General features: G+C 69.3%; 48 protein-coding genes and 7 pseudogenes (1 of these 55 cut by a window edge). 17 read left to right on the plus strand and 38 right to left on the minus strand.

The window, feature by feature from the left end:
* The 3 genes and pseudogenes from ACZ5NH_RS37570 to ACZ5NH_RS37580 all read left to right on the plus strand — a co-directional run.
* Nucleotides 1–234: pseudogene (locus ACZ5NH_RS37570) on the plus strand (PP2C family protein-serine/threonine phosphatase); the annotation flags it as partial.
* Nucleotides 192–1,017: pseudogene (locus tag ACZ5NH_RS37575) on the plus strand (alpha/beta fold hydrolase); the annotation flags it as partial. The pseudogenes ACZ5NH_RS37570 and ACZ5NH_RS37575, both read left to right, overlap by 43 nt.
* Before the next feature lie 80 nt (nt 1,018–1,097).
* A complete protein-coding gene (locus tag ACZ5NH_RS37580) occupies nt 1,098–1,259 on the plus strand; it encodes a hypothetical protein (RefSeq protein WP_468781813.1) in 162 nt (53 codons plus the stop codon).
* Between the two features lie 9 nt (nt 1,260–1,268).
* Here the strand turns inward: ACZ5NH_RS37580 and ACZ5NH_RS37585 are convergent, their stop codons facing one another.
* From ACZ5NH_RS37585 to ACZ5NH_RS37600, 4 genes are all read right to left on the minus strand, one after another.
* Nucleotides 1,269–2,090 carry a DUF6192 family protein gene (locus ACZ5NH_RS37585; RefSeq protein ID WP_468781815.1) on the minus strand — a complete coding sequence of 274 codons (822 nt, stop codon included), beginning with the start codon at nt 2,088–2,090 and terminating at the stop codon, nt 1,269–1,271.
* A gap of 89 nt (nt 2,091–2,179) precedes the next feature.
* The gene (locus ACZ5NH_RS37590; protein WP_468781817.1) at nt 2,180–2,536 is read right to left on the minus strand and encodes a hypothetical protein; all 357 of its coding nucleotides are present in this window, start codon (nt 2,534–2,536) and stop codon (nt 2,180–2,182) included.
* A gap of 157 nt (nt 2,537–2,693) precedes the next feature.
* Entirely contained in the window at nt 2,694–3,368 is a 675-nt protein-coding gene (locus ACZ5NH_RS37595) for a hypothetical protein (protein ID WP_468781819.1), read from the minus strand.
* 420 nt (nt 3,369–3,788) lie between these two features.
* The gene (locus ACZ5NH_RS37600; RefSeq protein WP_468781821.1) at nt 3,789–4,166 is read right to left on the minus strand and encodes a fic family toxin-antitoxin system, toxin component; all 378 of its coding nucleotides are present in this window, start codon (nt 4,164–4,166) and stop codon (nt 3,789–3,791) included.
* On the opposite strand from ACZ5NH_RS37600, the gene ACZ5NH_RS37605 reads away from it, so the two are divergent.
* Nucleotides 4,153–4,395, plus strand: a complete 243-nt coding sequence (locus ACZ5NH_RS37605) for a hypothetical protein (RefSeq protein WP_468781823.1) — start codon at nt 4,153–4,155, stop codon at nt 4,393–4,395. The genes ACZ5NH_RS37600 and ACZ5NH_RS37605 overlap by 14 nt on opposite strands.
* A gap of 82 nt (nt 4,396–4,477) precedes the next feature.
* Nucleotides 4,478–5,224: a hypothetical protein gene (locus ACZ5NH_RS37610; protein WP_468781825.1), complete on the plus strand. Its 747-nt coding sequence runs from the start codon at nt 4,478–4,480 to the stop codon at nt 5,222–5,224.
* A 176-nt stretch (nt 5,225–5,400) separates the two neighbouring features.
* Here the strand turns inward: ACZ5NH_RS37610 and ACZ5NH_RS37615 are convergent, their stop codons facing one another.
* From ACZ5NH_RS37615 to ACZ5NH_RS37625, 3 genes are all read right to left on the minus strand, one after another.
* Entirely contained in the window at nt 5,401–6,036 is a 636-nt protein-coding gene (locus ACZ5NH_RS37615; protein ID WP_388636603.1) for a diguanylate cyclase, read from the minus strand.
* Nucleotides 6,037–6,162: 126 nt separating this feature from the next.
* Nucleotides 6,163–6,489, minus strand: a complete 327-nt coding sequence (locus ACZ5NH_RS37620) for a plasmid stabilization protein (RefSeq protein WP_468373443.1) — start codon at nt 6,487–6,489, stop codon at nt 6,163–6,165.
* A gap of 502 nt (nt 6,490–6,991) precedes the next feature.
* On the minus strand, nt 6,992–7,162 hold the full coding sequence (locus ACZ5NH_RS37625; RefSeq protein ID WP_055705189.1) for a DUF5670 family protein: 171 nt from the start codon (nt 7,160–7,162) through the stop codon (nt 6,992–6,994).
* A 542-nt stretch (nt 7,163–7,704) separates the two neighbouring features.
* Between ACZ5NH_RS37625 and ACZ5NH_RS37630 the strand changes: the two genes are divergently transcribed.
* The 4 genes and pseudogenes from ACZ5NH_RS37630 (at nt 7,705) to ACZ5NH_RS37645 (ending at nt 9,758) form a co-directional block, all read left to right on the plus strand.
* Nucleotides 7,705–7,857, plus strand: coding sequence for a hypothetical protein (locus ACZ5NH_RS37630; RefSeq protein WP_468781827.1), 153 nt, complete (start codon nt 7,705–7,707; stop codon nt 7,855–7,857).
* Nucleotides 7,858–8,034: 177 nt separating this feature from the next.
* Nucleotides 8,035–8,403: a GmrSD restriction endonuclease domain-containing protein gene (locus ACZ5NH_RS37635; protein ID WP_468781829.1), complete on the plus strand. Its 369-nt coding sequence runs from the start codon at nt 8,035–8,037 to the stop codon at nt 8,401–8,403.
* On the plus strand, nt 8,400–8,684 hold the full coding sequence (locus ACZ5NH_RS37640) for a hypothetical protein (RefSeq protein WP_468781831.1): 285 nt from the start codon (nt 8,400–8,402) through the stop codon (nt 8,682–8,684). The genes ACZ5NH_RS37635 and ACZ5NH_RS37640 overlap by 4 nt, the downstream gene beginning before the upstream one ends.
* A gap of 393 nt (nt 8,685–9,077) precedes the next feature.
* Nucleotides 9,078–9,758 (plus strand): annotated as a pseudogene (locus ACZ5NH_RS37645) (GAF and ANTAR domain-containing protein).
* 574 nt (nt 9,759–10,332) lie between these two features.
* Here ACZ5NH_RS37645 and ACZ5NH_RS37650 read toward each other — a convergent pair.
* From ACZ5NH_RS37650 to ACZ5NH_RS37675, 6 genes and pseudogenes are all read right to left on the minus strand, one after another.
* A complete protein-coding gene (locus ACZ5NH_RS37650; protein WP_468781833.1) occupies nt 10,333–10,824 on the minus strand; it encodes a DUF4265 domain-containing protein in 492 nt (163 codons plus the stop codon).
* Nucleotides 10,825–10,905: 81 nt separating this feature from the next.
* Entirely contained in the window at nt 10,906–11,253 is a 348-nt protein-coding gene (locus ACZ5NH_RS37655; RefSeq protein ID WP_468781835.1) for a hypothetical protein, read from the minus strand.
* Between the two features lie 84 nt (nt 11,254–11,337).
* Nucleotides 11,338–11,568, minus strand: coding sequence for an e9imm peptide (locus tag ACZ5NH_RS37660; protein ID WP_468781837.1), 231 nt, complete (start codon nt 11,566–11,568; stop codon nt 11,338–11,340).
* 59 nt (nt 11,569–11,627) lie between these two features.
* Nucleotides 11,628–11,975 (minus strand): hypothetical protein, encoded by a 348-nt coding sequence (locus ACZ5NH_RS37665; protein WP_468781958.1) that lies wholly within the window; start codon nt 11,973–11,975, stop codon nt 11,628–11,630.
* Nucleotides 11,963–12,244, minus strand: coding sequence for a Ku protein (locus ACZ5NH_RS37670; RefSeq protein ID WP_468781946.1), 282 nt, complete (start codon nt 12,242–12,244; stop codon nt 11,963–11,965). Before ACZ5NH_RS37670 ends, ACZ5NH_RS37665 begins: the two co-directional genes overlap by 13 nt.
* A 58-nt stretch (nt 12,245–12,302) precedes the next feature.
* Nucleotides 12,303–12,500: pseudogene (locus tag ACZ5NH_RS37675) on the minus strand (Ku protein); the annotation flags it as partial.
* A gap of 364 nt (nt 12,501–12,864) precedes the next feature.
* Between ACZ5NH_RS37675 and ACZ5NH_RS37680 the strand changes: the two are divergent.
* Nucleotides 12,865–13,302 carry a cupin domain-containing protein gene (locus ACZ5NH_RS37680; RefSeq protein WP_468781839.1) on the plus strand — a complete coding sequence of 146 codons (438 nt, stop codon included), beginning with the start codon at nt 12,865–12,867 and terminating at the stop codon, nt 13,300–13,302.
* A 1,033-nt stretch (nt 13,303–14,335) separates the two neighbouring features.
* Here the strand turns inward: ACZ5NH_RS37680 and ACZ5NH_RS37685 are convergent.
* Together ACZ5NH_RS37685 and ACZ5NH_RS37690 are read right to left on the minus strand one after the other, a co-directional pair.
* A complete protein-coding gene (locus tag ACZ5NH_RS37685; protein WP_468781841.1) occupies nt 14,336–14,785 on the minus strand; it encodes a VOC family protein in 450 nt (149 codons plus the stop codon).
* Nucleotides 14,786–15,007: 222 nt separating this feature from the next.
* Nucleotides 15,008–15,826 carry a YihY/virulence factor BrkB family protein gene (locus ACZ5NH_RS37690; protein WP_468781843.1) on the minus strand — a complete coding sequence of 273 codons (819 nt, stop codon included), beginning with the start codon at nt 15,824–15,826 and terminating at the stop codon, nt 15,008–15,010.
* A gap of 610 nt (nt 15,827–16,436) precedes the next feature.
* On the opposite strand from ACZ5NH_RS37690, the gene ACZ5NH_RS37695 reads away from it, so the two are divergent.
* Nucleotides 16,437–17,291 (plus strand): DUF2127 domain-containing protein, encoded by an 855-nt coding sequence (locus ACZ5NH_RS37695; protein ID WP_468781845.1) that lies wholly within the window; start codon nt 16,437–16,439, stop codon nt 17,289–17,291.
* A 441-nt stretch (nt 17,292–17,732) separates the two neighbouring features.
* Here ACZ5NH_RS37695 and ACZ5NH_RS37700 read toward each other — a convergent pair whose 3' ends face one another.
* A complete protein-coding gene (locus ACZ5NH_RS37700) occupies nt 17,733–18,158 on the minus strand; it encodes a hypothetical protein (protein WP_468781847.1) in 426 nt (141 codons plus the stop codon).
* A gap of 1,507 nt (nt 18,159–19,665) precedes the next feature.
* Here ACZ5NH_RS37700 and ACZ5NH_RS37705 point away from each other — a divergent pair.
* A complete protein-coding gene (locus tag ACZ5NH_RS37705; protein ID WP_468781948.1) occupies nt 19,666–23,016 on the plus strand; it encodes a lectin in 3,351 nt (1,116 codons plus the stop codon).
* 185 nt (nt 23,017–23,201) lie between these two features.
* Here ACZ5NH_RS37705 and ACZ5NH_RS37710 read toward each other — a convergent pair whose 3' ends face one another.
* Nucleotides 23,202–24,737, minus strand: a complete 1,536-nt coding sequence (locus ACZ5NH_RS37710) for a glycoside hydrolase family 43 protein (RefSeq protein WP_468781849.1) — start codon at nt 24,735–24,737, stop codon at nt 23,202–23,204.
* A gap of 87 nt (nt 24,738–24,824) precedes the next feature.
* Between ACZ5NH_RS37710 and ACZ5NH_RS37715 the strand changes: the two are divergent.
* A pseudogene (locus tag ACZ5NH_RS37715) lies at nt 24,825–24,943 on the plus strand (IS5/IS1182 family transposase); the annotation flags it as partial.
* A 62-nt stretch (nt 24,944–25,005) separates the two neighbouring features.
* Here ACZ5NH_RS37715 and ACZ5NH_RS37720 read toward each other — a convergent pair.
* The 5 genes and pseudogenes from ACZ5NH_RS37720 to ACZ5NH_RS37740 all read right to left on the minus strand — a co-directional run.
* A pseudogene (locus tag ACZ5NH_RS37720) lies at nt 25,006–25,548 on the minus strand (acetylxylan esterase); the annotation flags it as partial.
* On the minus strand, nt 25,539–27,908 hold the full coding sequence (locus tag ACZ5NH_RS37725) for a beta-xylosidase/alpha-l-arabinosidase (RefSeq protein WP_468781851.1): 2,370 nt from the start codon (nt 27,906–27,908) through the stop codon (nt 25,539–25,541). The gene ACZ5NH_RS37725 and the pseudogene ACZ5NH_RS37720, both read right to left, overlap by 10 nt.
* The gene (locus tag ACZ5NH_RS37730; protein WP_388636589.1) at nt 27,905–28,723 is read right to left on the minus strand and encodes a carbohydrate ABC transporter permease; all 819 of its coding nucleotides are present in this window, start codon (nt 28,721–28,723) and stop codon (nt 27,905–27,907) included. The genes ACZ5NH_RS37725 and ACZ5NH_RS37730 overlap by 4 nt, the downstream gene beginning before the upstream one ends.
* Nucleotides 28,723–29,655, minus strand: coding sequence for a carbohydrate ABC transporter permease (locus ACZ5NH_RS37735; RefSeq protein WP_468781853.1), 933 nt, complete (start codon nt 29,653–29,655; stop codon nt 28,723–28,725). The genes ACZ5NH_RS37730 and ACZ5NH_RS37735 overlap by 1 nt, the downstream gene beginning before the upstream one ends.
* Before the next feature lie 9 nt (nt 29,656–29,664).
* The gene (locus ACZ5NH_RS37740) at nt 29,665–30,969 is read right to left on the minus strand and encodes an ABC transporter substrate-binding protein (protein ID WP_468781854.1); all 1,305 of its coding nucleotides are present in this window, start codon (nt 30,967–30,969) and stop codon (nt 29,665–29,667) included.
* A gap of 212 nt (nt 30,970–31,181) precedes the next feature.
* Between ACZ5NH_RS37740 and ACZ5NH_RS37745 the strand changes: the two genes are divergently transcribed.
* Nucleotides 31,182–32,201, plus strand: coding sequence for a LacI family DNA-binding transcriptional regulator (locus ACZ5NH_RS37745; protein ID WP_468781855.1), 1,020 nt, complete (start codon nt 31,182–31,184; stop codon nt 32,199–32,201).
* Between the two features lie 1,110 nt (nt 32,202–33,311).
* On the opposite strand, the gene ACZ5NH_RS37750 is transcribed toward ACZ5NH_RS37745, so the two are convergent.
* The gene (locus ACZ5NH_RS37750) at nt 33,312–34,481 is read right to left on the minus strand and encodes an RNA-guided endonuclease InsQ/TnpB family protein (RefSeq protein WP_468781856.1); all 1,170 of its coding nucleotides are present in this window, start codon (nt 34,479–34,481) and stop codon (nt 33,312–33,314) included.
* Nucleotides 34,482–34,492: 11 nt separating this feature from the next.
* Between ACZ5NH_RS37750 and tnpA the strand changes: the two genes are divergently transcribed.
* The 3 genes and pseudogenes from tnpA to ACZ5NH_RS37765 form a co-directional block, all read left to right on the plus strand.
* A complete protein-coding gene (gene tnpA / locus ACZ5NH_RS37755; protein ID WP_468781857.1) occupies nt 34,493–34,921 on the plus strand; it encodes an IS200/IS605 family transposase in 429 nt (142 codons plus the stop codon).
* Between the two features lie 288 nt (nt 34,922–35,209).
* Entirely contained in the window at nt 35,210–35,941 is a 732-nt protein-coding gene (locus tag ACZ5NH_RS37760) for a dienelactone hydrolase family protein (RefSeq protein ID WP_468781858.1), read from the plus strand.
* A gap of 187 nt (nt 35,942–36,128) precedes the next feature.
* A pseudogene (locus ACZ5NH_RS37765) lies at nt 36,129–36,374 on the plus strand (hypothetical protein); the annotation flags it as partial.
* Between the two features lie 42 nt (nt 36,375–36,416).
* Here ACZ5NH_RS37765 and ACZ5NH_RS37770 read toward each other — a convergent pair.
* The 15 genes from ACZ5NH_RS37770 to ACZ5NH_RS37840 form a co-directional block, all read right to left on the minus strand.
* Nucleotides 36,417–36,866 carry a hypothetical protein gene (locus ACZ5NH_RS37770; protein ID WP_468781859.1) on the minus strand — a complete coding sequence of 150 codons (450 nt, stop codon included), beginning with the start codon at nt 36,864–36,866 and terminating at the stop codon, nt 36,417–36,419.
* Nucleotides 36,863–37,405 carry a GNAT family N-acetyltransferase gene (locus ACZ5NH_RS37775; protein WP_468781861.1) on the minus strand — a complete coding sequence of 181 codons (543 nt, stop codon included), beginning with the start codon at nt 37,403–37,405 and terminating at the stop codon, nt 36,863–36,865. Before ACZ5NH_RS37775 ends, ACZ5NH_RS37770 begins: the two co-directional genes overlap by 4 nt.
* Before the next feature lie 331 nt (nt 37,406–37,736).
* Complete coding sequence (locus tag ACZ5NH_RS37780; RefSeq protein WP_468781863.1) at nt 37,737–38,582, minus strand: peptidoglycan recognition protein family protein; 846 nt, start codon at nt 38,580–38,582, stop codon at nt 37,737–37,739.
* 11 nt (nt 38,583–38,593) lie between these two features.
* Nucleotides 38,594–40,063 carry a DUF6519 domain-containing protein gene (locus ACZ5NH_RS37785; protein WP_468781865.1) on the minus strand — a complete coding sequence of 490 codons (1,470 nt, stop codon included), beginning with the start codon at nt 40,061–40,063 and terminating at the stop codon, nt 38,594–38,596.
* A 71-nt stretch (nt 40,064–40,134) separates the two neighbouring features.
* Nucleotides 40,135–42,333 (minus strand): hypothetical protein, encoded by a 2,199-nt coding sequence (locus tag ACZ5NH_RS37790; RefSeq protein ID WP_468781867.1) that lies wholly within the window; start codon nt 42,331–42,333, stop codon nt 40,135–40,137.
* Entirely contained in the window at nt 42,330–46,241 is a 3,912-nt protein-coding gene (locus ACZ5NH_RS37795) for a putative baseplate assembly protein (protein ID WP_468781869.1), read from the minus strand. Before ACZ5NH_RS37795 ends, ACZ5NH_RS37790 begins: the two co-directional genes overlap by 4 nt.
* A complete protein-coding gene (locus ACZ5NH_RS37800) occupies nt 46,238–49,441 on the minus strand; it encodes a putative baseplate assembly protein (RefSeq protein ID WP_468781871.1) in 3,204 nt (1,067 codons plus the stop codon). The genes ACZ5NH_RS37795 and ACZ5NH_RS37800 overlap by 4 nt, the downstream gene beginning before the upstream one ends.
* Entirely contained in the window at nt 49,438–49,911 is a 474-nt protein-coding gene (locus tag ACZ5NH_RS37805; RefSeq protein WP_451555173.1) for a GPW/gp25 family protein, read from the minus strand. Before ACZ5NH_RS37805 ends, ACZ5NH_RS37800 begins: the two co-directional genes overlap by 4 nt.
* A complete protein-coding gene (locus ACZ5NH_RS37810; protein WP_468781875.1) occupies nt 49,908–50,240 on the minus strand; it encodes a PAAR-like protein in 333 nt (110 codons plus the stop codon). Before ACZ5NH_RS37810 ends, ACZ5NH_RS37805 begins: the two co-directional genes overlap by 4 nt.
* 27 nt (nt 50,241–50,267) lie before the next feature.
* Nucleotides 50,268–50,780: a phage baseplate assembly protein V gene (locus ACZ5NH_RS37815; RefSeq protein WP_468781877.1), complete on the minus strand. Its 513-nt coding sequence runs from the start codon at nt 50,778–50,780 to the stop codon at nt 50,268–50,270.
* A gap of 10 nt (nt 50,781–50,790) precedes the next feature.
* Complete coding sequence (locus ACZ5NH_RS37820; RefSeq protein ID WP_468781879.1) at nt 50,791–51,936, minus strand: hypothetical protein; 1,146 nt, start codon at nt 51,934–51,936, stop codon at nt 50,791–50,793.
* Nucleotides 51,929–52,294, minus strand: a complete 366-nt coding sequence (locus tag ACZ5NH_RS37825; RefSeq protein ID WP_468781881.1) for a LysM peptidoglycan-binding domain-containing protein — start codon at nt 52,292–52,294, stop codon at nt 51,929–51,931. Before ACZ5NH_RS37825 ends, ACZ5NH_RS37820 begins: the two co-directional genes overlap by 8 nt.
* 6 nt (nt 52,295–52,300) lie before the next feature.
* A complete protein-coding gene (locus tag ACZ5NH_RS37830; protein WP_451555178.1) occupies nt 52,301–52,960 on the minus strand; it encodes a CIS tube protein in 660 nt (219 codons plus the stop codon).
* Nucleotides 52,957–53,562 carry a hypothetical protein gene (locus ACZ5NH_RS37835; protein WP_468781883.1) on the minus strand — a complete coding sequence of 202 codons (606 nt, stop codon included), beginning with the start codon at nt 53,560–53,562 and terminating at the stop codon, nt 52,957–52,959. Before ACZ5NH_RS37835 ends, ACZ5NH_RS37830 begins: the two co-directional genes overlap by 4 nt.
* Nucleotides 53,549–56,389 carry the 3' end of an eCIS core domain-containing protein gene (locus tag ACZ5NH_RS37840; protein ID WP_468781885.1) on the minus strand. 3,756 nt of this gene lie beyond the right edge of the window, so only the last 2,841 of its 6,597 coding nucleotides appear in the window; the start codon falls outside the window, past its right edge — the gene reads right to left on this strand; its stop codon occupies nt 53,549–53,551. Before ACZ5NH_RS37840 ends, ACZ5NH_RS37835 begins: the two co-directional genes overlap by 14 nt.

Here is a 56,389-nt window from a genome sequence, read left to right on the forward strand (position 1 = left end):
GCCCCCCTGACGGTGCCCGGTCTGGAGGTCGCGGTGCGCTACCGGCCGGCGGAGACCGAGCATCTGGTGGGCGGCGACTGGTACGACGCCGTGGTGCTGCCGTCCGGGCTGGTGCTGCTGTGCGTGGGTGACGTGGCAGGCCACGGCATCGAGGCCGCCACCAGCATGGTCGTTCTGCGCAACGCGTTGCGTGGCCTCGCCGTGACGGGTGCCGGGCCGGGGCAGCTGCTGTCCTCGTCGTGCTGCTCGCTGGATTCCCGCAGACCTGGTGGGCATGGCGCAAGGTGGTGCCCGGCCTGGCCGACCGGTTCCACGTCATCGCGATCGACCTGCCGGGGCAGGGCCACTCCGAACGCCCGGACGGCAGCTACGACACGCACACAGTCGCCGCGTACGTCCACGCCGCGGTGCAAGCGCTCGGAGTGTCGACATACTGGCTGGCCGCCCACGACATCGGTGCCTGGGTCGCCTTCTCCCTCGCCCTGAAGTACGAGAGCCGGTTGCATGGCCTCGCACTGCTCGGCCGGCATCCCGGGCATCACCCTCCCCGACACCATCCCGACCGACCCCGAGGTGGCGTGGAAGACTTGGCACTTCGCATTCCATCTCGTGCCCGACCTGCCCGAAACACTGCTCACAGGCCGTGAACGCGAGTACGTCGGCTGGTTCCTGAAGGCCAAGACCCTCGCCTCCGACACCTTCGACGACGCCGAGATCGAGCAGTACGCCGCGGCCATCACCGCTGACGGCGGACTCCGCGCTTCCCTGGCCTACTACCGGGACGCCGCTGAATCGGCGCGGAAGAACCATGAGGCCCTTGAACAGCACCACCTGACGGTGCCGGTTCTCGGGATTTCCAGCAGCCACGGTTCCATCCCCGACATGGCAGCTTCCATCCGGCCGTGGGCCGACAACACCACCGGGATCGTCGTGCCGGACGCAGGCCACTTCATCCCGGACGAACAACCCGACGCCGTCGCTGCCGCTCTGGCCGGCTTCATCGCTGAAAGCGATTGACCCCGGCCACACCCACCCGCCTGCCAGGCGACCGGCTTGTGCTGGCTCACAGCGTTGTTCCGCGGTCCGCGCAGGGCGATGTGAATGCCGGAATCGCGGCGGGCGCCGCGCTCGGGGGGCTGATTCTGCCGCTGTCCGACGTGCGGGACACCTTCCTGGCCGGCGGGCTGCTGACGGCTGGGGCCTGCGCGATGCTGCTCGGCGGGCGGCTGCAGCGTCCTGGACCGGAGTCCACCAAGTAGTAACCGGCGTCACTGCCTGGTTGGCGGCCTCTTTGTCCACTGACTGGTGCGGGGGCTTTTCCGGGTCAGGCGCCGGGTCATCGTGGTGATGAGTGCCCAGTTCAGGTGGGCTTCGGAGTGCTGGGGCAGGCGTTCGTAGTCGCGTGCGTTGCGGCGGGCGTTCATGCACCAGCCGATCGTGCGCTCGACTTTCCAGCGGCGGGGCAGGACGACGAAGCCCTTGACCTCTTTGGGCCGGCAGACGATGCGCAGGGTGAGCCAGAGGCGTTCGCGGGCCCAGTCCACGAGGTCGCCGGCGTAGCCGCGGTCGGCCCGGACCTGGGTGATCTGCGGCTGGGTGAGGCGCAGGCGCCAGAACACGTCGCGGGCGGCGTCGCGGTCCTGGATGTCGGCGGGCGTCACCGTGATCAGCATGGGCGTCCGGGCGACGGCCGGGCGGCGCAGCAGGTCGGTGGTCACCTGCTGGGCGACGGTGTCGTCCCTGGTCAGCTCCGTCACGACCCGGACCCTTTCGGCCGGGGTGACGTGCACGGTCACCGCCGGCCGCTTCAGCAGGTCAGTGGCGACCTGGGCTGCGACCTCGTCGTCCCTGGTCAGGTCGGCCACGGCCTGGACCTTCTCATCCACCGTGACCGGCCGGTCGACCCGCTGGCCGACGACCCGTTTCGCGCCGTCCGGCGTCCACTGCCGGGCTGCCGTGCGCGGGTTGAACGGCGCGTCCTCGATCGCAGCCCACCGTTCGTCGTCGAACAGCTGGTCGTCCACGGCCTTCGCCGACACAGCCGCTGCCAACTCGACAGCCTCGTGCTCGGCCACGTTGTCACTGGTCATCGATGCATCTTCCATGATCGGGAGTTACACCGAACGATTTACGGTCCCGCCTACGTCCACCACCGAGAGCTGAGTCGACGCGTCGTGCCTCAGCTCGCGCGAGGCCCGTCAACAGAGAGCTCGCCGTCGGGTCCCAGGGTGAACCGGGGGAAGCCTCCCATCACGGCCGTGGCGGTGGCCGAGGTGCCGTACGCCTTCAGCGTGAAGCCGTCCGCCTTGCCGTAGTAGCCGACTGCTTCGGCCGCGTCGCTCCAGGAGTTGACCCGCACCCGCACCCACCAGTCATGCACCCGCTGCTCTCGCCACGGCCCCCAGCTGTCCTGCGGCAGCAGCCCTGCGCCTCGGCCCGAGAACAGGTACCAGCCGACAAGTCCGAGCAGGACCACGACGGTCACCGCCATGAGCCGCGGCGCGGTCGGCCGCAGGGGAACGCGGAGGACGGGCACGGGGGTTCCTTCCGTTCGGGTCGAGCTCTGTCGGAGTCGAAGACGGTTCTCCACCGGGCCGCGCTCCGTTCCGCCACCGCTTGCCGGTCAGGCGCACAACCGAGCGACTCTGCCACCTGTCACAGAACGTCACAGACCAGCGGACCTGAACAGCCTCTCAGTGGCCGACCTCCCGGCCGCGGTGCGGTCCGGGCTCCGGCGGGCGGTGCGCCCGCTGGTCGTCCTCGTGCACCGGGCGCGGTTCGTCGGCGTCCCGGTGGGCGTAGCGGTCCGCGCGGGCGCGGGAGGCGTCGGCCGCCTTGGGGAAGGCGTCCTGGAGGTGTCGCAGCCGCTCGGCTGTGAGATCGAGGGCTTCCACGTCCGGGCGGGATTCCCTCGAGGTCCGTAGCGCCGTCAGGTCGATGGCCACCCGGGGGCCGGCCTCCGGCTCCTGGTCGTCGTGCTCGGGGTCCGCGGCCGGTGACGCGAGCAGCTGTTCGGGCATCGCCGCCTGCTGGTGCGTGACGACGTCGTACGCCCGGCCCCGCGCGGCAACGGTGCGCAGCTTCTCACGGAGCACCGCGCCGGCGAGGACGGCCCGCTCGTACTGCAACGGGACCCGGGGTATCCCCCGCTGCCCCGGTTCCAGGTCCGAGGGCCGGGGCGCGGCAGGTGTGCCCGGGTCGGCCGGGGGCTGCCGGTCGGTGTCCGGGGCAGTGGTCGGCGGGCGGCGGGCGGGTTCGAGGTCGGCCAGCAACCAGCGGGCGGTATAGAGGCGATAGGCGGGCAGCAGACCGCGCAGCGTCTTCGGCTCGCTGATGTCCACGCAGTACGTGGCAAGCGCGGCGTCCACGATTCGCTCGTCCAGGCCCGGCTCGCGGTGGCGGCGCGCAGGACGAGAGCGTGGTGACGGCGGGCTTCGGCGAGCAGGAGCCTGCGGTGGAAGCGGCCGCCGTCGTTCATCACGAACACCGTCGCGGCGACATCGACGGCCGCCAGGGCGACATCGACGACAGCGGCGGCCCGGGCCCGGATCGCCGCCGCTGCGGCACGGCGTACTCGAGGAGGAAGTTGATGACATCGGCAGCCACTCCGGAAGTGCGGATCGCGCTCGCCCTCCACCACGCACGCAGCTGCGCAAGCGGCCGGACCTACTGCTTCCGCGGGCGCGTCATCTTCGCCGCGATTCGGTTCAGCCTGGCGCAGGCCCGCTCGGAGACCACGGGTGCGAAACTTCGGCGCGGAGGCACTCTCGTCCCGGCCCGCAGTCTCGTCAGGTGGTGGTGGGCCAGGTCCGCAGCAGAGCGGCGATCTTCCCGGCCGTGCAGGCGGGGTCGAGGAACAGATCCTTCAGGGCAACCGCATCCTCGCGGGCAGGCTTGACGGGGATCCCGGCCGCTTCGAGGTACATCACGCCGCAGGCAGCGGCGACGGCGAGGTTGGAGCGCTCCAGCCAGCGGCACCGGCCCAGGGTGTGCACCAAGGCGGCGGCCTTGGCGTAGGGGTCGACGTAGACGGGCTGCTCGAACAGCTCTGCCTGGTGGCGGGCAACGGCCGACACGGGAACGCCATAGTCGTCACGGGCCGGATCGTTCACCCCGGCGGCCTCAGCGACCTGCAGAATCCAGGGAACGTCGATGTGCAGATCCATCAGGCCGCACGGGCCCCCGCGGCGCCTGCTGCGCTTCCTCGGCCTCGTCGAAGACAGCCTGGTGTTCGGCCAGGAACCGGGCGGCCGCGTCCACCGCGCGGGCACGCAGTCCGCTGGCGTCGTCCTGAACCAGCCTGGCGAGGTATTCCCCGATACTCAGCCCCAGGTCAGCGGCACGCTTCCTCGCGAGCTCTGTCCAGCCGGGCTGAACATCGGTTTACAGCAATGATCCGCGCTCTAAACATGATCGGTAGCGGATCGAAACATGACGGCATGGACATGCCCGTTCGGGCCTCATAGGCTCTCGATCCATGTTTGCCGCTGTCGACACGCGTTCGGATGCGTACCAGGCGGGACAAGTCCTTGCCCCGTTTATCCTGGCTGCCATCGCCCTTGTCATCCTCTGGACGGCGACCCGCAAGTGGCGTCAGCCCAAACCGGTCACGATCCCCGAGGACCTGGAGGCCACCGCCAAGCTCGCGCGGGAGCGAACCCGTCGAGTCGTCATCGGCACTGTGGTCATCGTCGTGGCGGCCACCGTGATGGCTGCACCCTACATGCACCGGTCCGACGACTTCGGCAGCGCCGCATCCAAGGGACCCACGAATCTCACCGTCTCCCCGCCGGCCACCCTCAGCGGCTACAGGCTGATGACCGGCGCGCAAGCGGACCGGCTCAACGCCCAGATGGCCGGGAAGCTGCCCAAACACTACGCCGTCGTCTTCTACACCACCGCAAGCAAGCCCACTCAGCCCGTGTTGGAGGTCTTCAGCGACACCAGCACCACCGACCCACAACTCGCGCAGGAACTCGCCCAGCGCTCGGCTGCCTACGAGAACACCGATCTCATGGCCGGAGCACACATCACCGACGCCAAGGATTTCAGTCCTGGCTCGGCCGGCGGAAAGATGCAGTGCGGCAAGAACAACGTCGAACTGCTCTGTGGCTGGGCCGACTCCGGGACCATCGGCGGACTCCTGAGCAACGTGACCAGTGGCCTCAACCTCCAGCAGATCGCTTCCCTAACCCAGGAATTCCGGGCCGCCGCCGAACACTGAGAGGCAGAACAGTCATCGCGCCGAGTGAAGTTTCCGGCGCGCGGTAGAGGCAGGCACTGACAATGGGTCAGGCACCGTGCGAGACAGGGACGGCAGCATCGAAGCAGCAGAGCGTCGCACAAGCCCAAGTCGCCGACTTGACGGGGAGGTTGCTTCAGTCATCGGCGTCAACGGTCCTATCGTCGCGGACGAGCCCGTACGCAGCGGATCATCTCTTCCGCGTACGGCAGGACGACGCAGAGGCCGACTCCGGCGGCGATGGCGCCGAGGTAGCCGGCGGACAGCGGGCGCTCCTTGGGAAGAAGCTTCCAGTCGTCGGCGCGGCGGCCGCCCTTGAGGGCTTTGCGGACCTGGTCCCAGTGCAGGCAGGTGGTGAAGGCTGCGGCCGTCAGCGGCAAGACTTCGAGGAAGCTATGGATGTGCTGCTCGACGGGCGTGACTTCACGCTTGTCGGTGGCCAGCGACACGTCCCACAGCGCTGTGGCCCCATGCGCGAGAGCGGCGCCGCCCATGAGCGACAGCACCAGCGGATTCACCTTGGCGGTCAGGCCCGCGACCACTGGCAGGCCTGCCTCGGTCATCATCAGGGCGTGAACCGCTGATTCGCGCACACCGCTCGTGTGCTCGATATCGGACCGGCGGTGCATCACCCAGTCGGCGACAGCCGGCACGAACCACAGGGGCATGACGCCGTACAGCAGGAACCTGCGGTTGGCGTTCTCGACGTCGTCGGCGCCCCGCGGGATGCGCAGGGTGGGACCGGAGCGCCAGCGTTGCCAGCGAGTGAACGCGGAACGGCGAGCAATACGCATGGATGCCTTTCGTCGGTGACGCGTGCGGTGCAGGTTCCCCGCTCGTCTGCCCTTCGCGGACGTCGGACTGCTGGGACGAGCTCCGGTGAAGGCTCCGCCCCTCGGGGCGCCCGCGGCAGCCGAGAGTCAACGCCCGACTGCCTTACGCAGCTGGTCCTTGTTCATCGAGGAGCGGCCCTCGATGTTCTTCTTCTTGGCCTCTTCGTAGAGCTGGTCCCTGGTGGGACCCTGCGCACCGCTGCCGGAGCGCTCGCCACCACGCTGCGACGCGGACTTCTTGTCGCCGGTGGAGGTCTTGCTCGCCGTCTTCGACTCCCCCGACCTCGCACGCTCCTTGTTGACCGTCCGTGCGGCGATTTCCTTCGCCCGCCCCGCAGAAGCACCGCGCTTCTGCGCGCCCTCCTTGATGTGCTCGTACTGACGCTCACGCTTGGAACTGGATCCTGCCGGCATGACAACTCCCACAGCTAGGATGGACGGTCCGCTCTCCGAAAAAACGAGTTCCCGCCCCTGTGCAACCCACACGGCAGGAAACACACCCTCCACTGCACCTGAAGGCTGGACGGGCCGCGACAGCACAAGGCCGATCGAGCGGTGGCGGCGTCGCAGAGCCATCCGCAACCGGGTCACCGACGTGCCCCGGCTGGGCAGCAATGAGGACCGCGCGGAGGCATACCGGGAAGGTCACCTGTGCCGGGGCCGAGCGGCCTGGCCACCCGACCGAACCAGACGCAAGCGCGATACGCGCCGACCCCGCAGACAGGAGGAGCAGGGTTCCACTGCTGAGTCCACGGGGCCGGTGCATGACTCACGTACCCTGCGGTGCGTCCGATAAGCCCGATCCCTCCCAACCGCCGCAAAGAAGCGTCTTTTACACGCCAGTGGGCCCGGCCGTAGCGGCCGGGCCCACTCATTGCTCGCGCGTGGCACGCTCCTCGCGCCGGGCGCCTTTCGCCTACCAGCGATACCAGCGGCCCCTACGGCCGCCGCTGTCCGCAGACCGGACGACGAAACCGAGCAGCCACACGATGAGCACAATCACCGCGATCCACCACAGTGCCTTCAGCGCGAAGCCCGCACCGAAGAGGATCAGAGCCAACAGAAGAACGAGAAGCAGGGGAACCATCGTTATCAACCTCCTGGCCAACGAATGCCCTTACTCCAGCCCTACAAGCATACAAAATATGAGTTACTTCCAAGGAATGAGGGGTATATGCGCGCCGCACGCCGTGGACGGTTCCCCCTAAAGCGATGTCGTGGCTTGGATTTGCCGGGACCGTTACGGGGTAGCGCGTACAGCCGACACCCGAGACCGGCAACCGAGGGAACTCAGTCGCACGACCGCCATCGAAAAGGCCGAGCTCAGGCCGAACAGCGCGCCCCCGGCAACGAGGAGCTGAACAGGCGCCCACACAGGCAAGACCGTGGGCGACGCGCATGAGGCCAGTGCGTCGCTGTGAACCAATCACGTTCCCGGAAGTGAGTGACGCCATTGCTCCCCGCGGGTGAGCAGTCGCCTCAAGCGGTGGCGGGGCCGTTGGTGGTTCGTTTCTCCGGTGAACCCCCACCCGCCATCCGAGTGATACCGCTGACGATACGCCCGCACCGGCGCGTTAGGGCCGCTACCTGTCTTGATCAGCTTCATTGCCGATCGAGAGAGATGAGCGCATGCATCCGTTCCACGCGAAGCTTGCTCTGGTGACCGCGGCGGTCACCGCGCTGCTCGCCCCTGTCAGCTCCACTCCCGCGGCTGCGGCCGCAGCCGCAGTGCCCGCCACCAACGTGGCCGGTGCCCCGAGCCTGCGCCCGGATCTCCCCTAGCCGCCGCCGGCCGAGGTCGCCCGCAAGGAACTCGGTGAACTCACCGTCGCCGCTCCGCATCCGATGACCGGCTACTCGCGCTCGAAGTTCCCCCCACTGGGTCGCCCAGTACGGCCCCTGTGATACCCGCGAGGTCATCCTGCAACGAGACGGCCAAGACGTCGTCCAGGACGACCAGTGCCACGCCGTCTCCGGGACTGGTACAGCGCCTACGACGGGAAGGTTTCCACAAGGCCGTCCACCGAGGCCGACATCGACCACGTCGTCCCCCTCGCCAACGGCTGGCGCTCCGGAGCCGATGAGTGGACCACCGCCAAGCGTCGCCAGTTCGCCAACGCCCCCACCAACCCGCAGCTGGTCGCAGTGTCCGCGAGCTCGAACCGGCAAAAGGGCGACCAGTCCCCGGACCAGTGGGCACCGCCGCTGCACTCGTATTGGTGCACCTACGGCCGTGCCTGGACCCACGTGAAGTACGTCTATGCCCTCAACATCACCGAGCCGGAGAAGAACAAGCTGAACGAAATGCTGGACACCTGCCCCGCATGAACACCAACCCGGACACCGACCTCTACACCAGTACGGTCACCGCCGGCCCGGGCGGGACGATGACCGACGAAGTCGGCGTCGTCACCGGTGACCTCGCCCTCCGCACCGCCCTCACCGAGGACGGGCGCAGCGCCCGCGTCGCCGTCCAGTACGCCGGCGCCGACGAGTGGTACGTACACCCTCACCGGCAGCCCCGCCCCCATTCCGAAGGAGGTCTCGCGGCGTACCACCGTGACCTCCTCGGGCGCATCCGGCGCGGCCAGGGCGCCACTGCCACCTGACTCGCCGCATCGACAGTTCACGCCTGAAGGCAGGCCGGAGCTGTTTCCGAGTTCTGCCCGGATCGGCCGTGGGTAACTCGGACCTGTCCCGTCAGCTGTGCTGCCCATGGCCCCTCCACGCTCACACCCCTGCCCGACGCACTCGCCGCAGAGGTACTGGCCAGGCACCCAAACGGCCTTCGGCCCAGATGGACGGCGAATGCTGTGGCCGCTGCCGCCCCGGTGATCGCCACCCTGAGGGTGAGCGTGCTGGTCGTTCAGGACAGCAGGGTGACCATCATCCGACGGGCCGTTGATCCGGGGATGTGGCCAGAGGATGACTTGAGGCGTTCTTGGTCCGCGGCCACGGGAAAAGCGGGTAAATGCTCTGCCAAGGGCTCGACGGGAGACGACATGAACTGGCGTGTGTTCGCACAGCAGATGGCGACCATGGCGCGCGACCTGCTGGCGCAGGATCCGGTCGATGCCACGCTGCGGCGGATCACCGAGTCGGCCACCGAGCTGGTCGAGGGCTGCGACGCCGCCGGTGTACTGATTCTGCGCGGCAACCCCGTGGAGACTCTCGCCCTCACGGACCAGATGGTCGTCGAGCGACTTGCTGCAAGGGCGACTGCAGCAAGGCCCGTGTCTCGACGCGGCCCGCACTCATCTGCGAGAGCGGATCTTCCGCATCACCGACTTCACCACCGAGCATCAGCGCTGGCCCTCCTACGCCCCGGCCCGGGAACTGGGACTGGGCAGCATGATGGGCTTCCTGCTTTCACCGGGGACGAGGACCTCGGCGCGCTGAACGTGTACTCCCCCCAGGGGCGTTCACCGAGGTCAGTGAGATGGCCGGCTGGCTGCTCGCCTCCCATGCCGCGGTGGCCTTCTCCAGCGCACGCACCCACGCCCAGCTGGAGCAGACCGTCGCCACCCGGCATGTCATCGGGGAAGCCATGGGCATCCTCATGGGCCAGTCACCACCTGACCGAGGACCGGGCCTTCGACGTGCCGCGCCGCTACTCCCAGGAAAGCAACGTCAGGCTCCGCGAGGTGGCCCGCCAGGCGTGTGAGAAGGGCAGCCTGTCCTGAGGCGTGGCGGTGCCACTCCCCCGGCACGGTTACTGCACCGGGGGTGCCTGAGCCCGGCCGGCCCCAGGGGAGCGTCGCCGACCCGGCCTGCGCACCACGGTCGGCGATCGCCTGCCGGATGCAGCGCAGGACGCGTTCCTGGGTGTGGGTGAGGTGCTCTACACGGCGCAAACTCAGTGCGAGGCCGGTCTCGAAGGGATCCTCGGGCAGTGGCAGCAGGAGCGGGGCTTCACGGGCGAAGTCCTGACCGATGGTGCGGATCCGCATCCCGATCCTCCGGTTCTCCTCGGCCTCCTCGAAGCCTGCGAAGGCGTCGTTGAGCTCATCGAGGGAGTCGACGCGCGGGACCGGCGTCAGGTAGTTCCGGCGCCAGTAGCCCACCTGGCCCTCGGCCCCTCCCTTCTCAGGGGCTCCGCGAAGTCCCGGCTCACAGTAGAAAGGGGTGATCGAGAACCTCCGCCAGTTCAGGAAATCTGAGGCCTCTGGGCTGCGAACTGAGGGATGCGGAGGCCGTTTCGTGGTGTCAGAGCGGCCAGTTCTTGGAACTGTGGGCGGTTGTCACGTGCTGATTCGATCAGACTGGGGCGGAGAAAGGCATGGCGTCAGCCCACTCCCAGAACGCGTCGGCCTCTGCGACCTCGCGTTCCATCACCTCGAACAGCGGCGAAGGGGTTGTCTGAGGCGGAACGTCGATGGCGACGTGACGGTCCCCGCTCCATTCGCTCAGCAGGCCAGCCGCGTCGATTTCGTGCTTGATGCGAGTGGTCGCCTCGATCAGCCGTGTCGGGTCCGGGCTGGGCATGAGAAGCATCCGCAGGACGCGGTGCCGGGAGAACCCCACCACCTCGCTGACCTCGTCATCCGCTGAGAGAAGTACGCGGTCTCCCAGGGCCAGTCCATAGACGCAGAAGGGGATGCAGGCAAGGGAGAACGTGCCGTCGTTGAGGGGCTTGAGCCAGAGCTGCTCCATCTGCCCGTCCTGCCCAAAAGGGGCGAGGTCGGCCCGGGCGATGTAGTTGCTCTGAGCACGTCCGACAGGATCGTCGTGAACGATGAACTCCGTCATCTGCTTCCCCTTGCTCGATTGTGCTGCGCGGCCATGATGCCGTGGCGGTCCATCGAGAAGTGCGGCAGGGGGGCGTCCCGTTCAGCGGGTGCGTGAATCCTGTTCGGCAGCGGAGAGGGCGACTGCGGTCGTGTAGCGGAGGCTGGTCTTGGCACCGAGTGAGAAGACGTGCGCGAGGTGGAGGGGATCAGCGCCGCTGGAGAGAGCCTCCTCCAGGATGCGGTCCTGCCGCAACCGGTCGAGACCCACGGGCAGCGGCCTGACCAGCTTGTCCAGCCGGAAAGTGCCGACTGCCGTCGTGGTGGTGGCCGTGTTCCGGCTGATCAGCAGGTGCGGATTGGTGCTGTTCGGCCAGCGGCTGCGTCGGCAGGCGAGGTAATCGGTGATTGCCTCGGCGGTGTACTCGTCCCCCTGTCGGTTGACATCCATAGGGGCATCAAACGCGGCTACGTCTTCCTCGGCACTACAACCAGCACGGCTCTGCTTATCTGGCTTCGGAGTTGAGCACCGACCTCACAAAGCGATCGGCCGATACGCCAGGGCCTGATCGACTACTTCATCAGCAGAAAGCTCCCGCTCCGACGGCCAGAAGATCAAGCCGCTGACATGACCGGACGGGCATGCCAGCGCTCTGTCGAGCCGATCCAGCCAGCCGTCCACCTCGTCGTCTGAGGCGTAGTCCGCTTGCATGATCCGCTGCACGAGCGCGACCGCCTCCGCGCGACTCATCTCCACAGCACTCATCGAGTCCCTCCACCGGGTCACCCTAGTGGGACGCGTGATCGCCCGGACAGCTCCTAGCGTCAGCGCGGTGAGGCGCTGCGCTGGCGGCGGCCCGTCGCCTTCTTGGCGGACGTCTTCTTCGCCGCGGTCTTCTTGGCCGGCTGCTCCTTCGCGGCCGCCATCTTCTTCGGCTTGGGCAATTCGTGCACCTGCACCGGGCCCGCGCCAGCGGTGCGGGAGGCCTTGGCCTTCTGCACCGACTCGTTCAGCGCGGCCATCAGATCCAGGACCTGGGCCGGCTGCTCCGGCTCGGGCGCTTCGGGAAGCGCCTTCTCCTTGCGCCTGGCCTCGACGATCTGAGCGATCGCCCCGACGTACCGGTCAGTGAACTCCTCACCCGCGAGCGCGTCGAGGGTCATGGTGTCCATGAGGACGAGAGTGCGTCTTCGATCTCGTTCTCTGACACCTCGGTCGGTGACGGGAGCAGCTCGGTGGGCTCGCGGATCTCGTCGGGCCACAGCAACTCCTGCAGGACCAGGGCCTCGCCACGGACCCGGAGCATGCCCAGCCGCTCGCGGCCGCTCCACGCGTACTTCGCGATGGCCACCCTGCTGGAGCGGCGCAGCGCTTCGACCAGGAGCTTGCACAGCTGCGCGGCGACCTGTCCGCCGGTGGCGAGGTAGTACCCGGCGCCCATGCGGATGGTCGATGTCCTCCAGCGGGACGAAGGCGTCGATCTCGATCGCCTTCGCCGTCGGCAGCGGGAGGTTGCCCCGTTCCTCGTCCGTGATCGGGATGACCCGGTCACGGGTCAGCTCGCAGCCCTTGCCGATCTCGGACTGGTCGACCTCACGGCCCCCCAGGTCGCACACCTTGCGGTAGCGGACACACCCCATGTCCTCCAGGTGGTACTGATGAAATCGGATGCTGTGATCTTCGGTCGCGCTCTGCACGTTGATCGGTGCGGGGCATCAGTAGGCCACCGTGATGGCCCCGAGCACCACCAGACTGCGAACGGCCCCGGCGTCCCGCATGCGCGCTGCCGGCCCGCGCCGCACTCTGAAAAGGTGACCGAGACACCACAGGTCGTCGTCTACCCACCGGCCGAGGACGTCGGCAGGCGGGTCCGCGTCGGCAGCCACTTCATGGGCATGGCGTACACGCTGCTCGACATCGTCGAGTGCCTACGCCGGGCCGGATCGGAAGACGTGGAGCCGGGCTCGGGCACGGCTGCCTGCTGGTGCTCCGCGCGGGGCCGTACAGAGGGTGGCCGACGCGAGATCGTCCATTCCGGGCGGGCTTACGGAGGTGTGGTACATGTCCACGAAGAACCCAGAGCACGGGAGCGCCCACGAGATCTCCTTGCCGCCCGAAGTCAAGTTGCTGCAGGAAGTCACTCCGCCCTTCTTTCCCGAAGGCGGTTCGGGAATGACCATCCTCGTCGAGTGGCCTCCCGGCCACCCCGGGCTCCCTCCGCATCGCCACTCGGGCCCGTCGTTCGGCTACGTGATGGAGGGCGCGCTCCGGTTCGAACTCGAGGGTGAGCCGGAGCGTGTGGTCGAAGCCGGTGGGACATTCTGGGAACCAGGCGGTGACGTGATCCACTACCAGGACGGCAACGCCCTGTCGGACGCACCGACCAAGTTCGTGGTGACCATGCTGTGCGCGCCAGGTCAGCCGATGCTCACCCCGGTCGACGAGGAGGAGCTGAAGGAACGGGCGCACCTGCGCGCCCCGCGTCCCTCCGAAGGCTGACCCACGGAACACCGATCCAGGCCCAGAGGCTGCGGAGGCGCTCCTCGCCGGACGGCGAGGCTGTTGCCGTCACCTCCACATCGGCGGCCGCCGCTGGCTGGACGGTCAGGGAGCCGGTGCTGCCGCCTCCGTTGGCGATCAGGAGGCATTGCCCCGTGGTGAGCCCCAGCGCCTCCAGGACCTGCGGTGCGGTGAGGCCGTTGACGGGAGCGCGGCCGCCGCGACGGATTCCAGTTCGTTGGGCGGCCATGCCGCTGCACTTCGCTCAGGCCGGCGCGTACGGCGTCACGCTCGTCGGGCCTGGCCCTCACGAGGTCGGCGACCATCACCTGTCTGCCGGTGACGTGGGTGTTGATGTAGCCGAACAGCCTCTTCGCCTTGAAGGTCAACCGGGTATCGCGGAACACCGCGCGGGCGCCTCGTTCACCGTGACCGGCGCGCCCGGCGTGATGGCCGCCCCAGCCCGGGCCGACGCTCCGAAGTCGCCGTACGGCGCGAGTGTCCCTAAGGGCGGTCTGTCCTCCGCCGTCGGGCCGTTCCCCGCCGCCTACCTGACGGGGGTCGGAAAGATGAGCCGCTACCTCGCGCCCGGTAACAGCTGTCGCCGGTCTCCCCGCCCCATACCAGGCGGTCACCGTCCGGCAGGTCCTCGCTGCCGAGGAGGCAGCGGTCGCCGAGTCCGTCCCAGCCGACGGCACAAAGGTGCGGGTCCTCGCGCAGGTGGAAGCCCGGGACGAAGCCGGGCGCTGGCCGCTGGGGTACGAGCTCACGCTCAGGGCCCGCTCGGCCCGGTGGGAAATCGCCGCGCAGGAGTCCCAGACCGGTAAGGACGGGAATGCCCGAAGAACCTGGTACACAACGTGATGCCCACCGGGCAGCTCAACGCCCTCGGCAACAACTGGACCACGGTCAAACAGTGAGCCACCAAAGGCCTGCAGGCCGGTCTGATCTGCGTCGTCGCCGTCATGATCCAGGGGACGACCCGCCGCTTCGTGCAGCACCCGTCCGCTGACGTTGCCGTCAACTACTGCCGTCAGGCGGCCCAAACCACGCCGAGAGGGCCCTTCACGAAGGAGCCTCTCGATCCACTTTCAGCGCGTTCCCGGCATATGGCCGAACCAAGATGGATCGTCCATCTCGCTCGCCGATTCCGAGCACCATAGTTCCGTCCGGCCCGCACGTCGGGCTCGGGAGACGGTCCCGGTGCCGTGACCTCGCCCGCTCCGTCGGCCAGCAGGGCCGTGTGGACCGGGTCGAGGTCGGGGGTGGTGTCCGCGAAGTGCCCGTAGCCCTCGGTGGCCGCCGCGGTCAGCGGATCCGGCGCACCTAGGCCGGGGGTGGAGCCGGGGCTGACGAGGAGTTCGACACGCCGGCCGTCCGGATGCTCCAGGACCACACCGCTGGGGCCGGGTCCTTCGAGGTGGAGGTCGAAGACGCTCCGCAGCCCGAAGGCGTCCTTGTACCAGGCCGTCCGGGCGGCCAAATCGCTTACAGGCCAGCGGCACGCTGCGCAAGGACGCCGTCTCCCGCGGCGGTCACGAGCTGCGTGAGTTTTCGGGCGTCTCCGCAGTGCAGGGCGTCGGCGCTGTTGCCGTCTTGTCAAGACATCGGCCAGTAGGGCCGATCGGGCCCCGCCACACCGACTCCGCTCTTGCTCGCCCCGCACCAGCCTCACGCGCGCCTCACGCCCGGTCGGCACCGGCCATCAGGGTTGTCCATGTCCGCGCGCATCAGTGCTGGCGGCCTGCCGCGCGAGCTCGACGTTGAACTGGGCACCTGCCAGGAGTGCCAGGTTGGACAGCCACAGCCAGATGAGGAAAACCACGACCCCGGCCAGGGAGCCGTACAGGCGGTGGTAGGTGCTCACATGAGAGGCATAGACGGTGAAACCGAGGGAGGTCGACAGCAGGAGCACGATCGCCAGACCCCCACCCGGCGCCATCTTTCGCAGCGGACGCGACGACGCGGGACCGGAACGGTAGAGCACCAGGACCAGGGCGATGGCCACCACTGCCAGAACGGGCCAGCGCAAGGTGTCCCACGCGGCCCGGGGAAGGCTGCCCATCTCCAGCGCTCGGCCCAGGCGTCGTACCAGACTGCTGCTCAGCAGCAGAGCGAGCGTCGTGGTCAGAAGAAGGACGATCAGCACGATGGCCGTGCCGATGATGCGTGGGGCCGTCCGCCACACCGGCCGGTGCGAGCTGACGTGGTACATGGCGTGCAGGGCCCGGCGAAAGACACTCAGATAGCTGGAGCCCGACCACAGGGCCCCGACCGCGCCGAAGAAGACCAGCAGCCAGGCTGCCGAGGACTGGCCGGCCATCTGCTCCAGAGCGCTGCGCAGCAAGTCGCGGGATGCGGCAGGCGCCACGCGGGTGAGCCGGTCGATCACTTCCGGTTTCGCCGTGGGCATGGTGAGCCCCAGCACCGAGAGAAGCACCAGCAGCACGGGGAACAGGGCCAGGACCGCGTAGTAGGTCAAAGCGGCGGCCCAGTCCGTTACGTCGTCGTTCCAGATCGCCACGGGTGTCCGGCGCAGCGCAGCCCACCACCGGCCGATCCGGCCACCGGTCTCGCGCATGGCACGGATGCTCTTGCTACCCACTGTCCACGCCCCCCTCCACCAGCGGCCGACCCCGACCGCCCTCTCGTCGCATCCCGGCATCCACCACCGGATGCGGTGCGTTGATGGCCGGCGTCAGCAGAGCGGAGGCCGGATGTCCGGCTGCCCGCCGCCTGCCTTCGTCCGGATGCCGCTCGGAGGACTCGATCCTCGTCGAGGATGTCCCGGACGGCGTCCTCGGTCCCTTCTCCGGTCGGTGCGACGCCCCCTTCGATCTGGTCAGGCCCGTCCTCCGCTTCAAGACGCTCGTTGCCGACTGCCTTTCCGACCCTCTCTTTCGTCTTGCCCTTGATCTTGTCGCCCGTGTCGGCGGCCCTGTCCGACATCCTTATGGGCCCGTCCTTGCAGATCCGTGATTGACGCGCGCACAGCCCGTTTACCCGCCCTGCATGGAGTGATGTGCCGCACCCACCCGGGGCTGAGCGGTTGGCCGTGCCGCCGACAAAAATGGCAAGGTGAGACACGGCCACGGGTGCTACGCAGACGCCCCTGGCGGCAAGACGATACGACCATGACCGAAGACATCGGTATGTATCCGCCCCCGGGCATCGGCTCCAAGCGACACCAGTTGTTCTGGTACGAGATTCTTGGGTGCGCGCGGCGCGGCCACCGCCTGGAGGGCACGAACGCGGCCCAGGTGCGTCCCGAGGACGGAGTCCTGGTCAAGGACTTCGGGGACGGACTTCGCTGGCACCGGTGTCTGCGCTGTGATGCCTGGCTACCGGTACGGCCGACAGATCACCCGGACCGGGAGTTTCCACCCGAGCGCGCCGAGGTGGAGATTCCGCTGCGTGGCAGGCCCCTGCGTGACCGTTACGTGCTGCGGCTGATCGCGCTCGACCGTGTCGTTCATTTTCTGGTACTCGGCGTGCTATCGATCGCCGTACTGGGCTTCGCACACGAACGCGGACGGCTCAGCGGGGCCTTCTACCGGACGATGGACGTGCTGCAAAACGGCGTCGGCGGGCCCACCGGAAGGTCCGGGCGAGGACTGCTGGGCGAGCTCGACAAGGCTTTCACCGCTCGGTCATCGACCTTGTGGGCAGTCGGGCTCGTCCTCGGCGCCTACGCGGTACTCGAAGGCATCGAGGCAATTGGGCTGTGGCTGACCAAGCGCTGGGCGGAATACCTGACATTCGTGGCCACGACGGTACTGCTCGTTCCCGAGATCTATGAGCTGGCCGAAGGACGCATCACGCCGGCCAAGATTCTCACCCTGGCCATCAACGTGGCGATCAGCGTCTATCTCCTCATCGCCAAACGCCTGTTCGGCCTGCGTGGTGGTGGAAAAGCCGAAGCGGCGGAAAGGGCCCGCGACACCAGTTGGGAAGCCCTGGAGCGGGTTCTGCCGGGACCGTCGCGGTGACCGCACGCCGCTTCCTGGCCCGACCGGGTACGCTCCGCGGGTGGAGGCTGGCTGAGCGTCCCCGAGAACCGCCGCAGGAACCGCTGACCGGAGTCGTGTCACGGAGGGAAATTGCGGCTTGACCGGGATCCGCCTCGTTGTCTCGGCTTGTCCGGCATCCGGTCTTCGTAGAGCTCGCCCGTGATGTTCTGGGCCATGGCGACCCGGTTCCGCGGCTGCCGACAGATCGGGAAGGCCAGGTGCACAAGGACCTCGACTGCCTCGGATCGGGTGCCGAGGTCTTGCCCGAGCCACGGCACCACCTGGCCGAACGCGCCTGCACCCTGAGGCGGTGGAGACCACCGAAGGTCGGCTAAAGCCGGCTGAAGAGATGCTCGTCCGATCCGTGAGGGGGCGCCCGCGGAAGTAGTGGTGCCGACTGTCCACATCCGCGCTGACGGCTCAGCGGACGTGCACCGTCACCGGGTCAGACATGCGCCAGCGCACTGGGTGGTGATCACTCGGGCCAGTCAGGCCGTACATCACCGCGCGGAACTCCACCGGGCCGCGCCTCGCCTCCTTCACGTGCGCGGCGGCCCGCGCCTCCGTGCCGCTGGCGACTACGGCACCGCAGGCCACCTGGCGCCACGCGTCCCCGCCGCCCCGCTGTTGCAGGCACATCCGCGAGTAGCGGACGGCATCGTCGTCCCCGTGCGCCGTGACCGTCGAGGTCTCGCCGACATGCGCGGTGTGCGGCGCCGTGACATCCACATCACCCTTGGCGTACGCAGGCACCGCGACCAGAGCCAACGAGGCCGCCCCCAGCGCACCGGCCACGGCCAGGCGGCCGCCACGCGCCTTCATCCCAGTCCTTGTCGTCCTGGTCATGGGCTTCCCTCCCGTGGATCTCCACCCAAGGCGCCCGGTGCGCCTCGCTGATCAGCAAGATGAGCCGGCCGACCGCCCGGTTGCTTCGCCGTCACGCGTGTTTGGTTCGGTTCACCGGCGGTCGAGGTACTCCGCCACATGGCGCGGAACGTCGAGCAACGTGGCCGAGTACGCGATTCTCCGGAACAAGCCCTGCTGGCGGGCACTGAAACCGCAACCGTCCACCGAGTTCAACCCCGCAGCCGGGATCCCCGTGCTGTGCTGGGGCAACGCCGACGACGTCTTCGACACCTCTCGGGTCCCTCGTTAGGGCTGGTACTTGGTCGCCGATCCTGCCCATCCGGGCGAAACGATCGGCTGGACACCCCAGTGGCCCTACAGGACACCTGCACACGATGTTCCGGTATGCGGTGAGCAGGCACAAAGGCCACTGACACCCCTCACCCTCGCCGCTGCCGCTCTGGCAGGCATCACAGCGACCGCACTGATCATCCTGGTGATCAGGCGCAGGCTTCGCAGCTTGGCGCCGGACGATCCGGAGAGCGCGGCGGTCTAGGCGGCATCCTCGTCCTTCTTCCAGGTGGGCAGGAAGTCCGGGCGGTTCGGCCACAGGCGTGTCCCGCGCGTCCGTTCCTGCCACACACCCTCCTGGACCGCACCTTGATCCGGGACCAGAGCCACCTCCTACATGTGCTCCGCGAGTTCGAGACCTTCCACAACTGGCATCGGCCGCAGCGCGCCATGAATCAGGCCGCACCGCTGCGACCGCTACCCAAACCGATCAGCGTGCCGGCACAGATCGGGTACCTGGAGGTCCGCCGACGAGACCGACTCAGCGCAACCCATCATGAGTACCGACGTGTCGCTTGACCCGGCCGGATGTTTCATCGGCACCCGCAGTGGTGCCTCGGCCCGACGCTTTTGCGAAGGAGTGAACTCCGGAGGGCGTGCGTGCCTCGGGAGGGGCGTGGCGGGCCGCGTCGTGGCTGACGCCCCGTCGCGACGGGAGAAACGAGCCCTCGCACGCGTCCTGGGTGGTGCACGCTCGCGACGGCGGAGAGCAAGGAGCCTTTGCTGAGGTCCGCACCTCCATCACGGTTTCAGCCCTGCTCCTGGCGGGTCCGGTGAGGGCGGGTCTGCGTCCTCGACCTCAGGCGCCTGCGCGTGAAGGCCAGTTGGGGCTACCGCCGGGTCCGTCAGGGATCCCGGCACCCGTAGGCCCGGGGACCGTGACGCCGACAGCGCCCGGCTATGAACTTCGCGCTCAGAAAGTCCTGTTGGCCTCGTTGACATGCGGCAAGCACAAGCGTTTCACTCAACAACCGTGCATGGCAACGTTGTCAGACCGTCGGAGGGACCGGCACCGTTGCCTCTCGCTGGCATGCCCCTTGTTCGGCACGTCAGCACCTCATGTGCGAAGCGCGAACCGCTGCGGAGGCAACCAATGGTCCGACCCCGACGTTCAGTTGCGCCACGTGACCGAAAGAGATTCCGTCAACGCTTGGCCGTGGTGTCCGTCCTGGGCATTGCGGTACTCCCGCTCCCGGCGATCGGGGGCGCCTATGCCGCGAGCGCCGCGACGACGGCCTTCGTGAAGGACCCCGCGTCCCTCGTCAACCCCCTCATCGGCACCTCCGGTGCGGTGGATACCTTCCCCGGCCCGGACATGCCCGCCGGCATGGTGCAGTGGGGTCCCGACACGACGCCCGACCGCCCTGCGGGCGGGGGCTACGAGTACAACGACAACAAGATCTCCGGCTTCAGCCTCACCCACCTCTCGGGACCCGGCTGTGGCGTGGCGGGCGACCTGCCCATCCTGCCAGTGACGGGCACCCTGTCGGGCGACCTGGGCAACGCGTCTGTCGGCTTCAGCCACGACGACGAGCAAGCGGGCGTCGGGTCCTACAAGGTGACCGACGCGAACGGAGTCAAAACCCAGCTGACCGACACCACCCGCGCGGGGCTGGGTACCTTCACCTTCCCCGCGGGCCGGCAGGCGAACCTGCTGTTCAAGCTCAGCGGAGGCGCCACGCAGGTGGACGGGACCCGCGTCCAGGTGGTGAACAAGAAGGAGATCAGCGGCGCGATCGACAGTGGTCACTTCTGCGGCGCGAGCAACAGGTACACCCTGCACTTCGACATCAAGTTCGACCAGCCGTTCACCGCGAGCGGCACCTGGGTCGGCAACACCATCAACCCTGGCGCGACGTCGCTGAAGGCGGGCAGGTCCCAGCAGACCCTGCAGGCGCACCCGTCGAAAGCGCTCAAGGAGAAGCACTTCACCGTTCCGGCGGCGCCGTCCCCGACCGTGCACGGGAGCGGCACCACCTCCTCCGGCACGCCGTCCCCGGCACCGAGCGCCGGTGCTGCACCCCAGGCGTCCGCCACGGGGAAGGCCGTCGGGCCCCCCACGACGGGTGCGAACGGCATGTACCTGACCTTCGACACCTCCTCGAATCCGACGGTGAGCGCGAAGGTCGGCATCTCGTACACGAATGACGCAGGTGCGGCGGACAACGTCGCCACCGAGATCAGGAATTGGAACTTCGACGCCGTCGAGCGGGCGAACCATGATGCCTGGAACGCGCTGCTGAACAAGATCCAGGTCGGCGGCGGGTCCTCGGATCAACAAGTGCAGTTCTACACGGCGCTCTACCACGCGCTGCTGCACCCGAACGTCTTCTCGGACGACAACGGCCAGTACATGGGCATGGACGACCAGGTCCACAAGCTGACCCGGGGGCAGCAGGCGCAGTACGCCAACTACTCGGGCTGGGACACCTACCGCTCCCAGACCCAGCTGATGGCGATGGTCGAGCCCAAGGTCGCCGGCGACGTCGTCACCTCGATGCTCAACGGCTACGACCAGACGGGCCTGCTGCCCAAGTGGGCCTCGAACAACGGTGAGAGCTACGTGATGGTCGGTGACCCGGCCGCCGGCATCATCGCCGACGCGTACGCCTTCGGCGCGACGGGCTTCGACACGGGCAAGGCGCTCGCCGCCCTGCAGCACGAGGCCACCGTCCCGAACAACGACCGCCCGGGCGAGTCGGTGCGGGACGCGAAGGGCTACCTCCCGCTGGACGAGAACGACTACGGCTGCTGCAATTTCTACGGCCCGGTCTCCACGCAGTTGGAGTACGACTCCGCCGACTACGCCGTCGCTGCCTTCGCGAAGTCGCTGGGCGAGATGGCCGTCTACACGAAGTTCGCCTCCCGTGCCCAGGACTGGATGAACGTCTTCAACCCGCAGACCGGCTACATGCAGGGCAAGAACAAGGACGGCCAGTTCGCGGGCGGTTTCACCCCCGGCACCTCCAACGGCTTCGTGGAGGGCACGTCGGCCCAGTACACGCCGATGGTCCCGTTCAACCTGCAGCAGCTCATCCAGGCGCGCGGCGGTGACAAGGCGTACTCGTCCTTCCTGGACAGCCTGCTCGACAACATCACGAACCCCGGCGACACCAACGCCAACCTGAGCAACGAGCCCAGCGTGGAGATCCCCTGGGAGTACGACTACACGGGCCAGCCGTGGAAGACCCAGGCGGCCGTCCGCGCGGCCCAGCAGGACCTGTACTTCAACGCTCCGGTCGGCTCGTTCGGCAACGACGACCTCGGCGCGATGAGCTCCTGGTACGTCTGGTCCGCGCTCGGCATGTACCCCGAGACGCCGGGTACGGACACCTTGGTACTCGGCAGCCCGGCGTTCCCGGTGGCCAAGGTGACCTTCGCAAGCGGCAAGACGGTGCAGATCAACGCGCCGCAGGCGGCACCCGACGCGCCGTACGTGCAGTCACTCGGTGTCCAGGGCAAGGAGTGGAAGACCTCATGGTTGACGTACCAGCAGCTCCAGGGCGCGGGCACGATCGACTTCACGCTCGGCACCCAGCCCAACACCTCCTGGGCGTCCGACCCGTCGGCGGTGCCGCCGTCGGACACCACGGGCGGCGGCCGAGTGCTGGCGGCGACCGGTCCCTCCAGCGACGGCCTGGTGCTCCAGCCGGGAGCGTCCGGTGACGGGACACTCGACCTGACCAACCTCGGCAGCAAGGCCGTCACGGTCGACTGGAAGGCGACGGCGCCCTCCGGCGTCACGCTGGACACGGCATCGGGCTCGTTGCAGGTGCCCGCCTCGGGCAGCGCCGAGGCGCAGGTTCACGTGACGGCGGGCGCGAACGAGGGCACGTTCCCGGTCACCTTCGCACTGACCGACCACAGCACCGGTACGGCACTGAGCGGGGCGACCCTCCGCGTGGCCGTCGCCAAGCCCGGCGCGCTGTGGCCGTACGACACCAACGAAGGCATCTACCCCGACGGCACGAAATTCTCCGGCGGCTTTGACGACGACGGCTGGGCGTTCTCGCAGAACGCGCTCTCGGCGGCGGGCGTCACGAGTGGCTCCACCGTCACCGTCGACGGCATCTCCTACGCTTGGCCGACGGTGACGTCCGGTCAGCTGGACAACCTGGAGATGGCCGGCCAGACCGTCCACATGCCGGCTGGTACGTCGGGTGCGTCGCTGGGGCTGCTGGGCACGGCGACCAACGCGCCGACCGACGGCAGCGGGGTCTCCGGCACGGTGACCGTCACCTATACCGACGGGACTACCTCCCAGGCGACAGTCGGCTTCTCGGACTGGACGCTCAACGGCGGGTCGAGCAAACCGCTCGCGGGTGACACGACGGCCGTGACGACGGCCTACCGCAACACCGGGAGCGGGGGCCGGGACAACGTGAAGACCTACGTCTTCGCCACGAAGGTGCCGCTCGACGCCTCCAAACAGGTGGCGTCGATCACCCTGCCGGTGACGGGCTCGACGGGCACCGACCACCTGTTCGCCTACGGCTTCGGCCAGTGAGGCACGGCAGTCGCTGACGACGACGGGCCGGTTCCCGGGCGTGAGCCCGGGAACCGGCCCCACGAACGTGAAGCGCGGCGGGACGCTCTCCCTGGTCCTCCTGGTACGGGGTCCGCAGGTCTCGCGGCATGCCGCGTGCGGTGCCCGCACGGACGCAGGTGTCGCACGCGGCCGAAGGCCGAGCGTCAAGCGGAGGGCGCCGAGGTCTGGGCGTACTCGAACCAGTCGAAGGCGACCGCGCCCTCGGTGGCATACATGCCGATAACGCGGCCGGTGAAGCCGCAGGCGACCTCGGTGGACAGGTAGCGCCCGTCCAGTTCGACGAGTGGCTGGGCGTCCGGGACGTCGGGATCGCCGAGCCAGAAGGCGACGGTGTCGGGGCCGGTGGTCCCGCCATCGGTGAGTTCGGGCGACGCGGGCACAAGGTCGCACGTCCGGATCGCGACGGTGAGGGTCAGCGGCCCGGACGGGACCGGTCGGCTGACCACGGTCTGGCGCAGCGGCCCGATCCGGGCGACGACGCCGGCCTCTCCGTTCCCGACCTCCAGTTCGTAGTGGTGGGCTTCGTCCAGACGCACGCAGAGGCCGCCGCGTCCTGTACCCGGGTCGATCGCTGCGGTGACGCGGCAGTCGTGGTGTTGCTGGCGGCGGCCGACGAAGGTGTACCCGGGGCGGTCGAGGGTGGCGCCGGTGGCGTAGAGGGCCAGCCAGCCAGGGCGCTCGGTGAGCGACCAGGAGCCCTCCGGGCGGGTGAACGGCGAGACCCACTGCGGAGCGAGAGCGGACTCGTCGAAGTCGTCGCGGGCGGGCAGGGCCGGAACGGGGTGCCAGGCACCGCCCGGGGCCGCGTGGCTCTCGAGAACGGGCGCGACGACGGGCCAGCCGTCCTCGTCCCACTCCACGGGGGTCAGGAACGTCTCGCGGCCGAGCACGTGCACGTCGGGCGTGAAGCCGCGGGGCCGGACGCCGAGCAGCACCATCCACCAACTGCCGTCGGGAGCCTCCACCAGGTCGGCATGGCCGGTGTTCTGGATGGAACGGGCGCTACCGCTGTGGGACAGCAGGGGGTTGGCGGGTGCGCCTTCCCAGGGGCCGCGCGGCGAGCGGCCGCGGGCGATGGACACGCTGTGGCCGCGTTCGGTGCCGCCTTCCGCGATCAGCAGGTACCACCAGTCGCCGATGCGGTAGAGGTGCGGCGCCTCGGGATACTTGAGGCCGCTGCCCGACCACGTGGCAAAGGGCCCCTCCAGAACCTCTCCCGTGACCGGGTCGATCCTGGCCATGTTGATGCCGCCTTCGGGCCCGGAGAACGCGCACCAGCAGGTGCCGTCGTCCTCCCACGCCAGATCGGGGTCGATCCCGTGCAGGTCGATCCACACCGGGTCGCTCCACGGCCCCTCGGGCCGCTCGGCCGAGACGACGAAGTTGCCGCCCCCGTCGATATTGGTGTTGATGACCCAGTAACGGCCGTCGTGGTAACGGATCGTGGGGGCGTAGAGGCCGCCGGACGCCTTGGCGCCGGGGAGAGGCAGCGGCAGTTGTTCGGGCCGGTCGAGCACGTTGCCGATCTGCTCCCAGTGCACGAGGTCCTTGCTGTGGAAGATCGGCAGCCCGGGGAAGTATTCGAAGCTGGAGCACACCAGGTAGTAGTCGTCACCGACCCGGCACACGCTCGGATCGGGGTGGAACCCGCTGATCACAGGGTTGTCGTACGTACGCACAGAATGTGTTCCTTTCGGGCAGCCGGGTGCCGTGGAGCGAGTCCAAGGGGTGCCGTAACTGCTGGTTACGGGTGGGATGATCGTGTCGTGGCTGGTTGGATCACGGCGTTGAACCGCTCCTGGACAGCCCTGTTCACCGGGTTGAGTCCGCGTCAGTTCGGAAAGCTGATCACCGCGTGCGGCAGGACGGGGCGGACCCGGTGCGCAGCGACTCATTCGTCGCCCGTCCGGCAGTTCGGCGTAGGAGTCGTGGCGCCAGGTCGGGGACCAGAGCGGCGACGGCGAGTGCGGTGCCGCCGCCCTGGCTCTGTCCGATCACGGCGACCCGGTCGGGGGCGACGCGGTCCAGCCGGCGGACGGCGTCCACGGCCCGGACCGCCTCGGTGAGCAGTCGGCGGTAGTAGTAGGTGCGCGGCGAGCTGATGCCTCGGGTCATCACGCCGGAGACCTCCGGCCCGGTCGGGCCGGAGTCGGGGGTCGCGCCCCGGCTCCAGCCCGAGCCCGGCCCGCGCGTGTCCACCTGGAGGTGGGCGTACTCGGCGGACGCCCAGAGCAGGTTCTCCAGCACATGCCCCCGTCCGCCGCCATAACCGACGTACTGCACGACGGCCGGAAGCGGGCCGGTCGCCGTGCCCAGCAGGCGCAGCCACGCCTTGACCGGCTCCCCGCCGAAGCCCGGGAAGGTGACGTCGAAGGTGTCCACGGTGCTCAGTGCGGTGCTGACCGGCGTCAGCCGGACCTCGCCGCCGTACGAGCGGGCCTCCTCGGGCAGGTCGGTGTACACGCGCGGCTCTCGTTGCGTCAGCGGCACTCGACGGTGACGACGGGGTGCAGCCTGCGGGTGTGGTCGACCTCCCGGACCTGGCCGGTCAGGCGCAGCGGGACCGTGATGCGGTGGTCGGTGCTGCTGGCGGAGATCCGCAGTTCCAGCTCGCCGGGTTCGACGATGCGACGGCCCCCGCGGCCAGTGAAGGAGGCCAGGTCCGCGGGAAGTTCCAGGAGGACCCGGCAGACTTCCCCGGTTTCGAGCGGGAGGCGCCGGTAGCCGACGAGGCGCTGCATCGGCTGGACCACGGAGGCCACCGGGTCGTGCAGGTAGAACTGCACCACCTCGCAGCCGGAGCGTTCGCCGGTGTTGCGGACCTCAAAGGCGATCCGGAAGCTGCCGTCGGTGCCGGTCTCCGCGACGCTGACGTCGAGCGCGGACCACTCGAATTCCGTGTAGCCGAGCCCGTGCCCGAACCCGTAGGCCGCGCTGGTACTGGTGCTGGACACATCGCTGTCCTGGGCCAGCCGGGCGGCCAGGTAGGTCGAGGGCTGAACACCCTTGTGCCGCGGCACACTCACCGGCAACCGTCCGGAGGGGTTCACCCGCCCGCTCAGCACGCCGGCGATCGCCTCGGTGCCCGCCTCCCCAGGAAAGAAGGACTGCACGATCGCCGCCGCGTCCGTGTCGGCGCGCCCCAGTGCGTAAGGGCGGCCCGCCAGCATGACGAGCACCACGGGCGTGCCGGCATCCAGCAGCGCGTCGAGCAACTGCTGCTGCACGCCGGGCAGTTGCATCGATTCGGCGTCACATCCCTCACCGCTGGTGCCGCGACCGAACAGGCCGGCGCGGTCCCCGAGAGCGAGCACCACGACGTCGGCGACGCGGGCCGCCGCGACCGCCTCGGCGAAGCCGGCCGTGCTGTCGCCGTCGACCGTCGCACCGGGCGCGAAGAAGATCTCGGCGTCGGGGAACTCGGCCGCCAAGGTCTCGCGCAGCGTGGGCAGCGCGATGCCTGTCGGGACCTCAGGGTGTTGCGAGCCGACGTGCACGGGGAAGGAGTAGCAGCCCAGCACGGCAGTCGGCGTGTCGGCGTTGGGGCCGATCAGCGCGATCCGGCGGGGGCGGCCGAGCGGCAGCGTGCCGTCATTGCGCAACAGCACGACGGCCTGCTCCGCCAACTCGCGCGCCAGCCGCCGGTTGGCCGGGGAGTCCAGGTCAACGCTGCCGCGCAGCGCCTCGGGAACGGCCAGTTCCGCTCCGCAGAGCGCCTGCGGAACCGGGTTCCAGTCAGGGTCGAGCAGGCCGAGCTGTGCCTTCTGGACGAGGATCCGGTGCAGGGCGCGATCGATCAGCTCCTCAGGGACGGTGCCGGCCTCGACCGCGTCGAGCAGCGGCTGTCCGAATGTCTTGACGGTCGGCAGCTCGACGTCGACGCCGCTGGCGAGGGCAAGCCCGGCGGCCTCGGCCCAGCTTCCGGCGACGCCGTGCAGGAGCTTGAGGAAGGCGATGCCGAAGTAGTCCGCCACCACCGTCCCGTCGAAGCCCCAGGTGTCCCGGAGCAGACCGGTGAGCAGTTCCTGGTCGGCGGCCGAGGGGATGCCGTCGGTGTCCGTGTAGGCGTGCATGACCGAGCGCGGTCGGCCCTCGCGCAGCGCCATCTCGAACGGGGGAAGGATGACGTCGGCGCGCTCGCGGGCGCCCATGGAGACCGGTGCGAGGTTGCGGCCGGCCCGCGAGGCGGAGTATCCGGCGAAGTGCTTGAGCGTGGCGACGATCCCGGCGGACTCCAGGCCCTGCACGTAGGCGGTGGCGATGGTGCCGACCAGGTACGGGTCCTCGCCGATGGTCTCCTCTACGCGGCCCCAGCGGGCGTCGCGCACCACGTCGAGCACGGGGGCGAGGCCTTGGTGGACGCCGACGGCGCGCATGTCGGTCCCGATGGCGGTGGCCATGGAGCGCACCAGCTCGGGGTTGAAGGTCGCTCCCCAGGACAGCGGGACCGGGTAGGCGGTCGCCCCCCAGGCCGCGAACCCGGCCAGGCACTCCTCGTGGGCGATCGCGGGTATGCCGAAGCGGTTGGCGGCGACGATGCGCTGCTGGGAGCGCGCCAGCGAGAGCGCACCGACGGCGGCGTCCACGGGAACGGTGCCGAAGGGCCGAGTCAGCTGGCCCAGACCGTGCGGCAGCAGCTCGTCCAGGTCCGGCGGCTCCTCCATCTCGTGCTGGTGCGGGGCGACCTCGCCGCCCTCGTCGGAGGCGCCGACCCAGACGCCGACCAGCTGCGCTGTCTTCTCCCGCAGGGTCATCGCCGCGATCAAGGCGTTGGCCCTGACTGCGGGGTCGAGCGAGACGTCCCGCCACACAGGGGTGGCGAGCTCGGCGGGGTTCATGTTGCCGGTCACTTTCCTCCGACCCCCATGAGCCCCTGGACCAGGGCGCGGCGGGCGAACAGGTAGACGATGAAGATGGGGAACATGGACAGCACCACGGCGCTGAGCAGTCCGGGGACGTCGGCGCCGTGTTCGGTCTGGAAGTTGTACAGACCGAGGGTGATCACCTTGGTCGAGTCCGACTGGGTGAGGATCAGCGGGAAGAGGAAGCCGTTCCAGGCCTGCAGGGCCGAGAAGACGACGATGGAGGAGAGCCCGCCCTTCGACAGCGGCAGGACCAGTTGCCTGAAGACCCGCCATGGGGAGGCTCCGTCCATCGCCATGGCCTCGTACAGCTCGGGGGTGATGTCGCGCATCGACCCGGTCAGCACCAGGGTGCACACCGGCAGCGAGAACGCGGCGGTGGGCAGGATGACGCCGATCAGGTGGTCATAGAGCCCGGCCTGGCTGATCACGTAGAACATCGGCACGATCACCGCCTGCGCGGGGATCGCGAGTCCCAGCAGGAAAACCCGGAACACGACGGTGATGGCCCGGCCCTGGGCGCGCACGATGGCGTAGGCGAGCGGCGGCACCACCCCCAGCACGATGCCGACGACGCTGGCGGTGACGATCAGGGTGTTGAGGAAGTCCTGGCCGAAGCCGTTGGAGAACGCGTTGAAGTAGTTGCTCAGGGTCAGCTGCGACGGAAAGCTCAGCGGGCCCTGGGTGGAGTAGTTGGAGGTGGTGCGCAGGGTCGCGATCAGCAGCACGTAAAGCGGCAAGCCGATCAGAGCGAGCCATATCAGGGAGCCCAGCCCGGCAAGGTAGTTGGGGCGCTGCCGCATCAGATCCCCTCCGCCGTGCTGCGCATCTTGTCGTAGCCGGAGAGCCGGACCACGGCCAGGGAGATGAGGGTGGCGACCACGACCAGGACCAGCGCGATGGCCGAACCGGCGCCGAAGTCGTATTCCTTGAAGCCCTGCTCGTACATGTAGTAGGCGCTGACCGTGGTGTCCGTGCCGGGGCCGCCCTGGGTGAGGATCAGCACCGTGTCGAAGGTGGTCAGCCCGCCGACGACCATGAGGATCATCGAGGTGATCGCAGTGTTGCGCAGTTGCGGCAGGGTGATGTGGAAGAACTGCCGCACGGTGCCGGCCCCGTCGATCGCCGCGGCCTGGTAGAGCACCTGCGGAACCGCGCGGGCGCCGCCCTGGTAGAGGAGCGCGTGCAGGGGGGTGAACTGCCACATTCCGACGAAGGTCAGCACCGCGATCGAACCGGCCTGGCTGCCGAGCAGGTTGCCGTTGCCGAACAGCCAGGGAAGCTGGCCCGGCACGCCGAAGTTGGGGTCGAGCAGGGCGCGCCACAGCACCGAGACGGCGGTCGCCGAGAGCAGCAGGGGGACGAAGAAGATCGCGGACAGCACGGCCCGGTTGCGATGAGGGCCGGCCGCCCAGACGCCCAGCAGGATGCTGACGGGCGTCTGCGTCACGACCCCGAGCACGGTGAGTACGAGGGTGAGCCAGACGCTCTGGGTCATCACCGGGTCGTGGATCAGCTTGGTCCAGTTCGCCAGGCCGTTGAAGTGCGGCGAGGTGATGCCGTCCCAGCTGGTGAAGGACAGCACCGCGACCAGCACCAGCGGGAGGATCGCGAACAACAAGAAAAAGAAGGTCGCGGGTACCGCCCAGACGAAGCCCGGGCGGGTCACCCCGACGCCGGCCCGGCGCGCCTTGAGGCGGCGGCCGGACACGGCTGCGAGAGAAAGTGAGCTCATCGGTCCTACTCAGGAGTTGGACAGCGACTGCATCGCCTGGATGAAGCCGTTGGCGTCGGTCTTGCCGTCGAAGAACTTCTGAATGGCCGTGTGGAGCGGCGTGGCCGCCGCCGGCGGGTAGGCCTGGTCCCACGACAGCTGGAACGACGGCGCGGCCTTGACCAGGTTGAACTGGAACTGCGAGTAGTCCGGGCTGGCCGAGGTGGACAGGAACTTGGCCGTGTTGGTGGTGGTCGGCAGGTTGCCGATGCCGAGCTGGGCCTTCACGAACTCGTCGGAGTACATGAGCTTGAGGAAGGCCGCCACGGCGTCGGGGTGCCGGGTCTTCTTCAGGACGGAGTAGAAGTTGTTGGTGTTGCCGACGACGTCGTTCGGGTCGCCCTTGCCGCCGCTGACGGTCGGGAAGGCGCTGTAGCCGAGGTCGGTCTTGGCGAAGTCGGGATTGTTTGACTGCTGGGTGGAGTACTCCCAGGAGCCCATCAGCTCGAAGGCGGCCTTGCCCTTGGCCAGCAGCGCCGGGGAGCCGCCGTCGGTGAACTTCACCGAGTCGAAGTTGCTGCCGAATGCGCCGGCGTCGACCAGCTGCTTCAGCATGCCCAGAGCCTTCTGGCTGTCCGGGCCCGCCCACGCGCTCTTGTCACCGGCGAGCGCCTTCTGGAACAGGCCCGGTCCGGCGACCCGGTCGAAGACGTACTCGAACCACATGAGGGTGGGCCACTGGTCGCCGCCGCCGAGCGCGATCGGGGTCAGGCCCTTGGCCTTGAGCACCTTGACGGCGTTGATCAGGTCGTCCCAGGTCTGCGGGACGCTCAGGCCGGCGCTCGCCAGGACCTTCTTGTTGTTGAAGAGCAGCACGGGCTGCGTGCCGCGCATCGGGACACCGTAGGACTTGCCGTCGACCACCGCGGTGTTGAACACCGAGGGGAGGAAGTTGGCCTTGAGCCCCGGGTCCTTGGCGATCATGTCGTCCAGGGGGAGCAGGAGGTTCTTCTTGGCGAAGGGCGCGATGCTGCCGCCGCCCCAGTTGAAGAAGATGTCCGGGGCCTGCGGGGTGTTGATGATCGTGTTGAGCTTTTGCTGGTAGTCGGCACCCGGAATGGTGTCCAGCACCGCCTTGACCTTCGAGGTCTTGTTGAACGTGTCGACGATTTGCTTCTCGACCTTGTTCGCGGCGTCCCCGTAGACGAGGACGTGGATCGTCCCGGAGTCGGAGCCGCCGCTGGAGCCGCACGCGGCGGTCAGACCGAGCACCAGCGCGGCCGTTGCCGCTACTGCGGCGAATCTGTTCCGGGTCGCACGGTTGCGAACGGTCATGCGAAGAGAACCCATTGGATTGCCACTCCGTCGATACTTTCGAAGAGATTGCCGAATGATGCGGGAAACCTAGGCGTAACATCGATCTCCGTCAAGGGTTTGGAAGATCTCGATTCGGCCGTACCGGCCCGGGGCCCTGACCAGCTAATATCCGTCTCGTACAGCCGCAACGACTACGTACTTCGCACACCAGGGCAGCACAGGAGGGGCTCGTGACCAGAGCGGCGACACTCGCCGAAATCGCGCGCGAGGCGGGGGTGTCCACGCCGACTGTTTCGAAAGTCGTCAACGGCCGCGCGGACGTCGCCCCCGCCACCCGGGAGCGGGTGGAGGAGCTGCTGCATCAGTACGGCTACCAGCGGCGACGCAGCAACAGCGCCCCGTCCAGCCCATTGCTGGAGCTGGTCTTCCACGAGCTCGAGAGCGCCTGGGCGATGGAGGTCATCCGCGGGGTCGAGAACGTCGTCAGCGAAGAGGGGATGAGCGTCGTCCTGTCGGAATCCTCGGGCCGGCTCAGCCTCGGGCAGTCCTGGATGGACGGGGTGCTCGCCCGCCGCCCCACCGGCGTGGTCCTGGTGCTGTCGGGGCTCGACGAGGCCCAGCAGGCGCAGCTGACCAGTCGTGATATCCCGTTCGTGGTGATGGACCCGGCCGGGGACCCCGGTCAGGACATGCCGGCGGTCGGTACAACCAACTGGAACGGCGGCCTCGCCGCGACCCGCCACCTGCTCGACCTGGGCCACCGGCGCATCGGCATGATCGCCGGACCACGGCGGATGATGTGCAGCCGCGCCCGGATTGACGGCTATCGGGCCGCGCTGGAGACGGGCGGCGTCGCCTTCGATCCCGCACTGATCCGCGAGGGCAACTTCTACCACGAAACCGGCTACTGGGCGGGCCTGGAGCTGCTGCGCCTCAAGGACCGGCCCACCGCGATCTTCACCGGCAACGACCTGCAGGCGCTCGGCGTCTACGAGGCCGCACGGGAGTTGGGCCTACGCATCCCGGAGGATCTCAGCGTCGTCGGCTTCGACGACCTGCCCATCGCCCGCTGGGTCGGCCCACCCCTGACCACCGTCCGCCAGCCGCTGACCGAGATGGCCGAGGTCGCCGCGCGCATGGTGATCGACCTCGCCCGCGGCAACCCACCGTCCGCGCTGCGCGTTGACCTGGCCACCAGCCTGGTCGAGCGCAGCAGCACAGCCCAGCCCCCGACCGCCGGCCGCCACTGAGTCGTCGGCACCTTCGAAATTTCGACAGCACGTGACGCATCGCTCCGGTCGCGCACCGCGGGCTCTGGAGCCATTCCCGCCGTCCTGCCCCACTGTCGGCTGCCAGCCAGGTGTGCTCCGCGAACATCGACTGCTTCGGGCGCGTCCCACTTCCCGCAACGGCATGCCCTGGGACGACTCGAGCCCCAACGGAACCCAGGTGAGTGGTGTCAAGAGGGCTTCTCGAAACCGAGTGGGGGCTGGGTTTGTGCTGGTCAGCGATTCAGCGCACATTCGGTGCGCGCCGGGGGCGCGGTGAATCCCGTGGCGTGCGCTGGAGGTACTTGTGTCTGCCCTGACGTGGATTGATGTGGTCCTCTTGCCGGTCTTCGCCGTGTAGGTGCCTTCCTGCAGCCACGAGTAGGCGGTGTGCAGGGCGTCGGAGGCGTCACGACGCATGGCGGCTGACCCGTGGTCGTGGTCGTGGGCGTAAATCTTCGCCACGGCCGTGTCCAGGGCACGCACGTTCACGGCGCCGATCTGGCCCGGCGGGGCCCCATCCCGTGGGGAGAGGACGGGAATGAGCGACAGGGCCGCGCCTGCGCTGTCGGCCATGAACCCGCGGCGGTTCACCTGCTCCTCCTCTGCGTTCGCCGTGCCTGCCGGTACGCCGGGGCGGGCCGGGGCGCTGAGCTTGAAGCCCAGCTCCTGCATGGTGCGTCCAGTCAGCCGGGTGAGGATCCGCCGGTAGACCGCCCTGGGGAGCTGGACGTCGCCGTCTTCCCATGCCGCCACCAGGCGCGCGGTGCAGGCGACCGGCTCACCCATCTCCTCGCCTGTCTCCACGATGAGCTTCGCGAACTCCTGGCGGGACCTCTGCAGTTCGTCCACGCGCACGGCACGCAAACGGGCGTTGGCGTTTGGGGCGGTCGACCTCGAGTCTCGCCCGCCATTGCCAGTGACGGGCTGCAGCGTCTTCAATTGTGGTCGCGCAGGAAGGTACGGATCTCGTCGCGGGTCGGGTAGTTCGGCAGGGGGCTGGCTTGTCGTCAACTTGACCCGGCCCTAATGGACCGGGCTTGGAGGTAGCGCCCGACTGGCTGCTGGGTTGGCTCCTCCGTCCAGACACCCTTATGGGGTGGGAGGGACGCGTGACTCACGCCCCGCAGTCCACGCGTCCTTGCCCCTGCGGGCGAGGACACGGGAAGCGTTCCGGTCGGCGTGCGCAACGACGCCGCACGACCGGCATGCGAACTTGGCTTGGGAGATCCGGTTGAGCCGGTCGACGTGTCCGCAGTCCGCGCACTCCTTGGAGGAGTAGGCGGGGTCCACGAACACGACCGGGACACCGGCCCTGCGTGCCTTGTAGACGATGAAGTCTGCGAGCTGGGCGAAGGCCCAGGCGTGGAGTGCGACCCGTTGGGGCTTGCGGAGCCGTACCCTCTGCCGGATCCCCTTGAGTTCTTCCAGGGAGATCCCGGCCGAGGTGCGTTCAGCCTCGGTCACGATCGTCTTGGCGATGATGTGGTTGGTGTTCTTGACGTGCCGCGCCTCGCGGCGGGAGCGCTCCTTCAACCGGCGCTTGGCGCTCTTGGTGCGCTTCTTCTGGAGCTTGGCCCGCAGGGCAAGCTGCCGCTTGCGGTACCGGTTCAGGCCGCGCCCGGCGGCCTGGTAGCCGGTGGACGTAGTGGAGATATTGACGATGCCGAGGTCCACGCCGATGAACCCGTCCGGCTCGTAGGGCTCGCCCTCGGGAACCTCGCACGTGGCGATCAGGTAGAAGCTGCCGTCACGCTCGATCAGGTCGGACTCGCCCTTGCGGTACTGCTGGAGCATCTTGAGCGCGTCGGCGGAGCAGGAGAAGCGGACGTTCTTGATGCGTCCGGCGGTGGTCCAGATCGACACGGTCTGCTGGTCGTACTGCCAGGACAAACACCGGTCGTCATACGGCTGCGCGGCCTCGGGGCGGAACGTGATCGGCTTGGACTCCGCCTTGATCCGCCGCTTCGACTTCGGCTTGCCCAGGTTCCCGGCGCGCATGTTGGCGTGCAGCGTGGTGTACGCGTCACGCACCTTCTTGATCACGTGCTGCGCCGCCTGCGCCCCGAGCCCGCAGACTTTGAGGTGCGGGTACGTGTGCTTGCGCAGCTCGTACTCACGCGGCACGCCATGGGCGAACGCAACCTCAGAGACCCAGCACGCCAGATCGTTGACCGTGCGCAGGGTCGCCGACATCGCGGCGGCCTGCGCGGCCTCCGGCATCAGCTTCACCTGCGTCACGACCTTCACGAACGTGATCATAACATTGCTCTGTGTCACCTCGATGGGAGCCAAACCCCGATATCCGCAGGGGCCGTAGTGTCGTCTACACCCTCCACGCGCACTTGGTCTTCACCCCCAAGTACCGGCGCGGACCGTTCACCGACGACATCCTCAAACGCTGCGAAGAGGTCATGCGCGACGTATGCGCCGACTTCGGCGCGGAGCTGCGGGAGTTCAACGGCGAACGCGACCACGTACACCTACTCGTGCACTACCCGCCCAAGGTGGCTATCTCCCGGCTCGTCGGCAGCCTCAAGGATGTCTCCGCCCGCAGGCTCCGGCAGGAGTTCCCCGGCCACATCCGCAAGTACCTGTGGGGCGAACACTTCTGGTCGCCGTCCTACTTCGCCGCCTCATGCGGGTGCGCACCGCTCGCCGTGGTAAAGGAGTACATCGCGAATCAGAAGCGTCCCGAGTGAGGTCAACAGTGCAGACCCGTGCTCCGGTGCGGGGTCACCCCTAATTGAGAAGCGATTCCTCCCGGGCCTGAAGGCCCGGCGTTCCTCGCTAGTGCCGCATCGGACAACGTTCGCCCTGTCGGCATCCCTGCCCGGGCCAGGGTGGAGTCCTTCGTGATACGTTCCTGCCGCCGTGCACTGCTGCGAACTGAGGAGGTGAGACCGATCAACGCTTTGACAGGTCGGGCCTCCCTCCCTCGCATGGCCTAGGGAGCGCCCGCAGAGGCATCCCGAAAGGCATGAACCGCTATGCGCTTCATATCTGAGACATCGTCCGGCGGCGTCCGCGAACAGCTCTTCACCCTCGGCGACATTCCTGGCGTGTTGTGGACGCCAGAAGGTGCCGTCGCCACTCGTCCGCTCGTCTTGATGGGACACGGTGGCGGTCAGCACAAGGAGGCTCCTGACGTCCTGGCTCGTGCACGCCGCTTCGTGACCGAATGCGGTTTCGCGGTCGTGGCGGTCGACGTTCCCGCCCATGGTGACCGGCCGAAGGTTGAGGAGTATGACCGGATCGCGACTGAGAACCAGGCTCGCGTGGAAGCCGGTGAAGAGTTGGCCCCGCTGATCGCCGACTTCCAGGCGCTCGTGGCCCGCCAGACCGTGCCGGAATGGCGGGCGGTCCTGGACGCGGTTCAGCAACTCGAGCACGTAGGCGCCGGCCCGGTGGGTTACTGGGGGGTTTCGCTGGGATGCGGACTCGGTGTTCCGTTCGTCGCTGCCGAACCGCGGGTCCGCGCGGCGGTACTGGGCTTGGGCGGGGTGCTGGCCTCGGCCGAGGCCGCCGCGCGGATCACCGTCCCAGTGGAGTTCTTGGTGCAGTGGGACGATGAGCGGGTGCCGCGGGTTCAGAGCTTGGCGCTGTTCGACGCCTTGGCCTCGGCCGAGAAAACGTTGCACGCCAACCCCGGCAAGCACGGGGAGATCCCGGCATTCGAGCTGGAGAGCACGCTGAGGTTCTTCGCCCGGCACCTCGGCTGATACCGCCGCCTGCAGTCCGCGACGCGCCGATCGGGAACCGGATCCCGATCGGCGCGTTCACTGAAACTGGTCGGCGTGGCCGACAGAGTTCAGGTTCGACACATCGACGATGACGAGGGACAGCGCCTGCTGCGGATCATCCGCAGAGGCACCGGGTCAGTGGTGACATGGCGGCGGGCCCAGATGGTGCCAGCGCGTCGGCGACTGGGCCACCACAAACAACGTCGAGATCGCCTACACGCCGACGAACAGCTCCTGGCTCAACCGCATCGAAGCCCAGTTCACCGCCCTGCGCTACTTCACCCTCGACGGCACCGACCACACCACCCACAAGGAGCAGGGCAGCATGATCCGTCGCTACATCATCTGGCGAAACCGCCACGCCGACGACCAACGCCTTCAGGAGGTCGTCGACAGGGCGAACGTTGCCTGACGCAGCACGAGATTCCGCTGAACTAGCGCCGGCGGCTGCGGATCACGTCTCGTCGGAGACGATTGCGGCGTTCAGCACGCGCAGAGCGTCATCGTATTGATGACGGTCGAACTGGAACGGACCGAATGCCGTGTACTCGCGGGTCTTGCGATGGGGTTGCTCGAAAGAGTCCCAGATCACGAGGTCGGCTGGCGTGGTGATGCGGGCCATGAGAGGCCAGCATCCCCACTCGCCGCATTCACGACCAAGAACGGGTGTCTTCGGCCCCATAGCTTTGGCGGACCGTCCGAGGAAGTGGTCCTGCATCGGGCCGAACCGGAAGAACTCCGGGATCAGACCGCCGTAGGCGTCGCCTGCGGGCTGCATTCCGGCCGCGATCTCGAACCCGTCGATCAGCTCGGTGAGTGGTGCTCCGTCGATGCGGGGGACGATCACGAGCGGGCCGCCGTCGCCCCGGTGCCGGCAGTCGAACCGGATCTCCTTGCTGGTCATTCACCGGATCCGGCCCCGAGCTGACCGGCAACCGCATCCGCACCACGGCCGCCAAGCTCGAGCTGATACCAGGTGCCCGGCTTACCGCCGAGGTCGGCCGGGTCCGCCGGGCCAACCGGGACGAACCCTGTCTTGGTCAGCACCCTCTGGGACGCGGCATTGTCACGGGAGGTGGCCGCCCGCAGTGTGCGCAGCCCGTGCCGCGCCACCGCCAGCCGGCACAGCTCCCGGACGGCCGCGGTCGCCACGCCGCGGCCGGCGACGTGCTGTGCGACCCGGTAACCGAGCTCAGCAGTGGCATCCCTGAAGCGGTACAGGTTGAACCGGCCCAGAATCGAGCCATCCTCGGCAACGAGCACGTAGAAGGCGCCGATGCCGGCCTCTTGCTCAGTCAACAAGGCGCTGTACCGGTCGGCGAACTGGTCGAAGAACTGGTCACCGCGGTCGGAGACCGAGGCAGCGAAGTAGGCGCGGTTCGCCAGCTCGAAGGCCAGGACCGCCGGGGCATGGCCGGCATGCAGCGGCTTCAGCTCGGGCACCGCCCGACTCTACCCTCATGATGCGTTGAGGCCACCTGAGTTTCCGCCGGCGGCAGACGGCACCCACGGGTTCGACCGGGGAGTGTCGGCGAGCTCGCCTTCCATGCTCGCCTTCAGCAGGCCTCCGCCCACCCCCGAGGCGCCGCCGAAGACCATGCTGTCCTCGGCGGCAGGGGCCAAGGACAGTGGGTGCGGCCGGAATTCGGCGCTATGGGTTCCGCCGCGGGCATCAGCCGGGAAGCACGGCCGGACCTTGCGCTCGGGGTTGTCCCTGTTCGTATCGGCCGAACTCCATCAGGACAACCCCGCGCGATGCGTCTCTGCCTCCTTGTCACCCCTCCGCCGGAGGTGGGGACGGCTTGGGGCCGTGGGGCGCGGAGTCGGGGAGGAAGAAGTCCAGGAGAGCTTCGCGCACCGGGTGGTGCTGGCGGGCCCGGATCGATGTCGCGGAGTCCTGCGCGCGGGGCTGGGGTACTGGATCGGCCGCGGGGGACGGTTGCTGCGACGCCATCGCCGAGAGCTGGCCCGAGGACGGAGTCAGGGGCGTCTCTTCGGCGGTTGGGGCGGAGGGGGATGCGACCGACACCGACAACAGCTCCCGGACGATCTCCTCGGCGTGCTCGTGGCGCGGGCGCATGTCGGAGACGCTGATGCCGTAGGAGGCCAGGACGCGCGGGAGGAGGCAGTCCTCCCACTGCTGGATGCGGTGGGGTCCCGGACACGACTTGGGGATGGGAGTCCAGGGGCTTGGCGAACCGAGGAGCGTGTGGTGGGCCAGGCCGGGGTCGGCAGCCGTGCGGCAGGCCCGGTGGGCGATGGCGGGGTGGGTGCGCATCAGCCACCAGTGGAGGCGGATCAGGGCGTCCAGCTGGGCGTCCGTCCAGGGGTCGGAGACGTGCCCCTCCGTCGTGATGGACACCGCGCCGGTGCCGTCGGAGCGGAGGTTGCCGCGGTACGCGGAGTCGGCGGGGGTGGACGTGTCCAGCCACTGGGTGATCTTTCCCGTGGCGGAGACGCCGAAATGGCTCCAGCCGCGGGCGTCGGGCCGACGGAAGCGGATGTCCGCGGCGGCGAGGGTCATGTTCGCCGTGTGGACGATGATCTGGGTCGGCTGGAGGGGCGAAGGCGGCTTCGGCCCGGTGAGAAGCCGGACCGAGGCGAAGGGACAGAGGGGCACGTCAGTTCTCCTCAGCTCTCCTGGGAGTCCGCGTTCGCGTCGGAGAGCGGTGTGGCCAGGGGGTAGAAGACGCGGCGGAGGTCGGAGTGGGAGTTCTCGCCGGTGATCCAGGCCAGCGGGGCGTAGTGGACGTCGATGCCGAGCGGGTGTCGCAGGAGGGGGTCCCCGGCGGTGTTGGCCGGCCACTCGACGGCGCCGGTGACGGTGCGGGTCGGGACCAGCCAGAAGTCGCCGCAGCGGTAGGAACCGCCGGGGTTGAAGTAGACCTGGAGGCCGTCCTCCAGCTCCAGCCAGGTGCCCTCCTCGACGGGCAGGGCGCCGCCGTCGGTGCGCGGGCGGTGGCCGGGGGTCCCGGTGGAGGCATGGTCCCAGCGGCGCAGGAAGGGGTGGCGCTCGGGCAGCGCGCCGATGCCGGGGAGCGGCTCGGCGGAAAGGCGGACCCGGCGGCCGGGGAGGTCGATCTCCTCGACGCGCAGCAGGGGCGCGGGCTCGCCGCGGCTGAGGTAGGCGGAGTCGCAGACCTCGACGCGGTCGCCGACGTCCAGGGTGAGCTTGTCGTCGTCACCGAGGGTGGACAGCGCGACCCAGGTGCCGTCGAGTTCGGCGATCGGGAAGGTGACGCTGCCGTTCTCCCTCGACCACTTGAAGGTCGCGCCCCGCTCGGCCGTGCCGCCCTGGTGGATCTCGATGCGGTAGAGCTGGTTCTCCGGGCCGCGGTAGCGGGCGTCGGGCCGGACCAGGCAGGGCTCGTCCGCCGCTCCCTCCGGCCGCTCGGCGCGGGCGGCCAGGAGGGCGGTGGAGCGCTGGGCGTCGACCCAGTTGTAGAAGGCGTCGCGTACGGTGGCGGCACCGCCGTCGCCGACCTCCAGGTCCTGGGCGGAGAGGGTGAGCACCTGCCAGACGGTCTTGACGCGGGCGGCCGTGTCGGGCATGGCGGCGCCGAGCGCGACCTCGCGGATCTCGGGGTCCTCGACGGCGGTGACGCTGCGGTCCCAGACCTTCAGGTACGCCAGGAAGGGGAAGGGGGCGGGGAGTTTGTCGCCCGGAAGCTCGGGGTCGCGGTAGGCGTCGGGCTGGTTCCAGTACGACCAGGTGGCGGAGGTGGGGGACGGTATGACGCCGTCGCTGTCCGCGCCGTCGGTGTCCAGCGGCCGTGGGCCGCCGCTGGGGACGGCCAGGGCCGGCTGGGGGCGCGTCGCGTCGACCTGGATGCCGTCGACGTAGTAGCGGCCGGCGCCGATGGTGAGGTCCGGGTGGGTGCCGTTTACGTAGGTGATCTCGAAGCCGGGGCCTTCGCCGGACCTCGTGCCGGGCCCGCCGTCGGTGCCGATCAGGTCGCGGGCCAGGGTGCGGGAGCGGAACAGCTCGATCGCTGCCTGCTCGTTGGCGTCGGCGTCCAGTTGGACGCGGCCCTGCTGGGCGAGCACCGCGGAGTAGTGCTTTCCGGGCTGGTGGGTCAGGCGCGAGAAGTCGCCGTGCATGGTCCCCCTCAACTTTCTTGTGCTGGTGCGCCGATGGGTGGTCTGCGTCTGCGTCTGGTGGCCGACGGGCGTCAGGTCACGAAGAAAATGCCCGCGTCGGTGCCGGCCGGTGTGAACTCCGCCAGACGGGCACGGAGGTTGTCCGTGCGCTGCGGCTGGAAGAGGTCGTGGAAGGCGCCCTGCTCGGAGCGGTCGGCGGCGCCTCGGGAGATCTCCGGGGCGCAGCCGCGAGCGAGTTGGGCGTAGGCCGGGGTGCCGTAGCGGAGGCTCGTGAAGCGCGGGCGGACCCGGTCGCTCTCGGCGGCGGCCAGTGCCGGGGCGTCCGCCCGTGGCAGCCGGCCGTTCTCGACGAGCTCCTGGACGGCCTCGCGGACCAGGTCCGGCTCGCAGCGGTAGCGGCGCGGGGTACGCGAGCCGGGCGGCACGTAGCTGAAGCGGAGGCAGCCGACCGAGCGGCGGGCGACGTTCATCCGGCCGGTGAAGACGCAGTCCTCGGCGATGTCGACGGCGTGCGTGTGCACCTCGCCGATCACGGTGGTGCGGTAGGCGTGCAGGACGGCGTGGGCGTGGCGGCAGTCGGGGGCGGAGAGCGCCTCCAGGCCGGAGGCGGTGGCGTCCAGGATGCTGTCCGCGATGTGGATCGGGAGCGGGTCGTCGCCGACCTCGTCGCCGACTACCTGGATGGTGCCGAGGATCGACCGCTCGATCTGGACGCAGGCCGTGGTGCGGTCGAGGACCAGGCTCGGCTCCTCGGGCGAGTGCGGTGCACAGCGGTCGGTGAGCGACCAGCCGGGGACCAGGGTGCAGTGCCGGATGACCAACTCGCCCAGCGGGCCGGTGACGTTGACGCCGCGGCCGGTGATGAGAAGGCCGTCGAGGACCATACGGCCGCCCGGCGCCCCACTCGAACCGCTGCCGGTGCCGCGGATGTTGAGGGCGTCCGGGCGGTTGCCGTACCAGTCGAGCAGGCGGATCACCGGGCGGGTGCCCTCGGCGGCGCGCAGTTCGAGGCGGTCGCCGGGGTCGAGGGCAAAGTCCAGCTGCTCCTGGTAGGCGCCGCTGTGGGTGATCTGGATGATCGCCTCGCGTCCGGCGGTGCCCGCGGACTTGTCGGCGCGCCACTGCTCGTAGGCGTCGGTGATCCGCTCGAAACGGCGGCCGGGGCCGACCCGGTAGACGGCGGCGTCGGGCGGGGTGACGCGGTCGCGGGGGTACTGGCCGCCGCCCATGTCGTCGGAGAACGCGTAGTGATAGCTGACCCAGACGCCGCGCGTGGGTGCGGAGCGGGCGCCGAAGGCGATCCGCCCGAGCTCGGGGTCGACGGCGACCTGGCCGTACTTGGGCCGGTAGTGCCAGCCCGAGAGGTCGGCCACCACGATGTCGGAGAGCGGGACGGGCGTGAACTCGTCGTCGCGCCACAGGACGAAGCTCTTGCCCGGTCCGTAGAAGTCGCTCAACCTGTCGGCGAGTTGACGGCGGGTGATGAAGCCGGGGACGTTGTCGATGGTGGCGATGTGTGTCGCCGAGGGCTCCGGCTCGGGGTGGGTGACGAGCGGGGTGTCGTTGCCGAGGATGGAGAAGGTGTAGTGATTGCGGGCCCGGTCGAGGCAGTAGGCCGGGCCGCGGGAGATCGCGTACGGCTTGAGACGCCAGACGAAGAGGCCCACGCCGGCCGGGGTGACTCCGCCCTGGCGGCGGGTGGCGGCGGCGCGGCGGACGTCGGCGGTGCGGGCCGAGGTGTCGAAGGGGCTGCCCAGCAGGTCGAGGGCGGCGCCGTCGCGCAGGTCGGCGAGGCGGCCCCGGCGCAGGCGGCGGCGGTCGGCGGACGGCTCGTCGGCCCGCAGGAGACGCACCGGCTGGGTCGTGGCCAGGAGCCGGGAGAACTCCACCGCGCGGGCCGGCCAGTCGGCGGTGGCGGCGCTGATCTCCTCCAGCACGGCCAGCGTGCCTTTGCGACGGCGGCCCGCGACCGTGTCGGCCACGTCGCGGCGCGGGGCGAGGCGGGCGGCCAGGCCGGGGTCGGTGCTCAGCGTGTCCTGGTAGCCGGGGAGCACCTGGTAGCCGACGAGGTCGCCCAGGTAGGGAAGGACCCAGTCGGCGGCGGTCTCCACGAACCAGTCGTCGTAACTCTGCTCGACGGTGGTGCGGATCAGGTCGATCTGCTCGGAGATGACCGCGAGCAGGGCCCGCAGCGGCTCGCCGGACTGGGCGTCGCGGATGCGGTACCAGTCCGGGAGCAGGTCGAGCAGGCCGTCGGGGTCCCGGCTCATGCGGAGGCCTCCTTGAGGATCAGGGTGTCCGGCAGGTCCGGGGAGAGCACGGCGAGCTGCGCCGGGCGGATCCCGCGGAAGACGACCACGGCGGCGGGCGGCAGCAGGGGCTGGGTCCCGGTGAGGTCGGGGTTGAGGCGGAGCAGCTCGACCAGGGAGATCCCGTACTGGGCCGCGATGTCGGTCAGGGTCTCCCCCGCCGGGTCGGTCACCCGGTGGCGTTCGATCCGGTGGCGGGCGGGCTGTGCCGCCACCACGTCCTCGGGGGCGGTGAGTCGGTCGCCCAGCCGCTCAAGTCCCTGGGGGGTGAGGTCGCCCGGGACCCCGGTGAAGGCGGTGACCTCGATGTGGTCGACGCCGGGGACGGAGTGGGCGGTGGCCAGCACCTCGGAGAGGTAGGCGGGCTGGGCGAGTTCGCGCGCGTCGAAGCCGAAGCGGGCGAGGAGGGCGGCGCGCAGGGCGGGCTCCACCTGCTCCCAGTCGAAGTCCTGAGCGACCGTCACCTGTGCGGCGAGGAGCAGCAGGACCTTCTCGCGGACCGCCACCTGCACGGGCAGCCGGAGGTCCCCGTACTCGGCGAGGGAGGCGCGCAGGGCGGTGAGCAGGCCGGAGTCGGGGGCGATGGGAATGTCGTCCACGCCGGCGACCGTGACATGCACCAACTGGCGTCGCCCATCAAAGAGTTGGGCGGCTGATGCGCGGCCGATGCCGGCCCGGGCCCGGGTGAAGTCCGCGTAGTCGGGTACGGAGACCAGGCGGTCCAGGGCCGAGACCGCCAGCGGGACCTGGCGGCGCCGCGGGGTGAAGCCGCGGGTGAGCGGGCGGGTGTCGGTGGCGCCCGCCGCGCCTTCGGGGTCGGCCCCGCCGGTGGCGGGCAGCGGGTTGGTCACCCCGGTCACGCCGAGCGGGCGGGTGGCCAGCTGGGTGATCTTCTCGGCGGCGACGTTGGCTGACCTGCCGATGCCGGTGCGGTAGGTGGCCCGGACGTTCTCGTGGCCGCCCGGCAGGCGGGAGCCGTGGATGCCGTCGCCGAAGGTGACCCGGATCCGGCCGTCCTCGGTGGTGCTCGTGGTGTAGACCCGGTCGTGCGGACCGGCCGCGGCGAGGGTGTCCACCTCGTGCCAGAGGACGCCGTCGACGCGGATGCGCAGGGTGCTCGCCGCGCCCTCCGGGGTGTCGGCGGCCAGCCAGGTGAGCGGGGCCTGCCAGAGGACGAAGCTCTGACCGGCCTGGCTCGCGTCGCCGCTGCCGATCGGTTCGTCGCGGGTGGCGCCCTGGGTGGCACGGACCACGTTGCCGTAGATCTTCACCGTGGAGCGCTTGTAGCGGTAGGCGAGCGGTGCGGTGAGCATGAGGGTGGTGCGGACCGTGTCACCGGGCAGCGCCGGGTCCACGGCCTGGACGGCCTGGAGGACCATGGCCAGCTCGCTGCCCCGTACGCCCGGGGTGCCGGGGATGTCGGTCCGCTCACCGGAGACGACGATCCAGCGGCCCGGAGCCAGGCCTTGGTGGAGCTGGGCCAGGTCGATCAGGTCGCCGCCCACGTCGTCGGTGAGCGGCTCGCCGGCCAGCCGGAAGCTCTCGCCGCGGGCGTAGACGCTGGTGTCACGGATGTGCGAGAGCAGGGTGTCCTTCTCGTCCAGCCAGGGGTCTTCCAGGGTCAGCTCGGTGACCTTGCCGGTGATGCCGAAGTCGGCGCGGGAGAGCACGCGGACACCGCTCACCCGGGTGATGACCCTGGAGAGCTGGGGATCACCGGGGACGCCGCCGGTCACGCCCTTGCGGGGGCGGTCGACCGCGACCCAGCTGCCGGGGGCGATGCCCTCGTAGACCGCGTCGAGCGCGAGCACATTGCGTGAGGTCAGGCCGAGTTGGGTGGCGAGGGTGACCTCGACGGAGGCCGGGCTGTCACTGTCGGCGGCGGCACGCTTCGCGGTGATCTGGTACGCGCCCTGGGTGCCCGTCAGCTCGTCACCAAGGGCGAGGTGGAAGTCGAGCGGCTCGGGCAGCGGCGGGTTGGGACCGTTGCCGTCGCCCTCGTCGGTGGTGCCGGTCGCGGTGATCGTGACATGGACGCGGCCGTCGTCGCCGGGGCGGGAGACGAAGAGGTCGCGCTCCGGGAGATGGGGCAGCAGACGTGCGCTGACGCCCTGCTCCTGACCGGCGGCGAGGGCCCGGCGCAGCGCCGACTCGTCGCCGGAGCTGGAGAGTTCGATCTGGCCGGTGCCAAAGCTGTGCGTGCCGTCGTCGTCCGGGAGTCTCCAGCTCATGCTCACCGAGCCACCGGCTTCGACGGAAGTGAACACCGCGTGCTGGGGCGTGGCGCCGTCCCGGCCGTACTCGACGCGCATGCTGGTGAGCTTGGATCCGGTCAGCGGCCAGTCGGTGTAGCGGACGACGCGGCCGGTGTCGTCGTAGACCGGCTTGAGCGGGGCGGTGGCGCCGAAGGGCGTCGCGGTGACCCGCATGGCCTGCGCGTCGAGCAGTGCGAGGGGTGCGCCGAGGTCGGCGTTGCCCCAGGCGGAGTAGAGGCCGTCGCGCAGCCGCGGGTCGAGCGCGGTGAGCAGTTGGGCGCCGAGGTCGGAGCCGGGGGCGTAGCTGCGCTGCGGATCGCGGGGGAGGGAGCGGGCGTCCGGGGGCAGGCCGGCCGGCGGGGTGCGCAGGGCGGAGAGCAGCGGGCCCAGGCCGGCCAGGGCCGGATCGTGCACCTCGCCGGGAGAGTCCCCCGGCTCGCTGCCGGGAGCTCCGGGAGGTGAGGCGACGACAGGCACGTGTGATAGGGCGGCGGTGCGCGCGCCAGTGCCGGCGGTGGCCGGTTGCGGCGGTTGCGGCGGTTGCAGGCCGAGGGCCTGGTTGCGCAGCCGGGTCAGTTCGGTGTCGAGGGCCTCGAACCAGTCGGAGACGTCCCGGTAGTCCTGCCCGTAGGCCTTGGCCTCGCGCAGCCGGGCGAGGGTCTGCGTCAGCCGGTCGGCGAGCTTCGGCGGGGTGTCGAGGGTGTCCAGCTCGCCGCGCAGCGGGGCCAGCACCTGGTCGTCGAAGTCGCTGACGATGCGGCTGTGTTCGGGCCAGGGATTGGGGTTGTGCTCCCCGCCGGGGGTGATCCAGCGGGTGAGCACGGCCTTGATTCCCTGGAGGGAGGGCAGTGAGGCCTGCGGCAGGCCGATGACCGTGGTGCCGCTGTCGCGGTCGACGCTGACGCCGGGGACCGTGAGCAGGATGCGCTGGCTGCGGTCGGCGTCGCGGTCGGCGCTGAAGATGAGGAGCAGCTGGTCGCCCTGCTTGATGTTGTTGGTCGTGCCTGCGGCGAACAGGCTGCTGCGCTTGGCGAGTTGGGTTACCGTCAGCTGGTAGGGGCGCCGCTGGAGGACCTGGAGTTCGTTCCAGGACCAGCGGGCCGCGAGGTCCTCGACGGTCTCGAAGGACTGCGGCTCCTCGCCCTGGCCCGGGACGCTCTGCGAGCGCGTGCCGCGCGGGACGACGACCGTGGTCTCCTGGCCGCTGCGCGGATCGCGGTCCACGGTGTACGCCAGATAGGTCTCGGCGGCGACGCCCGGACGGGGCTTGTGGCCGACCAGGCCGCCGAGCAGGGCGAGCGAGCCCTCCTCGGTGGCGGTGCGCAGGTAGCCCTCGTTGGCGATCCGCTCCGAGTAGAAGGTGAGGACGTCGCCGACCACGGCCGCGGCGTCGACCAGCGCGATCGCCGGGTCGTCCGGCGTGCGCACGGTGAGGTTCCGCAGGGCGGGGTAGGCCGGGCCGGAGAGCCGGTCCAGCATGGCGGAGACGAAGCGTCCGTACTCCCCCACGCGGTAGCGCACCGCGTCCAGGCCCGGCGGGTTGAACACCTCGACCGGCGTCGCCGGGTCGGCTCCGCCGCGGGCGCAACCGCAGCTGCACGGGGTGCCGGTCATCGGCCGCCTCCGATCTCGATGCTGAGCCGGCCGTTCTCGGGCCGTGCGGGGTCGTTGTCGCACACCGCTACCTCCAGCGCGCCCACCGGCAGCACTCCGGCCGCCAACTCGCCCTGGTCGGTGCGGAAAAGGCGCCGCAGACGGGTCACCTTGGCGCTGAGCACACCCGGGACCGCCGCGGCGGCGGCGACCAGGCGGCTGACCCGGACCGGATCGCCGAAGGTCAGCGCGTCCGGGTGGAAGAACCCGAGTCTGCCGTCGGAAAGGCGGCGGTTGCCCAGCACGCACCGCAACTCAGCGAAGACATGGCCGAGTTGATGGGCGGGGTCCACGCAGACCGACAGCGCGAGGTCGACCGGGACCTGGAGCGCGGGGCGCACCACCAGCTCGTGGCCGACGCGGCGGTAGGGCAGCAGGCTGTGCTCGACGGCCCGCAGCAGTGCCTCGCCGGGCTCGGGGAAGTCGACGGCCCCTGCGGGGCCTCCCGCCACGGCGGCCCCCGGGCGCTCCGCCGCCTCGACGGCGACGTGCATCTCCTGACCGCTGCCGGTCCAGCGCAGTTCGGCGGCGGCCCGGCGCACGCCCGGGACCTGCGCGGCCAGAGCCGCATAGTCGCCGGGGGTGATGGCGCGCCTGAGCTCGCGGTGCGGGGCGAGCGGGGCGAGCCGGCGGACCTCTTCGATCGCCTCGGGCTCGGTGCCGCCGACGGCGGGGAGCGGGTTGCGGACCGCCGTGACCGCCTCGAAGGCGACTCGTCGGGAGCGCGCGCCGCGGCCACTGTCGTCGCTGCCGCGGCAGATGACGAGGTGGTTGATCGCCTCGGCGCCGACGTTGCCCGATGCGCCGTTTCCGACCCGGTAGGCGACCTCCAGCGTGGCACCGGGCGGGGGCGGCGCGCCGTGCTTGCCGTCGCCGAAGCGGAGGGCCAGGCGTCCGTCGTCCTCGACCTCGCCGACCATGTGGTGGCCGCGCGGGCCGTCGGCGAGCAGGTCGCGGCGGGCCGTCCACACCCCGTCGTCGGCCTGGGCGCGGACTGCGGGCAGCGCGGTGCGCGGGTCCTGGCGCAGGCCGTCGGCGGCCGGTCCGGCGAGCACGGGGTCGCCCGGGTCCAGTTCGGCGGCGTAGCGCTCGCCCCAGCTCTGGGCGATCTCCCAGGCCACGTAGCGGTTGAGCACCGTGCCCGCGTGGGCGCGGGCGGTGAGCACCTCCAGGCGGCGGAGCTTGCCGGCGAGGAGGCGGGTGCGGCGGTCGTAGAGCTCCCGCAGGGCACGGCCGGGGTGCTCGTCGATGCGCAGGCGCCGGATCGTACGGGCGCCGAAGGCCACGGTCAGCTCGTCGATCTCGCCCTCGGTGGGCGGCTCCCCCTCCTCGGCGCGACGCCACAGATCCTCGATCCGCTCGCTCAGGCGGGCGGGGATGGCTGCCAGGCGGCCGGCCTGGCCTGCGGCGATCCGAGCGGGGTCGGGGTAGACGGTGGCCTGGGTGACGGGAGCGTAGCGCAGGACCGGGCGGAAGCGGGGGGTGATCGCCGGGTAGGTGCTCTGGGCGAGCAGTGTCTCCAGGGCGTGGGCCTGGGCGTCGGCGGTGGCGGGCTGGACACGTTCCTCGACCGTGGTGCCGGGGGCGAGAACGACGGATATGCCTGCGCGGACGACGGCTTCCGCGCCCAGGTGCGGCGCCAGGTCACGTACCTGATCGGGCGTCAGTGGTCGTCCATGGCGAGTCTGTTCGAGCAGGACGTGGACGGCTTCGGCGGCGGGACTGCCCTGGGTGCGCTCGTCGGAGCAGCCGAAGGCGGTGGGGCCGCAGGGCCTGAGTTCGGCGGGCGCGGGCGGTACCGCGAACCGTTCGGGGGCGCCGCCGCAGAACGTCAGCGAACGGCCGTGGTCGACCAGGACGACGTTGCCGCGGGCGACGCTGACGTCCGTGATGAGGGCGCAGTCGAGCCCGCCGCGCGCGGACAGGCACAACGGGAAGGCCAGCGCGTCGCCCTCGCTCCAGGTCACGTCGACGACCGGCTGCTCGTACAGCTCGTCCTCGCCGGGGACGACCGAGGTGAGCCGGACGACCTGGCGGTGCGTCGGGTCCGCGCCGGCGGGTGTGCCGGTGCGCGGGCCGAGGACCTCCTCCAGCACGAGCAGATCACCGGGCTTGAGCTTCAGCCCCCGCTGCGGGGTGTCCATGAGGGTCGCGGCGGTGGCGCCCTTGGGCAGGAGACACTCCTCATCGCCCCAGGTCCAGAATCGGATCTCGTTGTGCTCGGGGCGGAGTTGGACGTCCGCGCCCGGGTTCAGCGGCTCGAAGATCTCCAGGCCGACCGGGAGGTCGGCGAGGGCGTCCAGGTCCTCGTCGGCGATGACCGTGCCGAAGTCCGGGCGCTCCTGCGGTCCCAGGCGCGACACGTCGAGGGCGGCGAAGCGGAACCCGCCTTTGGGCAAGGCGCATGGCCGGACCGTCCGGAGGGACACAAACGCACGGGCGTTGCAGCCGTCGTGCATCGCGTAGTCGATCAGGCGGACGTGGCGGCGGACCGAGACCCTACGGCGGGCCGTGGCGAGGTACGCCTCAGTGGCCACCGCGTCCTGGTGGTACGAGAGTTGGTCGCCGGTATAGGCCAGCAGCTCGACCAGGGCCGTGCCGACATCGGGGGCATGGCGCTCGATCCAGCCGGGGGCGGTCAGGCTCATCCGGTCCAGGATCAGCCGTCGCAGGCTGTCGTAGTCGCGCGCGGTGTAGTCGATGACGGGGTGGCGGGCGTGCTGCGGGGCGCAGTCCTCCTCGTCCTCGCCGCAGTCGTACGGGCTGGGTCCGCCCTGGTCGAAGGTGAACTCGGCGGCGGCGTACCGGACATCGAAGCCGCGGCGCGGCTGCGTACCCGGCCTGCCGAAGGCGTCGGTCTCGACGACGCGGAGGCAGTAGGGCGAGGCGTCCCCCGCCTTGTCCAGGGTCACGAACATCCGGTCGTCGAGCTCGGGGTCGTCCTCACGGACGATCTCGACCGCCAGGGCGCGGATGTCCCTGATCCGGCGCCCACCTTCGATTCGAACGTGATGATGCGTCAGATGATGTGGTGCCTTGCCGAGGAAGGTGACGGTGAGCGTACGGCCGTCGTCGCTCGTCTCCACCTCGTCCACGCCGTGCAGGCGCGCGGCACGGACCGCGCCGCGGCGCCGGTCGGTCCGGCAGTCTGTGCTGCTCACGCGGCTCCCCCGCTCCCCTCGAACACATCGGTCCGTCGCGACCCGGTGCGCCGGACGGTATAGGCCAGGTGCACCCGCACCACGTTCTCCTCGCTGACCACGTCGAGCGCGTCCACCTCGATCACGTCGCCGAGCCAGCGCTGCAGGGCGGCCTGGACGGAGAGCTGGAGCGCGGAGGCCAGCTCCGGGCTGTTCGGCGCGAAGACCAGGTCGAGCAGCCCGCAGCCGAAGTCGGGCCGCATCACCCGCTCCCCCGGGCTGGTGAAGAGCAGCTGCTCGATCATGTCCCGGACGTGGCCGTCGTAGTCGCTGCCCGCGGTACGGCCGCGACTGTCGACGTGAAAGGGAAAGGCGATGTCGGTGCGGGGCGGGTACGGCTGCGGCGCGGGCAGCCGGATGACACGCTCGGCCTGGGAATCCACCGCGGCGGCCGCGCCCGCCGCCCCGGTTCGGCGGTTGCGCGGGCTCATCGTCCCATCACCCGCTGCTGTACGACGGTGACGTTCGGCGAGCCCTGCGTCGCGCCCTCGGCCGTGTGGCAGAGCGCCGTGGAGTCCTGCAGCAGGGCGGGCGAGCCGTTGATACGGATGCGCGCGGAGGTCCCCGTCCAGCGGATCGTCGTGCAGGGGGCGGCCTTTCCCCCGGTGGTGAAGGTGCAGCCGGTCACCGTGTAGACGTCGGCCTCGGTGGCGGCCGGGCTGCCGTCGATGAGCACCCGGGACTGGGCGGGCAGGACGTTCGCCTGACCGCCGTGCGGGCACATCACCGTGGCGCTGATGGTGACAAGATTTCCGGACACGTGAACTTGGCCTTCCCCCGTCGGAATTCAGGTGATGTTGAGCGCGTCGTTGTTGATGGTCACGGTCGGCCCCACGAGGGAGATCACCGCGCCCTGGCCGTTGTTGATGTGCACCCCCGTGTCGTCGATGACGATCGACGCGCCGGAGGGGTGCTTGAGGGTGATGCCCTTGCCGCCGGGCTCGTCGGACAGGACGATCTGGCGCTGACCCGGCGTCTGGAGCACCACGTTCGGGTCGTTGCCGGCGGTCATGGCGTCTTCCGGCACCTCGTGGAAGCCGCCGTACCAACACCCCGTCCAGATGGGGTAGCTGGGGTCGCCCTGCTCGAACTCCACCCACACACCGGCGTCCACCGGCGGCAGATGGAACTGCCCCATCCCGGGACCGGCCAGCGGGAAGCACGGCATGGCCCAGGTCGAGGTCACGTCTCCGAGCACGTCCGGGACCTGGACCTGGAGCCGGCCCACGCGCATGGGGTCGGCGTTGCTCATCACGGTGCCCCGGTACTTGCCGAGGTAACGGGTGGGTTCAGCAGCCATTCTCTGTCTCCTAGGGGACGACCGTGGGCTCCAGTGCGATCAGCCCCTCGCGTGCAAGGGTGAAGTTCTGCGTGTACGAGCCGCGTTGCAGGTTGTGGGTCACGGATTTCACGTAGTACCGGCCGTCGTAGGTGATCCCGGCGCCGCGGACGCCGACCAGTTCCCTTGCGCGGAGCACGTATCCGTACCGGACCACGTCCAGCTGCCCGGAGCCGGTGACGGCGTCGGCGGATTCCGCCGCCTTGGCGAGGGCTTCCGCGATGCCCTGTCCGCTGTCCTTCTTGGCGGTGTCCCCGATGACGGTCTTCTTCAGCGCGGGCGCCGGGCGCCGCGCCAACGGAGGGCGTAGGACGCTCACTTCGGGCACGGGCAGGACGGCCGAGACGCGGGTGGCCGGCAACTGGATGCGCGCCTCCGGCTGCTCCCTGGCCGTCCCGTCGAAGGCGAAGGTGAGCTGGTCGACGTTGGACAGCCCGTCCATGTTGACGTTCAGAGCGTGCTGCGGTTCCCCGAGGCGGACCTCCGGCCCCCAGTAGGCGCGGCTCTGTCCCGGGACCGGCCCGGGGTCGAGGTAGAAGGCGTAACCGTTCGCCTGCGCCAGCTGGTTGACGTAGGCGAGGTCGGTGCCCTTCTGGAAGTCCACGCGCTGGGTGGGCATGGGGGTCTGCGGGATGAGCTCCGGGATGACCAGCGGGGTGATCCCGTACTGGGCGTACTGGGCGATGATCGCCTGGACGCGGGCGGCCGGGGACATCGCGGGGTACGGGACGGCGGCTCGCTCCTCCAGGTCCATCAGCACGGTCAGGTCCTCGCCGGTGACGGTGAGCGTCGACTGGCCTGGCCGGTTGCTGATGCCGACTTCCTGACGAATGATCACACCGTCCATCAGCACGGTGGGTGTGCCCTGGACCGTGATCGTGATGACGACACGCGTCTTGGGATCGAAGAAGCCGCCCGGCAGCAGAGTGCGGCTGATCAGGCTGTCCTTCGCCAGGTCGAACGCCAGCTGGAAGCCGCTGCGCTGCCCCGACGCCACCGTCACCTGCACGGAGAGGAGCGAGTCCGCGACCTCCTGCGCGACGGGTACGGCCAGCTGCGGGCCCATCATGAGCGTCAGGTGGATCGGCCCGGTCGTGATCGGACCGTTCTCAGCCATTCACCCCTCCGGGCACGCCGCTGGGCAGGGTGATCCGGATCCGCCGGCCCGGCTCGTCAGTCAACTCCCGTGGGTCCAGAGCCAGGTTGGCGTCCGCGATCCGCCACCACTGTTCGGCGTTGCCCAGGTAGCGGCCGGCGAGGAGGTCGGGGCGGTCGCCGGTGCTGACGGTGTGGGTGGTCAGGTCCGCCATGCTCTGCGGGTCGGGCAGGAGGCGACGACGCAGGTAGGTGACCTGATGGCCGTCCGGTTCCGTGAACCGGGCGGTGCCCAGTCCGTAGTAGCGGCTCGATCGCGGGTAGGCCGTCGTCGCCTGAGTGAGCGCGACCGCGTCCAGCGGATTCTCCAGTGACGCCATGGTTGATCAGACCCCTCCCAGTCCGCTTCCGCTCAACCCCAGCGCGCTGAGCCGCCGGGTCGCGGCGGGACCCGCCAGCCGCTCCTTCTGCGCCAGGTACGCGAGGTAGAGCTCGTACCCCCGATTGGTGACCGGTAGATCACTGACTGTCAGCACCCGGAGTGTGATGGCCACTTGAGCTCTGATCGGATTGAGGTCGACGTCGAACGCCTCTTCCGTGATCGAGAACTCCGTCAGCCTGACGGGCACAACCCGCTTGTTGCCCCAGGTGAAGAGCGTCAGCGGCGCCTCGACGGGCGTGATCTCCAACGTGCCGCGGGCGGCCAGCGCCTCCAGCTGGCGCAGGCTGGCACTCGACGGACTCACCAGCATCTCCAGCACGGCGAGCTGCGGATGAATCCCGTTCGGCGCGGCGACATCCAGCTGATCGGTCGCGTCGATGTCAGCGGTCAGCTTCCACGTCTCGACGGCCGGCCCCTTCAGCCGCAACGCCTCCGTCCGATCCCCCGACTGGTTGTCGGCCCCGGCGGCCTGTGGGGCGATGCTGCGCTCCAGGCTGTCGGGGTTGAACTGGAGGACGATGATTTCATTGGGGGTTCCGCGTTGGGGGTCGATGATGACCAGGCCTGAGCGGATGGGTTTGGGTATGTCTGCGTAGCTGGTCACTCGGCTTCCACCACCCCGGCCTCTTCGTAGGCGTCCAGCACGTCCTGCGCGTCAGCACGCAGTTGGTCCTCCAGGTCCTCCCGCGCAATCCGACGCAGCATCGGGATGTATTGCAGGGCAGGCGTATAGGTGGTCGCATAGATGGCTGCTTCTCGGACGTCGTAGTCCTCGTCCGCCAGGCCCGCCGAAATCCTGGAAAATGTCACCTGGTCGAGCCTTTGAGGGGAACCAAGCGCCAACATCAACAGTGCCCCCGCGCGCTCCTCAGCAGAGTCGGCGCGGTCATGGAACTCCAACAGCTCTTCCACGGAGAACACATCGAGGTGCTTCCGGGCGTGCTCCGTAAACGCCTCACACTGACTGGCCACCTCTGCGGCCACACATACATACGAGCAGCCAGTGGCGTCGTCGACGGAAAAGGTCAGGTTCACTCCTGATGAAATCCGCCACACGAGTTCACGAACGGTGCCGACTTCCAAGTCTTCAGGAACGTCGCGTACCAGGGGCCAGACGAACGAATCGGCATAGCGGGAGACCTCGCTCTCGGCTCCGACCGCAGAGCGCATCACCAGCCGCGGCGACTTGAACTCAAAGGATGACATCAGTGGTATCCAAACTCTTCAGGAAGACCTGCACGCTCGGCACTTCCCCTGCCTGAACCGCATACATATCATGAATCCTCTTCCTGATTTCGAGAATCAGTTCCCGCTCTTTCTCCTCCGGATTCGCGTCTTCACTTATATCGAGGTCGGACAGCGAGTCGACCCAAGCTCGTATCATGGCCATCTCACGCGTGGCAAGCTGATTAGCATTCTGTACGTACTTCAATCCCGGGCGAAGTGAATTCATGCGGGAGTTGTTCAGATACTTCACAAGGTTCCGCGCCTCGCCAGGTGCTCCCTTGGGGGACATGGGTGCGAGATCCACTGCCTCTTCCAAGGTCATGTGTCCATTGGCCGCGAGATCAAGAGCCATGGCATGCGTTGCCAGCGCTCCAATGTTCCTGTGCCCCTCCTGATGGACGATCCAGGTGTTCACCTCCGCCGCAAGCCCCGGCTGCGCACCCTGTGGCGCTGTGCCGGCCAGCATGTTGCGAGCGTCCTCGGCGAGTTGCCGGCTTCCGCCGGTCTTCTTGAGAATCGCCTTGAACTCGCCGTAGGACACTCCGCTGGCCTGGCCGGTCGCCGGGTCCGTCACGTCCACGAGCCTGTTCCTCTTGCCCGCGTCCGTCGTCGGATTCCTGCGCTGCCGCTCGTTCCGCGCCTTGAAGCGACGCAGCACGCTCAACGGGGTAACACTAGCTGACTGGTGCTCAACCACATCGCTATCGAGACCGGGTTGATCGCGCCGACGACGCAGCGCCGCTTGGACCTCTCCGCCGCGTGCCCCGGGCTGCGCTCGAATCGCATACATGGGCTGGGTACCCTCGACCGCCTTGGGCAGTCCCACGGTGTTCGCGTTCCGCACACCGCCTGAAACCTCGATCTCTTCACCGATCTTGCGTATGGCTCGCAGGATGCGATCCACCTCGACCTTGACGCCGCCGATCTCCAGTTTCTTGCCGAGTACGACGTCTTCTTCGGGGTTGAGAACTGCTCGAACGGCGAAGTTCTTTGCGCCCCGCACGGCGAGCGAGGTGAGGCGGTACCAAGCTCGCATGCCGGCCAGGACGCCGTTGAGGACTCCTCCTCTGACGCCTTTGCCCAGAAGGTGCTGAAGTATGGGCCGGATACGGGCCACGATGCGAGCCAGCCGCTCCTCCTTCGCCTGCGGCGAGTTCTCCTTCCCGTGTTGTTCCTCGTGCTTCCGCCGGCGCTCTTCCTTGCGCTTGTTCCACCAGTCGCGCAGTTGGTCGCGCTTGCGCTTGTACGCGTCGTAGACGTTGTGGGCGCCGTTGCGGATGGCGCGGCCGAGCTTGCTGTTCTTGAGTTTGCGGCCGAGGGCCCGGGCCGCGTTGCGGGCCTTGGCGAGGGCGCTTTTGACGGCGCCCTTGGCGCGGTTGAGGGCGCGGCCCACGCGGGAGACGGGGCGCTTTGGGCGGGCGGGCTCATGCGGCTTCTCGGGCTCGTGGGGCCTCTTGGGTTCCGCGGGCTCATGCGGCTTGGCGGGCTTGGACTCCTCCGGCTCGTGCGGCTTCGTGGACTTGGGGTCCTCGTGCTCGGCGGGGCGCCTGGTGTCGGTGGGCCGCTCTTCGGGGTGGCGTGTCTGGGGATGCTCATCCTCGGGGTGACGAGGCGTCGTATGGGGCTCGCCCGGGCGCTCGTGGGGGTGCTCTCCGAAGGTGGACTCGGCCGGGCGGCGGCCGGACGGGAAGCGTTCGCGGAGTGAGGACATCGCGTTGCGCAGGCCCGTCCGAGCGCGGTTGACCGCTGTGCCGACGGCCTTCCTGGCACCCTTGCCGGCCTTGGCCAGGGCCTTCAGGATCTTCTGGGCAAGGGCCTTGAGCTTGGTGCCCACGGCCTTGCCGGCGCCCTTGAGCTTGGAGAGGAGGTACTGGGAGACGAATTCGAGGAGGGCGACGACACCGGCTGCGACCGCCTCCGCGAAGAGGCAGGCGGCCGGGCCCGCCTTCACCGCCTTCAGGAAGGCGAAGAACTTGCCGAAGGCGGCGATGATTTTGCTGATGGTCCCCCAGGCGGCCATCAAGCCCTGAATGATCGTCATGATCGCGCCCGCCGCAGGCACGATCATCGAGATGACCTTCTCGATGATGATCTGCGCGAGCATCATCGGAAGGGCGGAGATGATCGCCTTCCAGGCCATCTGGCCGATCTTCTTGAGGGAGATGCAGCCCTTGATGAGGATGTTCAGGAGGGTGGACGTCAGGCCGACGACGGACTCGACCTTCTGGTCGAACCAGGCCTTCACCGCCGTCTTGACCGCGCCCCAGAGGTGATGCTGGATGCCGTCCCTCGCGGCGGCGCCCATCTTGCTCAGCCAACCGCCCGGGTCCGGGGCGATGTCCGCGATGAGCGCCGCGAGTTGACCGAGCGCGGCGATGGCGGCCTTGACGAAGTTGATCGCCGCCTCGACCATCGAGCGCACCTGGTTGATGATGGCCTTGAGGGTGGCCTCGGCCAGCTTCAGCAGTGCGTTGAGCGCGGCCCCCAGCGCGTCGAGGAGTGCGTTGACCGCGGCCTTGAGCGTGTCGGCCAGGGCGTTGACCGCCGCGATGGCGGCGTCGCGCAGGTCCTCGATGGCCTTGCGGAACTTGTCACGCAGCGCCGGGAACGCGGCGAGCAGGACGTCGCAGATCTGGATCAGCGTATCGGCGACGGCCTTGATCAGCTCTACGGCAAGCTTGCGGCAGGTGTCGATGACCGAGTCCGCGAACTTCTTGAAGCCGTCGATGATGTCGTTAACCAGCTTGCGGAAGAAGTCGAAGATCTTCGTTACCGCCGACAGCAGCGCGTTGAAGGCATCCTTGAT

This window comes from Streptomyces sp. NPDC031426, assembly GCF_055581585.1.

What these genes read in the sequence shown, in the direction of transcription:
- ACZ5NH_RS37585 (WP_468781815.1), bottom strand. Translation starts at nt 2,090, where the DNA reads ATGACCAGTGACAACGTGGCCGAGCACGAGGCTGTCGAGTTGGCAGCG.
- ACZ5NH_RS37605 (WP_468781823.1), top strand. Translation starts at nt 4,153, where the DNA reads ATGTGCAGATCCATCAGGCCGCACGGGCCCCCGCGGCGCCTGCTGCGC.
- ACZ5NH_RS37600 (WP_468781821.1), bottom strand. Translation starts at nt 4,166, where the DNA reads ATGGATCTGCACATCGACGTTCCCTGGATTCTGCAGGTCGCTGAGGCC.
- ACZ5NH_RS37610 (WP_468781825.1), top strand. Translation starts at nt 4,478, where the DNA reads ATGTTTGCCGCTGTCGACACGCGTTCGGATGCGTACCAGGCGGGACAA.
- ACZ5NH_RS37615 (WP_388636603.1), bottom strand. Translation starts at nt 6,036, where the DNA reads ATGCGTATTGCTCGCCGTTCCGCGTTCACTCGCTGGCAACGCTGGCGC.
- ACZ5NH_RS37620 (WP_468373443.1), bottom strand. Translation starts at nt 6,489, where the DNA reads ATGCCGGCAGGATCCAGTTCCAAGCGTGAGCGTCAGTACGAGCACATC.
- ACZ5NH_RS37625 (WP_055705189.1), bottom strand. Translation starts at nt 7,162, where the DNA reads ATGGTTCCCCTGCTTCTCGTTCTTCTGTTGGCTCTGATCCTCTTCGGT.
- ACZ5NH_RS37630 (WP_468781827.1), top strand. Translation starts at nt 7,705, where the DNA reads ATGCATCCGTTCCACGCGAAGCTTGCTCTGGTGACCGCGGCGGTCACC.
- ACZ5NH_RS37640 (WP_468781831.1), top strand. Translation starts at nt 8,400, where the DNA reads ATGAACACCAACCCGGACACCGACCTCTACACCAGTACGGTCACCGCC.
- ACZ5NH_RS37650 (WP_468781833.1), bottom strand. Translation starts at nt 10,824, where the DNA reads ATGACGGAGTTCATCGTTCACGACGATCCTGTCGGACGTGCTCAGAGC.
- ACZ5NH_RS37655 (WP_468781835.1), bottom strand. Translation starts at nt 11,253, where the DNA reads ATGGATGTCAACCGACAGGGGGACGAGTACACCGCCGAGGCAATCACC.
- ACZ5NH_RS37660 (WP_468781837.1), bottom strand. Translation starts at nt 11,568, where the DNA reads ATGAGTGCTGTGGAGATGAGTCGCGCGGAGGCGGTCGCGCTCGTGCAG.
- ACZ5NH_RS37665 (WP_468781958.1), bottom strand. Translation starts at nt 11,975, where the DNA reads ATGGACACCATGACCCTCGACGCGCTCGCGGGTGAGGAGTTCACTGAC.
- ACZ5NH_RS37670 (WP_468781946.1), bottom strand. Translation starts at nt 12,244, where the DNA reads ATGGGCGCCGGGTACTACCTCGCCACCGGCGGACAGGTCGCCGCGCAG.
- ACZ5NH_RS37680 (WP_468781839.1), top strand. Translation starts at nt 12,865, where the DNA reads ATGTCCACGAAGAACCCAGAGCACGGGAGCGCCCACGAGATCTCCTTG.
- ACZ5NH_RS37695 (WP_468781845.1), top strand. Translation starts at nt 16,437, where the DNA reads ATGACCGAAGACATCGGTATGTATCCGCCCCCGGGCATCGGCTCCAAG.
- ACZ5NH_RS37700 (WP_468781847.1), bottom strand. Translation starts at nt 18,158, where the DNA reads ATGACCAGGACGACAAGGACTGGGATGAAGGCGCGTGGCGGCCGCCTG.
- ACZ5NH_RS37730 (WP_388636589.1), bottom strand. Translation starts at nt 28,723, where the DNA reads ATGCGGCAGCGCCCCAACTACCTTGCCGGGCTGGGCTCCCTGATATGG.
- ACZ5NH_RS37735 (WP_468781853.1), bottom strand. Translation starts at nt 29,655, where the DNA reads ATGAGCTCACTTTCTCTCGCAGCCGTGTCCGGCCGCCGCCTCAAGGCG.
- ACZ5NH_RS37740 (WP_468781854.1), bottom strand. Translation starts at nt 30,969, where the DNA reads ATGACCGTTCGCAACCGTGCGACCCGGAACAGATTCGCCGCAGTAGCG.
- ACZ5NH_RS37750 (WP_468781856.1), bottom strand. Translation starts at nt 34,481, where the DNA reads ATGATCACGTTCGTGAAGGTCGTGACGCAGGTGAAGCTGATGCCGGAG.
- ACZ5NH_RS37760 (WP_468781858.1), top strand. Translation starts at nt 35,210, where the DNA reads ATGCGCTTCATATCTGAGACATCGTCCGGCGGCGTCCGCGAACAGCTC.
- ACZ5NH_RS37770 (WP_468781859.1), bottom strand. Translation starts at nt 36,866, where the DNA reads ATGACCAGCAAGGAGATCCGGTTCGACTGCCGGCACCGGGGCGACGGC.
- ACZ5NH_RS37785 (WP_468781865.1), bottom strand. Translation starts at nt 40,063, where the DNA reads ATGCACGGCGACTTCTCGCGCCTGACCCACCAGCCCGGAAAGCACTAC.
- ACZ5NH_RS37790 (WP_468781867.1), bottom strand. Translation starts at nt 42,333, where the DNA reads ATGAGCCGGGACCCCGACGGCCTGCTCGACCTGCTCCCGGACTGGTAC.
- ACZ5NH_RS37795 (WP_468781869.1), bottom strand. Translation starts at nt 46,241, where the DNA reads ATGACCGGCACCCCGTGCAGCTGCGGTTGCGCCCGCGGCGGAGCCGAC.
- ACZ5NH_RS37805 (WP_451555173.1), bottom strand. Translation starts at nt 49,911, where the DNA reads ATGAGCCCGCGCAACCGCCGAACCGGGGCGGCGGGCGCGGCCGCCGCG.
- ACZ5NH_RS37815 (WP_468781877.1), bottom strand. Translation starts at nt 50,780, where the DNA reads ATGGCTGCTGAACCCACCCGTTACCTCGGCAAGTACCGGGGCACCGTG.
- ACZ5NH_RS37820 (WP_468781879.1), bottom strand. Translation starts at nt 51,936, where the DNA reads ATGGCTGAGAACGGTCCGATCACGACCGGGCCGATCCACCTGACGCTC.
- ACZ5NH_RS37825 (WP_468781881.1), bottom strand. Translation starts at nt 52,294, where the DNA reads ATGGCGTCACTGGAGAATCCGCTGGACGCGGTCGCGCTCACTCAGGCG.
- ACZ5NH_RS37835 (WP_468781883.1), bottom strand. Translation starts at nt 53,562, where the DNA reads ATGTCATCCTTTGAGTTCAAGTCGCCGCGGCTGGTGATGCGCTCTGCG.